This window comes from Bradyrhizobium sp. RD5-C2, from assembly GCF_019972155.1.
GTDB lineage: Bacteria > Pseudomonadota > Alphaproteobacteria > Rhizobiales > Xanthobacteraceae > Bradyrhizobium.
This window is the reverse complement of sequence record NZ_BOVL01000059.1, coordinates 1-55,429: the sequence shown is the minus strand read 5'-3', so window position 1 is coordinate 55,429 and position 55,429 is coordinate 1. Positions and strand designations below refer to the sequence as shown.

57 protein-coding genes and 1 tRNA gene (1 of these 58 cut by a window edge) are annotated in these 55,429 nt (G+C 64.0%); 31 read left to right on the top strand and 27 right to left on the bottom strand.

From position 1 onward, the window contains the following. The 3 genes from BraRD5C2_RS37450 to BraRD5C2_RS37440 form a co-directional block, all read right to left on the bottom strand. Positions 1-261: the 5' portion of a gamma-glutamylcyclotransferase family protein gene (locus BraRD5C2_RS37450; RefSeq protein ID WP_223977162.1), read on the bottom strand. It extends 138 nt beyond the left edge of the window; 261 of the gene's 399 nt are visible here — the first part of the coding sequence; the start codon lies at positions 259-261; the stop codon falls past the left edge of the window. A 182-nt stretch (positions 262-443) separates the two neighbouring features. Then, positions 444-1,256, bottom strand: a complete 813-nt coding sequence (locus BraRD5C2_RS37445) for a transglutaminase-like domain-containing protein (protein WP_223977160.1) — start codon at positions 1,254-1,256, stop codon at positions 444-446. 2 nt (positions 1,257-1,258) lie between these two features. Further along, positions 1,259-2,161, bottom strand: coding sequence for a transglutaminase family protein (locus BraRD5C2_RS37440; RefSeq protein WP_223977157.1), 903 nt, complete (start codon positions 2,159-2,161; stop codon positions 1,259-1,261). A 103-nt stretch (positions 2,162-2,264) separates the two neighbouring features. On the opposite strand from BraRD5C2_RS37440, the gene BraRD5C2_RS37435 reads away from it, so the two are divergent. Next, positions 2,265-3,062 (top strand): N-formylglutamate amidohydrolase, encoded by a 798-nt coding sequence (locus BraRD5C2_RS37435; RefSeq protein WP_223977155.1) that lies wholly within the window; start codon positions 2,265-2,267, stop codon positions 3,060-3,062. 97 nt (positions 3,063-3,159) lie between these two features. Beyond that, complete coding sequence (locus BraRD5C2_RS37430) at positions 3,160-4,935, top strand: adenylate/guanylate cyclase domain-containing protein (protein WP_223977153.1); 1,776 nt, start codon at positions 3,160-3,162, stop codon at positions 4,933-4,935. A 409-nt stretch (positions 4,936-5,344) separates the two neighbouring features. Here BraRD5C2_RS37430 and BraRD5C2_RS37425 read toward each other — a convergent pair whose 3' ends face one another. From BraRD5C2_RS37425 to BraRD5C2_RS37410, 4 genes are all read right to left on the bottom strand, one after another. Further along, on the bottom strand, positions 5,345-5,527 hold the full coding sequence (locus BraRD5C2_RS37425) for a hypothetical protein (protein WP_223977151.1): 183 nt from the start codon (positions 5,525-5,527) through the stop codon (positions 5,345-5,347). Between the two features lie 7 nt (positions 5,528-5,534). Then, on the bottom strand, positions 5,535-6,698 hold the full coding sequence (locus tag BraRD5C2_RS37420; RefSeq protein WP_223977149.1) for a PepSY-associated TM helix domain-containing protein: 1,164 nt from the start codon (positions 6,696-6,698) through the stop codon (positions 5,535-5,537). 209 nt (positions 6,699-6,907) lie between these two features. After that, a complete protein-coding gene (locus BraRD5C2_RS37415) occupies positions 6,908-7,084 on the bottom strand; it encodes a hypothetical protein (RefSeq protein WP_223977147.1) in 177 nt (58 codons plus the stop codon). Positions 7,085-7,093: 9 nt separating this feature from the next. Beyond that, on the bottom strand, positions 7,094-7,327 hold the full coding sequence (locus BraRD5C2_RS37410; RefSeq protein WP_223977145.1) for a DUF6894 family protein: 234 nt from the start codon (positions 7,325-7,327) through the stop codon (positions 7,094-7,096). Between the two features lie 201 nt (positions 7,328-7,528). On the opposite strand from BraRD5C2_RS37410, the gene BraRD5C2_RS37405 reads away from it, so the two are divergent. Genes BraRD5C2_RS37405 through BraRD5C2_RS37395 form a run of 3 tightly spaced genes read left to right on the top strand, consistent with a single transcriptional unit; the run spans position 7,529 to position 11,801 of the window. Then, on the top strand, positions 7,529-8,203 hold the full coding sequence (locus tag BraRD5C2_RS37405; RefSeq protein ID WP_263010105.1) for a TetR/AcrR family transcriptional regulator: 675 nt from the start codon (positions 7,529-7,531) through the stop codon (positions 8,201-8,203). Beyond that, a complete protein-coding gene (locus BraRD5C2_RS37400; protein WP_223977143.1) occupies positions 8,200-10,881 on the top strand; it encodes a molybdopterin-dependent oxidoreductase in 2,682 nt (893 codons plus the stop codon). The genes BraRD5C2_RS37405 and BraRD5C2_RS37400 overlap by 4 nt, the downstream gene beginning before the upstream one ends. After that, a complete protein-coding gene (locus tag BraRD5C2_RS37395) occupies positions 10,878-11,801 on the top strand; it encodes an FAD binding domain-containing protein (RefSeq protein WP_223977141.1) in 924 nt (307 codons plus the stop codon). The genes BraRD5C2_RS37400 and BraRD5C2_RS37395 overlap by 4 nt, the downstream gene beginning before the upstream one ends. A gap of 8 nt (positions 11,802-11,809) precedes the next feature. On the opposite strand, the gene BraRD5C2_RS37390 is transcribed toward BraRD5C2_RS37395, so the two are convergent. From BraRD5C2_RS37390 to BraRD5C2_RS37380, 3 genes are all read right to left on the bottom strand, one after another. Further along, a complete protein-coding gene (locus BraRD5C2_RS37390) occupies positions 11,810-12,427 on the bottom strand; it encodes a LysE family translocator (RefSeq protein ID WP_223977139.1) in 618 nt (205 codons plus the stop codon). Between the two features lie 225 nt (positions 12,428-12,652). Next, complete coding sequence (locus tag BraRD5C2_RS37385) at positions 12,653-13,195, bottom strand: hypothetical protein (protein ID WP_223977137.1); 543 nt, start codon at positions 13,193-13,195, stop codon at positions 12,653-12,655. Positions 13,196-13,202: 7 nt separating this feature from the next. Further along, complete coding sequence (locus BraRD5C2_RS37380) at positions 13,203-14,642, bottom strand: LVIVD repeat-containing protein (protein WP_223977135.1); 1,440 nt, start codon at positions 14,640-14,642, stop codon at positions 13,203-13,205. 121 nt (positions 14,643-14,763) lie between these two features. On the opposite strand from BraRD5C2_RS37380, the gene BraRD5C2_RS37375 reads away from it, so the two are divergent. From BraRD5C2_RS37375 to BraRD5C2_RS37360, 4 genes are read left to right on the top strand one after another with little or no spacing between them, the layout of a single operon-like run. After that, positions 14,764-15,078, top strand: coding sequence for an ArsR/SmtB family transcription factor (locus BraRD5C2_RS37375; protein ID WP_223977133.1), 315 nt, complete (start codon positions 14,764-14,766; stop codon positions 15,076-15,078). Next, positions 15,071-15,535, top strand: a complete 465-nt coding sequence (locus BraRD5C2_RS37370) for an SRPBCC family protein (protein WP_223977131.1) — start codon at positions 15,071-15,073, stop codon at positions 15,533-15,535. Before BraRD5C2_RS37375 ends, BraRD5C2_RS37370 begins: the two co-directional genes overlap by 8 nt. After that, complete coding sequence (locus BraRD5C2_RS37365; protein WP_223977128.1) at positions 15,528-15,995, top strand: SRPBCC family protein; 468 nt, start codon at positions 15,528-15,530, stop codon at positions 15,993-15,995. The genes BraRD5C2_RS37370 and BraRD5C2_RS37365 overlap by 8 nt, the downstream gene beginning before the upstream one ends. Before the next feature lie 32 nt (positions 15,996-16,027). Further along, positions 16,028-16,543 (top strand): SRPBCC family protein, encoded by a 516-nt coding sequence (locus tag BraRD5C2_RS37360; protein ID WP_223977125.1) that lies wholly within the window; start codon positions 16,028-16,030, stop codon positions 16,541-16,543. Between the two features lie 159 nt (positions 16,544-16,702). Here the strand turns inward: BraRD5C2_RS37360 and BraRD5C2_RS37355 are convergent, their stop codons facing one another. The 5 genes from BraRD5C2_RS37355 to BraRD5C2_RS37335 form a co-directional block, all read right to left on the bottom strand. Further along, positions 16,703-18,313: an acyl-CoA synthetase gene (locus BraRD5C2_RS37355; RefSeq protein WP_223977122.1), complete on the bottom strand. Its 1,611-nt coding sequence runs from the start codon at positions 18,311-18,313 to the stop codon at positions 16,703-16,705. 56 nt (positions 18,314-18,369) lie between these two features. Continuing rightward, a complete protein-coding gene (locus BraRD5C2_RS37350) occupies positions 18,370-19,890 on the bottom strand; it encodes an FAD-dependent oxidoreductase (RefSeq protein WP_223977119.1) in 1,521 nt (506 codons plus the stop codon). Between the two features lie 68 nt (positions 19,891-19,958). Beyond that, complete coding sequence (locus tag BraRD5C2_RS37345) at positions 19,959-20,426, bottom strand: DUF1801 domain-containing protein (RefSeq protein WP_223977115.1); 468 nt, start codon at positions 20,424-20,426, stop codon at positions 19,959-19,961. Between the two features lie 15 nt (positions 20,427-20,441). Further along, positions 20,442-20,897, bottom strand: coding sequence for a GatB/YqeY domain-containing protein (locus BraRD5C2_RS37340; RefSeq protein WP_223977112.1), 456 nt, complete (start codon positions 20,895-20,897; stop codon positions 20,442-20,444). 58 nt (positions 20,898-20,955) lie between these two features. Then, positions 20,956-21,657 (bottom strand): alpha/beta fold hydrolase, encoded by a 702-nt coding sequence (locus BraRD5C2_RS37335; protein WP_223977109.1) that lies wholly within the window; start codon positions 21,655-21,657, stop codon positions 20,956-20,958. Positions 21,658-21,818: 161 nt separating this feature from the next. On the opposite strand from BraRD5C2_RS37335, the gene carA reads away from it, so the two are divergent. From carA to BraRD5C2_RS37315, 4 genes are all read left to right on the top strand, one after another. Beyond that, a complete protein-coding gene (gene carA / locus BraRD5C2_RS37330) occupies positions 21,819-23,012 on the top strand; it encodes a glutamine-hydrolyzing carbamoyl-phosphate synthase small subunit (RefSeq protein WP_223977107.1) in 1,194 nt (397 codons plus the stop codon). Between the two features lie 151 nt (positions 23,013-23,163). Next, positions 23,164-23,661 (top strand): PaaI family thioesterase, encoded by a 498-nt coding sequence (locus BraRD5C2_RS37325; protein WP_223977105.1) that lies wholly within the window; start codon positions 23,164-23,166, stop codon positions 23,659-23,661. Positions 23,662-23,788: 127 nt separating this feature from the next. Then, positions 23,789-24,889 (top strand): mandelate racemase/muconate lactonizing enzyme family protein, encoded by a 1,101-nt coding sequence (locus BraRD5C2_RS37320; RefSeq protein WP_223977102.1) that lies wholly within the window; start codon positions 23,789-23,791, stop codon positions 24,887-24,889. Between the two features lie 41 nt (positions 24,890-24,930). Then, positions 24,931-25,452: a hypothetical protein gene (locus BraRD5C2_RS37315; protein ID WP_223977099.1), complete on the top strand. Its 522-nt coding sequence runs from the start codon at positions 24,931-24,933 to the stop codon at positions 25,450-25,452. A 170-nt stretch (positions 25,453-25,622) separates the two neighbouring features. On the opposite strand, the gene BraRD5C2_RS37310 is transcribed toward BraRD5C2_RS37315, so the two are convergent. Continuing rightward, positions 25,623-26,150 carry a Dps family protein gene (locus BraRD5C2_RS37310; protein WP_223977097.1) on the bottom strand — a complete coding sequence of 176 codons (528 nt, stop codon included), beginning with the start codon at positions 26,148-26,150 and terminating at the stop codon, positions 25,623-25,625. Between the two features lie 126 nt (positions 26,151-26,276). Here BraRD5C2_RS37310 and BraRD5C2_RS37305 point away from each other — a divergent pair, with 126 nt between their 5' ends. The 5 genes from BraRD5C2_RS37305 to BraRD5C2_RS37285 all read left to right on the top strand — a co-directional run bounded on the left by BraRD5C2_RS37305 (position 26,277) and on the right by BraRD5C2_RS37285 (position 32,340). Continuing rightward, positions 26,277-26,966, top strand: coding sequence for a class I SAM-dependent methyltransferase (locus BraRD5C2_RS37305; protein WP_223977096.1), 690 nt, complete (start codon positions 26,277-26,279; stop codon positions 26,964-26,966). Positions 26,967-27,043: 77 nt separating this feature from the next. Continuing rightward, positions 27,044-27,119: transfer RNA gene (locus tag BraRD5C2_RS37300), tRNA-OTHER, on the top strand. Positions 27,120-27,446: 327 nt separating this feature from the next. Then, complete coding sequence (carB, locus tag BraRD5C2_RS37295) at positions 27,447-30,911, top strand: carbamoyl-phosphate synthase large subunit (protein ID WP_223977094.1); 3,465 nt, start codon at positions 27,447-27,449, stop codon at positions 30,909-30,911. Positions 30,912-31,109: 198 nt separating this feature from the next. Further along, on the top strand, positions 31,110-31,583 hold the full coding sequence (gene greA / locus BraRD5C2_RS37290; protein ID WP_097671816.1) for a transcription elongation factor GreA: 474 nt from the start codon (positions 31,110-31,112) through the stop codon (positions 31,581-31,583). A gap of 352 nt (positions 31,584-31,935) precedes the next feature. Next, positions 31,936-32,340 carry a DoxX family protein gene (locus tag BraRD5C2_RS37285; RefSeq protein ID WP_223977092.1) on the top strand — a complete coding sequence of 135 codons (405 nt, stop codon included), beginning with the start codon at positions 31,936-31,938 and terminating at the stop codon, positions 32,338-32,340. A gap of 447 nt (positions 32,341-32,787) precedes the next feature. Here BraRD5C2_RS37285 and BraRD5C2_RS37280 read toward each other — a convergent pair whose 3' ends face one another. From BraRD5C2_RS37280 to BraRD5C2_RS37260, 5 genes are all read right to left on the bottom strand, one after another. Continuing rightward, positions 32,788-33,492 carry a hypothetical protein gene (locus BraRD5C2_RS37280; protein WP_223977090.1) on the bottom strand — a complete coding sequence of 235 codons (705 nt, stop codon included), beginning with the start codon at positions 33,490-33,492 and terminating at the stop codon, positions 32,788-32,790. 87 nt (positions 33,493-33,579) lie between these two features. Beyond that, positions 33,580-33,774 (bottom strand): hypothetical protein, encoded by a 195-nt coding sequence (locus BraRD5C2_RS37275; RefSeq protein ID WP_223977088.1) that lies wholly within the window; start codon positions 33,772-33,774, stop codon positions 33,580-33,582. Between the two features lie 187 nt (positions 33,775-33,961). Then, positions 33,962-34,546 (bottom strand): protein-S-isoprenylcysteine O-methyltransferase, encoded by a 585-nt coding sequence (locus BraRD5C2_RS37270; protein ID WP_223977086.1) that lies wholly within the window; start codon positions 34,544-34,546, stop codon positions 33,962-33,964. Between the two features lie 171 nt (positions 34,547-34,717). Continuing rightward, the gene (locus BraRD5C2_RS37265) at positions 34,718-35,263 is read right to left on the bottom strand and encodes an SGNH/GDSL hydrolase family protein (RefSeq protein ID WP_223977084.1); all 546 of its coding nucleotides are present in this window, start codon (positions 35,261-35,263) and stop codon (positions 34,718-34,720) included. 118 nt (positions 35,264-35,381) lie between these two features. Beyond that, the gene (locus BraRD5C2_RS37260; RefSeq protein WP_223977082.1) at positions 35,382-36,095 is read right to left on the bottom strand and encodes a thioesterase domain-containing protein; all 714 of its coding nucleotides are present in this window, start codon (positions 36,093-36,095) and stop codon (positions 35,382-35,384) included. Positions 36,096-36,493: 398 nt separating this feature from the next. Here BraRD5C2_RS37260 and BraRD5C2_RS37255 point away from each other — a divergent pair, with 398 nt between their 5' ends. Beyond that, positions 36,494-37,693: a hypothetical protein gene (locus BraRD5C2_RS37255; RefSeq protein ID WP_223977080.1), complete on the top strand. Its 1,200-nt coding sequence runs from the start codon at positions 36,494-36,496 to the stop codon at positions 37,691-37,693. A 38-nt stretch (positions 37,694-37,731) separates the two neighbouring features. On the opposite strand, the gene BraRD5C2_RS37250 is transcribed toward BraRD5C2_RS37255, so the two are convergent. Beyond that, positions 37,732-38,211 carry an Lrp/AsnC family transcriptional regulator gene (locus BraRD5C2_RS37250; RefSeq protein WP_223977078.1) on the bottom strand — a complete coding sequence of 160 codons (480 nt, stop codon included), beginning with the start codon at positions 38,209-38,211 and terminating at the stop codon, positions 37,732-37,734. A 283-nt stretch (positions 38,212-38,494) separates the two neighbouring features. Between BraRD5C2_RS37250 and trxB the strand changes: the two genes are divergently transcribed. From trxB to BraRD5C2_RS37235, 3 genes are all read left to right on the top strand, one after another. Continuing rightward, complete coding sequence (gene trxB / locus BraRD5C2_RS37245) at positions 38,495-39,460, top strand: thioredoxin-disulfide reductase (protein ID WP_223977076.1); 966 nt, start codon at positions 38,495-38,497, stop codon at positions 39,458-39,460. A gap of 2 nt (positions 39,461-39,462) precedes the next feature. Then, complete coding sequence (locus tag BraRD5C2_RS37240; protein ID WP_029081982.1) at positions 39,463-40,383, top strand: LysR family transcriptional regulator; 921 nt, start codon at positions 39,463-39,465, stop codon at positions 40,381-40,383. A 536-nt stretch (positions 40,384-40,919) separates the two neighbouring features. After that, positions 40,920-41,834, top strand: a complete 915-nt coding sequence (locus tag BraRD5C2_RS37235) for a 4-hydroxy-tetrahydrodipicolinate synthase family protein (RefSeq protein WP_223977074.1) — start codon at positions 40,920-40,922, stop codon at positions 41,832-41,834. Between the two features lie 160 nt (positions 41,835-41,994). Here BraRD5C2_RS37235 and BraRD5C2_RS37230 read toward each other — a convergent pair whose 3' ends face one another. Then, on the bottom strand, positions 41,995-44,388 hold the full coding sequence (locus BraRD5C2_RS37230; protein WP_223977072.1) for a heavy metal translocating P-type ATPase: 2,394 nt from the start codon (positions 44,386-44,388) through the stop codon (positions 41,995-41,997). Between the two features lie 66 nt (positions 44,389-44,454). Between BraRD5C2_RS37230 and BraRD5C2_RS37225 the strand changes: the two genes are divergently transcribed. Beyond that, positions 44,455-44,730 (top strand): metal-sensitive transcriptional regulator, encoded by a 276-nt coding sequence (locus BraRD5C2_RS37225; protein ID WP_097671571.1) that lies wholly within the window; start codon positions 44,455-44,457, stop codon positions 44,728-44,730. Positions 44,731-44,981: 251 nt separating this feature from the next. Here the strand turns inward: BraRD5C2_RS37225 and ychF are convergent, their stop codons facing one another. The 4 genes from ychF to BraRD5C2_RS37205 form a co-directional block, all read right to left on the bottom strand. Continuing rightward, the gene (gene ychF / locus BraRD5C2_RS37220; protein ID WP_212313393.1) at positions 44,982-46,079 is read right to left on the bottom strand and encodes a redox-regulated ATPase YchF; all 1,098 of its coding nucleotides are present in this window, start codon (positions 46,077-46,079) and stop codon (positions 44,982-44,984) included. Positions 46,080-46,232: 153 nt separating this feature from the next. Further along, positions 46,233-46,835 carry an aminoacyl-tRNA hydrolase gene (gene pth, locus BraRD5C2_RS37215; protein WP_223977070.1) on the bottom strand — a complete coding sequence of 201 codons (603 nt, stop codon included), beginning with the start codon at positions 46,833-46,835 and terminating at the stop codon, positions 46,233-46,235. 55 nt (positions 46,836-46,890) lie between these two features. Continuing rightward, on the bottom strand, positions 46,891-47,613 hold the full coding sequence (locus BraRD5C2_RS37210) for a 50S ribosomal protein L25/general stress protein Ctc (RefSeq protein WP_223977068.1): 723 nt from the start codon (positions 47,611-47,613) through the stop codon (positions 46,891-46,893). 343 nt (positions 47,614-47,956) lie between these two features. Beyond that, positions 47,957-48,217: an accessory factor UbiK family protein gene (locus BraRD5C2_RS37205; protein WP_038388183.1), complete on the bottom strand. Its 261-nt coding sequence runs from the start codon at positions 48,215-48,217 to the stop codon at positions 47,957-47,959. A gap of 178 nt (positions 48,218-48,395) precedes the next feature. Here BraRD5C2_RS37205 and BraRD5C2_RS37200 point away from each other — a divergent pair, with 178 nt between their 5' ends. The 8 genes from BraRD5C2_RS37200 to BraRD5C2_RS37165 all read left to right on the top strand — a co-directional run bounded on the left by BraRD5C2_RS37200 (position 48,396) and on the right by BraRD5C2_RS37165 (position 55,242). Continuing rightward, a complete protein-coding gene (locus tag BraRD5C2_RS37200) occupies positions 48,396-49,127 on the top strand; it encodes a dienelactone hydrolase family protein (RefSeq protein WP_223977066.1) in 732 nt (243 codons plus the stop codon). After that, the gene (locus tag BraRD5C2_RS37195) at positions 49,030-49,635 is read left to right on the top strand and encodes a GNAT family N-acetyltransferase (protein ID WP_223977064.1); all 606 of its coding nucleotides are present in this window, start codon (positions 49,030-49,032) and stop codon (positions 49,633-49,635) included. Before BraRD5C2_RS37200 ends, BraRD5C2_RS37195 begins: the two co-directional genes overlap by 98 nt. A gap of 5 nt (positions 49,636-49,640) precedes the next feature. Further along, the gene (lgt, locus tag BraRD5C2_RS37190; RefSeq protein ID WP_223977062.1) at positions 49,641-50,483 is read left to right on the top strand and encodes a prolipoprotein diacylglyceryl transferase; all 843 of its coding nucleotides are present in this window, start codon (positions 49,641-49,643) and stop codon (positions 50,481-50,483) included. A gap of 84 nt (positions 50,484-50,567) precedes the next feature. Beyond that, a complete protein-coding gene (locus BraRD5C2_RS37185) occupies positions 50,568-51,626 on the top strand; it encodes a class I SAM-dependent methyltransferase (RefSeq protein WP_223977589.1) in 1,059 nt (352 codons plus the stop codon). After that, the gene (gene pgeF, locus BraRD5C2_RS37180; protein WP_223977060.1) at positions 51,623-52,390 is read left to right on the top strand and encodes a peptidoglycan editing factor PgeF; all 768 of its coding nucleotides are present in this window, start codon (positions 51,623-51,625) and stop codon (positions 52,388-52,390) included. The genes BraRD5C2_RS37185 and pgeF overlap by 4 nt, the downstream gene beginning before the upstream one ends. A gap of 74 nt (positions 52,391-52,464) precedes the next feature. After that, positions 52,465-53,397: a MerR family transcriptional regulator gene (locus BraRD5C2_RS37175; protein WP_223977058.1), complete on the top strand. Its 933-nt coding sequence runs from the start codon at positions 52,465-52,467 to the stop codon at positions 53,395-53,397. A 104-nt stretch (positions 53,398-53,501) separates the two neighbouring features. Continuing rightward, positions 53,502-54,110, top strand: coding sequence for a hypothetical protein (locus BraRD5C2_RS37170; RefSeq protein WP_223977056.1), 609 nt, complete (start codon positions 53,502-53,504; stop codon positions 54,108-54,110). A 178-nt stretch (positions 54,111-54,288) separates the two neighbouring features. Next, complete coding sequence (locus BraRD5C2_RS37165; RefSeq protein ID WP_171948021.1) at positions 54,289-55,242, top strand: ribose-phosphate pyrophosphokinase; 954 nt, start codon at positions 54,289-54,291, stop codon at positions 55,240-55,242. The last annotated feature ends 187 nt before the right edge of the window (positions 55,243-55,429 follow it).

Below are 55,429 nucleotides of genomic sequence, written 5' to 3'. Positions count from 1 at the left end.
CGGAAAGCCCTCGCCGCAGGCCTCATACATGTCGAATTCGCGCAGCATGGCTTCGCGCTCGCGGAGGCGAAACAATTCGCCGTGCACGATGTCGGCGGGATCGTCGGACGCCACTAGGCCCGGATAATGCTTCACCAGATAGAGCCGCCCGCAGCACTGCGCCGGCCCGAGGAACTCGGCATTGCCGGTAAGCAGCTTCGCCATCGGATGGTCGAAGCCGCGCATCAGCGTGCCGTAGACGAAGAGAAGGTCGGAAGTCATGGCCCTCTATGTCATTGCGAGCGAAGCGAAGCAATCCATCGTGCCACGAAATGGATTGCTCGTTGGCGATCTCCCGTCATCCTGAGGAGCGCGGAACGCGCGTCTCGAAGGATGCACGGCCCGGCTGGTGGCCGTCGACCCTTCGAGACGCGCTTCGCGCTCCTCAGGGTGACGGCTCTACATCAAGCCGCCACCACCTCATCGGTCACCACGACGAACTTCGTCAACGTCATGCGGCCGAAGCTCGTGGTGAGCGCGACGTCGGCGGCGTCGCGGCCGGTCGCCATCAGGATGCGGCCGATCCGCGGCGTGTTGTGGCGGGCATCGAACGTGTACCACTGGCCTGACAGATAGACCTCGAACCAGCCTGAGAAATCCATCGGCGCGGGATCCGGCGGAACGCCGATGTCGCCGAGATAGCCGGTGCAGTAGCGCGCCGGAATGCCCATGCAGCGGCAGAAGGTGAGCGCCAGATGCGCGAAGTCGCGGCAGACGCCGGCGCGGCCTTCATAGACGTCATGCGCCGACTTCATGTGATGGGCGTGCTCGTAGCCGAACGTCACATGATGGTGCACGAAATCGGTGATCGCCTGCACCCGCGCCCAGCCCTGCGGCGTGTTGCCGAACAGCGACCAGGCGATGTCGGTCAGCTTGTCGGTCTCGCAATAGCGGCTCGGCATCAGATAGAGCAGCATGTCATCGGGCAATTGCTCGATCGCAACCTGCTGCGCCGCCGGATTGACGATGTCCGCCAGCCCGGAATCCCGCACCAGCGCGCTGCCGCGGAAGGTGACACCACCGCCAGGGGCGACCAGTCGGCCACAGACATTGCCGAAGCCGTCGCGATAGAGGCCGATCGGGACATCCGGCTCGGCCGCAATGCTCTCGGTGCCGACGATATCGGCGAAGCGCGACGGATGGATCGACAGCATGATCACCATCGGGGTCGGCTGCGGAGCCGTGTAGGTGATCTCGAAGCCGACCTTGATCTGCATCGTCAGGCTGTCTCCCGCTCCGCCGCATTCTCGCCGACCGAGACGACCTTGATGTCGACGTCCAGGCCCAGGAAGGCATCCGCGGCGCCGAGATAGACGCCATGCAGCGGCACCGCCTGGCGCGGATCGCGCGCCACCGCGACGCGGATCAGGTCGCGCGTGCCGACGATGCCGTTGGTCGGATCGAACTCGATCCAGCCGGCGCTCGGCAGATAGACCTGCACCCAGGCGTGGGTCGAGCCGCCGCCGACATAGCCGTGCGCGCTGCCGGCGGGCATTGCGAGATAGCCGGAGACGAAACGCGCGGCGATGCCGAGCCTGCGCAGCGCCTCGATCATGAACAGCGCATAGTCGCGGCAGGTGCCGGACTTCGTCCGCAGCGTATCGAGCGGATGCTGGGTGCCCTGCTCGTAGCGCTTGCGATAGCTGAACGCCTCGCGAATGCCATGCGTCATGTCGCTCAAAATCTTGAACGTCAGTGTCGGCGCCTCGACATCGAGGAAGCGCCGCGCCCAGCCCGACAGCTCGCCGTTCGGGTCGCCATATTGCGGCGTGATGAACTGCTGCAGATCGGGGAATTCCTCGTCATCGTAAAGGAACGGATAGAAGTAGGCGGCGTCATCCGGTGTCAGCGCGAACGTATCGGCCGGATTGTGCTCGACCGTCGCGGTCGAGACAAAGCACAGCGTGTCGGCGCGCTCGTCGAAGGTGGCGATCGCGACGCTGTTGCCGAACACGTCGTGGATCCAGCGCAGCGACATCGGCTGCGGGTCGATCACAAGTGCGCTGTCGAGCACGCGCAGATCGTGGCCGTCGCGGGGGCGCAGCATGATGCGGTGTTCGCCGAACGCCACCGGGCGCGCATAGCGATAAACGGTCTTGTGATGGATAGTCAGGAGCGGCATCTTCAAACAATCATCGTGATTTCGGACCGCTTAATCTATAGAGAAAGCTGCTCGATTCCAGACCAGCATGCCCCTTGAATAGGCAAAGTTGAGGAAAAGGCCCTTGAATTACGGCGGTGGCCCATCGTTCCTGCTCGCAAGCACCGACGTTTCACCGGTTCTTGAACATAATTCCGATGGCCGCTCGCCGTTCCTGTTCACCTGCGATCATTACGGCAGGCTGATTCCCTCTCCGCTCGGCGATCTCGGCCTGCCCGAAAGCGAGCTCATCCGGCACATCGCCTGGGACATCGGCATCGCCGGCGTGGCAACTCAGCTCTCCGACCTGCTCGGCGCGCACCTGATCGCGCAGCGCTACTCGCGGCTCGTGATCGACTGCAATCGTCCACCGCATGTCGCAAGCTCGGTTCCATTGATCAGCGAAGCTACCACCGTTCCGGGCAATGAAGGCCTGTCGCGCGAAGCCGCTGAGATGCGCCGCGCGCAGATCTTCGATCCCTATCATCAGCGCATCGACGAGATCATCGACGCGCGTGCGAATCGGGGCATGCCGACGGTGCTGGTGTCGCTGCACAGCTTCACGCCGGTTTATGCTGGCATCGCGCGTCCCTGGCACATCGGCACGCTCTATCACCGTGACAAGGCGCTGCCGCCGCTGCTGCTGAAGCATCTGCGCAGCGAGGGCGATCTCGTGGTCGGCGACAACGAGCCCTATGCGGTCAGCGACGAGACCGACTACACGATCCCGGTGCATGGCGAGAAGCGCGGCCTGATGAATTCCGGCATCGAGATCCGCCAGGACTTGATCTCCGATCAGGCCGGCGAGACCGCATGGGCCGAGCGGCTGGCGCGCATCCTCGGCGAGATCGAAACGACGTTGCGTAAGGAAGCGCGGATCTAGGGCGTCGAACGGGGCCTGCGAGAGTGCGGCCTCTAGCCCGGAGGCAACTTGGCGTGCTTTAATCTGCCGGCTTGAACTTCCGAGTTAGGACAGTTCCGTGGCCCCCGAGCGCGTGGAAAGACGACTGGCAGCAGTGCTGGCGGCGGATGTCGCCGGCTACAGTCGCCTCATGGGAACGGACGAGGAAGGCACGCTCGCGCGACTCAAGGCAGCCAGAAAGGATCTCATTGATCCAACAATAGCCGCTCATCGTGGCCGCATCGTCAAGACAACCGGTGACGGCATGCTCGTCGAGTTCGGCAGTGTCGTCGATGCGGTGCGCAGCTCTGTGGAGGTTCAAGACAGGATCGCGGAGCTGAACGCCTCGGCACCGCAACAGCACCGGATAGCGTTTCGCATCGGCATTCACGTCGGCGACATCATGATCGACAACGACGACATCTTCGGCGACGGCGTCAACATCGCCGCGCGGCTGGAGAATATTGCCGACCCCGGCGGCATATGCCTGTCCGACGACGCCTACCGGCAAATCCGTGGCAAGGTCGATGCGGCCTTCGAAGACATCGGTCAGCAGAATCTGAAGAACATTGCTGAACCGGTACGCGTTTGGCGAATGAAAATCGGCGCCAAAGCTTCGACTGCGCATCTTGCAACTTCCACCGAACCACACCATGTCCGCCCGCTCTCGCGAAAGCCCTCCATCGCGGTGCTGCCGTTTCAGAATATGAGCGGCGATATCGAACAGGAGTATTTCGCAGACGGGATCGCCGAAGACGTCCTCACGACCCTGTCGAAGATTCAAGAGCTGATGGTGATAGCTCGCAATTCGAGCTTCGCGTTCAAGGGGCAGAACAGGGACATTCGCGAGATCGGGCAGATTTTGGGCGCTCGCTATCTGCTGGAAGGGAGCGTTCGAAAGCTTGGCAATCGCGTAAGGTTGACGGCGCAATTGATCGATAGTCGAGACGGCAGCCACCTTTGGGCGGATCGCTTTGATGGAGAACTCGATGACGTGTTCGACCTCCAAGACCGAATTACGCGCGAGATCGTCGAAGCGCTCGAGGTGCAGCTGACGGTCGGCGAACGCGCAAGGGTATGGCGAAAGCGCTCAGGCAGTCCGCTGGCATATGAATATGTTCTAAAGGGGCGCGCGCTCTACGTTAATTTTGCGAGACAGACTCATGCACAGGGACGGAAGCTTCTGGAAGAGGCGCTGGAAATCAATCCGGCCTTCATGCCGGCACTCTACCTCCTGGGTCTCACTCTAACCGACCAGGCCCGATTTGGTTGGGCCAAAGACGAGGATGAAGCGTATCAAGCCGCGCTGGATTGCGCCGATCGGGCTCTCGCGGTTGACCCTGGTTTCGGCGAGGCATACTTGGTCATTGGCTATGTCCGCACCTTTCAGCGTCGCCATGATGAGGCGGTGACAGCAGGAGAAGCGGCAATCAGCCTCGTGCCCAGCAGTTCTGACGCCCATCACATGGCGGGCATGTATCATGGTTACGCCGGCAATTTCAGAAAAGCCGTCCTTTACGAGGAACACGCCCAACGGCTCAGTCCCATTGAACGCAACGAATCCATGGTCGACGAAGCGCGCGCAAGATTTCATCTCGGAGACTTCGCGACGGCGCACGACATTGCTTCCCGCGTATTGAAGCAGCGGCCGCTCTGGCTGACCGCGCAGTCGACACTCATCGCGGCACTTTGGAATCTCGGCCGGCAAAATGAAGCGCGTGTTATCTCAACCGACTTGCTGGCGGGCCACCCCAACTTCAGCTTGGCCCGCTGGGCCAGTCTGCTTCCGTATCGCCGGCAAGGCGACCTGGACGCATTGGTCAACCCGTTACGCATGGCAGGGCTCCCGGAGTGAGGACCCGTCCTCTCGCAATGTCGTCGAAATGTTGACCCCCGGTTCCCGTCCATAGCGGAAACGGCGGGACATCACGACGTCGCCGCGGCCATCACGTTCTTGGATCCACGACCTGGTTGTCCACCTAGACCGGCGCCTTGGGATGCCGGGGATGAAGCCGCCGCTTCTTCAGAGGACGCGCGACAGACGCCTTGGCTTTCCCGGGCGGTCCCGGCGCGACCCTGGATTTGCGAACGACCTCGATCGCCGTCGCCGAACCGACGCAGCCGTGGCAGATGATCTGCGGTGCTCGCACCGGCGCAATGCCGCACGCAAGGCACTTGCGCGGCGGCGATCGCTTCTTCGATTTCCTGGTCGACTTCCCGCGCATCTCCGCGGTTGAGACACCGCAGGGATGCGCATATTCCGATCAATTCGGCCGGCGCCGCCAGATGAACAGCAGGTAGAGCAGCACGGGCAGGCCGAGCGCCACCCAGGAGACGGCATCCCACCAGCCGTCGCCGACCAGCGCGCTGATCAATCCCACCGTGCTCACGATCGCGATGACGAGCGGGACGGCGAAGATCTGGGTCAATGAACGATGTGCGACCATGCTGATGTCACGACGTGAGCGCGGGGTTGTCGATGGAGGCGGCGTTGGCGATGGCGCGTTCCACGCTCACACCCGCCTTGCGCCGGCGCATCCACAGATACACGCCGGTGACGAGGATGAAGATGGTGAGAATGTCGAGCAGCGCCCAGACGATCTTGAGCGGCATGCCGCCGTAGTCGCCGAAATGCAGCGGCTGCGAGACGTACAGCGTCGACACATACCAGGGCATGTCGCGACTGTCGGTCAGCGTGCCCGTTTCCGCATCGATCAGCGCGGGCTTCAAGAGCCGCGAGGTCAGCGGCGTATCGCCGTGCAGGAAGACCGCGTAGTGGCTCTTGCTGCTGAACAGGGTTCCCGGGAAGGCGACGAAGCTCGGCGTCATGCCAGGCACCGCGTGCCGGGCCACCTCAACCGCGCCGTTCAGCGAGGTCAGCTTCGTCGGCACCGGCCGGTCCTTATACTGCGCGGTCATTTCGGCAAGCTGGCCGAACTGCCACATCTTGAGCACGAGGTCCGCCCAGGTGTTGATGACGCCGGTGAAGCCGACGACCAGCGTCCAGGCCACCAGCAGGATGCCGGCGAGATTGTGGACGTCGAGCCAGCGCACGACGCGCCTCCGCTGCGCGCGATAAGCGCCAAAGCGCAGCTTCCGCATCGACGGCGCGTAGACCACGATGCCGGAAATGATCGCGACGCAGAACAGGATCCCCATCAATCCAAGAAACAGTTTGCCGGGCAGGCCTGCGAACATGTCGGTGTGCAGCTTCAGCATGATGTAGGTGAAGCGGCCGGTCACGTCAGGGGAATCGAGATAGGCGCCGGTATGCGTATCCATCCGGACCAGGAGGTTGTTGGTCGGATCGGCGTCGATCGTCGGGCCAACGCTGACCCAGACCGCGCCGGGCTCGTCACGATCCCAGATCAGGAAATGGGGCACCCTGCCCGGCGCCCGCGCGAGCGCGTTGGCGAGCAGATGATCGAGATTGGCCGGCGGCGTGCCAGCGGGCGCCTCGGCCGGCTTGACCTGGCTGTGCAGGAGATCGTCGATCTCGTCGTGGAAGATCAGCGGCAGGCCGGTGATGCACAACAGCAGCATGAACAAGGTGCAGATCAGGCTGGTCCATTTGTGGACGGCGCCCCACCGCCGCAGGGATTTGGTCGTCGCAGTCAACTTCGCTACCTAATTTCGGGAGTCTCCATTCTTGCCGTCACTAACACGATGAAGGATGCACGCCGTCGCGCGGCGATTAGAACCCATCCAGTGTTGGACTTATCGTTGCTCGTGTTGCGCTCTCGCAACGAGCGCGTCCAGGACCTGCGACGATGCGTCCCGGCTGTCAGCGCGATTTCCTGGGATCGTTCTAAATTGGATCACGGCGTTCAACCGGCCGATGCGGCGTGGACAGGATGCTTCGCACGCCATCTGGGGCCCGGCCCGCGCATGTAGTGCAGCTCGGGCCGGTACGGATCGCGCATACGCTCGATCAAGTTCTGCCAGCCGGTCGTGATCGCGTTCAGGCCACGGCGCAGAGGTAACAGTGACTTCAGCGACAGCATGGCACCCTCTCAGTGCGGTTTTCCGAGAACGAATGCGAAGGGCAGGATGACGATCTCCTCACCGTCTTCGTCGCTGACATGCACGGCCCAGTCGCGCCAGTCTTCCAGACTGACCGTTGCGACCAGCGAGCGCATCATGCGGGTCGCCGCCTCGCAGGCCTCGGAGAGGCTGGTCACCGCGGTGCCGCGGCGGTCCATCAACACGCCGCGCGTATTCGAGCAATGGAAATAGACCTGCGTCATGTCCGCGTCCTCGCAAGCTCCGGGCGATCTGGCTCGCCTTTGTACGACGAAGCTCTACGTAACTTGGACGCGACCATCCGTGATGCGGTTCACACGGGCGCAGGCAGCGCGGCGGCCTCGCGGAATGGTGATCAGGGGCTCCAACGCCACCTTCACCAAATCGCGATTTGACAGTTCTCCTGTATTTGTCAAAATCGTCAAATGGGACCGAAAACCCGTATTCTCGATGCCACCATGCTGGTGTTCCGCCGGCACGGCTTTCGCCGTTCCTCGATCGAGCAGGTCGCCGAAGCGGCCGGCCTGACGCGGCAGGCGCTCTATCATCATTTCGAATCCAAGGAAGCGCTGTTCCGCGCCGTGATCGAGCGCGTGCATGAATCCGCGATCGCGGCCGAGGAGACTGCCGTTGCCGAGGCGGAGACGGCGGGCGGCGATCTCGGCGACATCCTTGCCGCGGGCATGACCGCGCGGATGTCGACCATGATCTCGTCGCTGGACGGCTCGCCGCATCTCGAGGAATTGTATTCCGAGCATCTCGTGCACGCGCGCGAGCTTTATCAGACCTACGCCGCACGCTATGCGGAGCGCATGGTCGCGACGATCACGAAGATCGTGCGCAAGCAGCAGCTGGCGCTGCCGCAGGACCTGTCGCCGGCCGAATTCGCGCGGCTGGTCGAAATGTCAGTGTACGCATCGAAGTCGCAGTATCCGGCGATGCAGCCGTCCGATGCGTTCCTGAAGGACATGGCGATCATGGTGCGGACGCTCTGCGCGGGCGCTGTGCCCAAATCTTCGCCGAAATCCGCAAAGCCGCCCATCAAGAAGGCGGCGATCAACCAAAAGCCGACACGCAGCAAGACAGGAGGACATCCATGAGCACGACGACCATCAATGGCCGTGTTGAATCGCTGCCCGATGATCCCGATGCGCTCTTGATCGACATCGTGCGCGACCAGCTCAAGCTCACCGGCACCAAGCTCGTGTGCGGCGCCGGCGTCTGCGGCGCCTGCACGGTGCTGGTCGACGGCGCGCCGGTCGCAAGCTGCCTGATGCCGGCGCACGCCGCGGCCGGCAAGGCGGTGACGACGGTGGAGGCCATCGGCGCCACCGGGCTGCATCCGGTGCAGAAGGCATTCATGGCGCATGATGCCCTGCAATGCGGCTTCTGCACGCCGGGCTTCATCGTGGAGGCGACCGCGTTCTGCGACCGCTGGCGCGCGACCAAGGGGACGGCAGTGCCGTCACGCGAGGAGATCGGCGCGGCGCTGTCGGGCCATCTCTGCCGCTGCGGCGCCTATGATGGTATCTTCCGTGCGGTGGCGGATGCCTGCGCCGGCCGCTTCGACGGCGACAACGTCACGGCGCCACGCATCGAGGCACGCGACAAGGTGACGGGCGCCGCAAAGTACACCGTCGACATCAATCATGACGGCCAGCTCGAAGGCCTGATCCTGCGCTCGCGCGAGGCGCATGCCCGCATCACCGCGCTCGATCTGGCTCCGGCACGCGCGCTCGCCGGCGTCACCGCGGTGTCGCTGCTCGGCGACGACCGCATCGTGCGCTATGTCGGCGAGCCGATTGCGGCGGTCGCCGCGAAGGACCGCAGGACGGCGCTGGCCGCGCTGGCTGCGATCAAGCTGACCAGCGAACGGTTGCCCGCGGTGGTCGGGCTCGACGCCGGGCGCAAGGATGGCGCGCCCGTGGTGTTCGACAAGGCGAACCGCAAACGGGCCGGTAATGTCTCGGAGGCGGCCGGCGGGCCGGCGCCATGGAAGCAGAACATCCGCGGGCCGACCGCGGTGTTCTCGACCCGTGCCAAGAAGGCCCGCAACTGGGTGGACGAGGCGCGCCAGGCCAACAACCGCCTGCTCGTCGAAGCCACCTTCCGCACCGCCACGCAACAACATGCATGCCTCGAGCCGCATGCCGCGGTGGCGCGCTTCGACGGCGACCGGCTGACCTTGCACGCCTCGACCCAGCAGGTGTTTCACCTCAAGGAGCAGATCGCAAAGCGCTACAAGCTCGATCACGACAAAGTCCGCGTCATCGCCGATCACGTCGGCGGCGGCTTCGGATCGAAGGCGAGCCTCGGCGTCGAGACCATCGCCGCGATCGAGCTCGCGCGCGAGGCGAAAGCGCCGGTGAGAGTCGCCTACGATCGGCAGGAGGAGCTCTCCGTCGCCGGCTACCGGCCGGCCGCGGAGCTAAAGGTCGCGCTGCTGCCCTCCGACAAGGGCGGCCTGAAAGCGCTCTCCGTCACCGCGCATGCCGATACGGGGGCTGCGACCAACTCGACGATCGCCGGCCTGGCGCGGCTGATCTATCCGGCCGAGGCGAAGGACCTTTCGGATTTCGACGTCATCAGCAATCTGCCGCCCGGCGCGGCCTTCCGCGGCCCCGGCGGTCCGCCGATGGCATTCGCGGTGGAGCAGGCGATCGACGAGGCCGCGCTGCGGCTCAAGGTCGATCCGATTGCCTTGCGCAAGAAGTGGGATCCCGATCCCAACCGCCAGCGGCTCTACGACTGGGCCTCCGGGCTCGAGATCTGGCGCAGCCGCAAGCCGGTGCAGAATGGGCGCTATCGCCGCGGCATCGGCATGGCGACGGGCTACTGGCTCTATCTCTGGCAGCCCAATGTGAAGGTCGAGGTCGCGGTCAAGGGCGGCCGGATCGTCGCCAGCACCGCGACGCAGGACATCGGTACCGGCACCCGCAGCGTGCTTGCCGACACGATCGCGCGCGAGCTCGATCTCGAACCGTCTGACATCGAGGTGCGGATCGGCGATTCATCGCTGCCCGAAGGCCCCGGCTCCGGCGGCAGCCGCGTCACCGCCTCGGTGATGCCGCCGACGCTGCAGGCGGTGCGGAAACTGAAGGCTGCAATCCTCGAACAGGCGACACGAAAGCCTGCGCCCGGCTCGAACGCGCCCTGGCGCGAGCTGATCGCGCGCTCGCCCGACATCGCTGTCGTGGAGACGCGCGGCGAGGACGGCAAGAACACCGCGCCCGGCATCCGCTCGCCGCTGCGCGAAGTCGGCCTGATGGGCATGGTGTTCGGCTGGATGATGCGCCGCTTCTCGAACATCGCGGTCGGCGCCGGCGTGCCGAGCTCGGTGCAGGTGATCGAGGTCGAGGTCGACACCTGGCTCGGCCATGTCCGCGTGCTCAACGTGCATACCGGGATCGCGGTCGGCAAGATCGCAGCACCGGCGCTGGCGCGCAGCCAGGCCTGCGGCGCAGTGATCCAGGGCCTCGGCTACGCGCTCTACGAGGCGCGCGAGCTCGATCCGACCAGCGGTGACGTGCTGACCGCGGGGATGGAGGATTATCGCATCCCGGGTATCGCCGACACACCCGAGATCGATGTCCATTTCGACGAAGCCGGCTTCGACCATGTGCTCGGCAACAGCGTCGGCATCGGCGAGGCATCGACGGTGCCGACCTCGGCCGCGGTCGCGAACGCGATCCACGACGCGATCGGCGTTCGCCTCACCGAGATTCCGATCCGGCCCGACCGCATCGTCGCCGCACTGAAAGGGAGGGATGCCGCATGAGCGTCGCAATCGCAGAGGCGCTGTCCGCGCCCGAATTCCGCGCCGCCGGCACCGATCTGTCGGAGCGCCGTCGCAGCGGCCTGTCGTGCGGATCGATCATCGATCTCACCGCCAGTCCCGATACGATCGGGATCGCATGGAGCGCGGACGGCGCGGCACGCATCGGTGCCCTCACCGCGATCGCGGCGATCGCATCCGACGCGCGGCTCGCGCAAGCCTATCCCGGCATCGCCGCGGCCGCGCAGGGCCTGGCCACGCCGCAGATCCGGCACATGGCAACGCTCGGCGGCAACCTCGCCCAGCGCTCACGCTGCTGGTATTTCCGCAATCCGCAGATCGCCTGTCTCAAGAAGGGCGGCTCCGACTGTCCGGCGCGATCAGGCAATCATCTCTATCACGTCGCGTTCGATCTCGGTCCTTGCGTGGCGCCGCATCCGTCCACCATGGCGATGGCGCTGCTGGCCTATGATGCGAAGATCGTCACCGACCGGCGCAGCGGATTGTCGATCACCGACCTGCTCGGCGACGGCAGCAACGGGGCGGCCGACAATCTGCTCGCACCGGGCGAACGGATCGAGCGGATCGAGCTCCCTGCTCCGCTCGCCGGCGAGCGCGCGCTCTACAAGCGCGCGATCAGCCGGACGCATGCGGAATGGCCGCTGGTCGAGGTCTGCGTGCGGGCCGTGATAGAGGGCGGCGTATTCCGCGAGGTTCACCTTACAGCCGGCGGCATCGCCCCGGTCCCGCTGCGTCTTGCGGCAAGCGCGGCAGCACTGCGGGGAAAGCCGGCCGACGCGTCGACCATCGCGCACGCCGCCGAGCTGGCAACATCGGGCGCCAGGCCGCTGACGATGACCGGATACAAGCTCGACCTGCTGACCGGCCTGGTGCGCGACCTCGTCGAGCGGATCGCCGCGTAACCTGCAGCTCACCGCGCCCGGGTCAGCGCCAGCCAGATGCCGCCGCCGATCATGAAGCCGCCTGAGATGCGCGACATTAGCCGCGTCCGCTCCTTGGAGAAGAATTTGCGGGCGCGGCCGGCGGCCAAGGCGTAGGCGGCGTCGGTCAGCACGGCGGTCGCCATGAAGGTGACGCCGAGCAGCGCGACCTGCGGAATGTGCGGCTTGTCCATATCCATGAACTGCGGAATGAAGGCGCCGAAGAACACCAAGACCTTCGGATTCGAGAGCAGCACCAGAAAGCCTTGCAGGAAGAAACCGCCGCGCGGTGGCGGCGGCCGGTCGTCGGTGCCGACGCCCTCGACCGGCGAGCGGATCAGCTTGATGCCGAGCCAGACCAGATAGGTGGCGCCGGCGAAGCGCACCCAGTCGAACCAGTAGCCCATCGTCGCCATGAGCGAGGTCAGCCCGACCGCGACGATGCCGATCACGATCGCGAGCCCGACCTGCGCGCCCAGCACATTGGTGAGCGCGGCGCGCGTGCCGTAACGCAGCCCGTTGGCGATCACCATCGTGACGATCGGACCGGGCAGCAGCGCCAGCGCAATGCAGGCGGCGACGAAGGCGAAATAGGCTTGCAGGGACATTGGGGGGCTCGTTTGTTCTTTGCCGACATTATGCATGCAAGAGCCGAACATGGAAGCGGTCTGCTCCCTCGCCCCGCTCTTGCGGGGAGAGGGCTGGGGCGAGGGGCTCTCTCCACCAGGCGGTGCGGGTCGTTAGACCTGTACCCCCTCACCCGGATCGCATCTTGCGATGCGATCCGACCTCTCCCCGCAAGCGGGGAGAGGTAAGGAAGACGCACGCTGCGCTCAACGGCCCTCCATGGCCGCAATCATCCATTTCCTGATCTCTTGCGACTCCAGAAACGTCAACGTCGCCCGTTGCACCCGCGCCGCATCTCCCCCACCCTGCGCCGCCACGGCCATGAGATCGCAGCGATGCGACAGCGCGATGCCGATCGCGGTACGCTTCTCCTTGGGCATCCCGACATCATAAGCCCTGATCCGTCCGCGCATCTCAGCGACATCGACGACATCGCCCACCTTCAGCGGCGCAAACCGCGGGCTGATCATGTCGACATCGGACACGCGATCGACCTCGTCGTCATCGGCGACGCCGCTGTCGCAGTTGCAGAATCCGAGCTTCGGCCGCAGATAAACCTCGACCTCAGCGCCGCACTCCGCCACACCGCAATGGAAGGCGCGGCCGGCGGGCCAGCCGTCGCGTGGGAACGGCCAGGCGATTTCACGCCACTGCGCCGCGGGCGGCGACGCCATCTCGTAGCCGGCCACGGCCGAGAGGCCGCCGAGCGTCAGGAACATCGCCGCGATGACCGGCCACGAGCGCGTCATCGCCCGCTCACGGCAGCCCGGCGACGGCACGCGCCGCGCCGGTCAGTTCGAGAATATGCAGGCCGGTATTGGCGCGGTCGACCGCGTAGATGTAGCCACGCTCGTCGGTCTCGACATTGTTGGTCTGGATCGCGACCTTGCAGCGGTCCTTGCCGTCGACGGTGACGCAGCGCCTGTCGGTCGCGGCCGTGATCGAAGGAATGAAGTAGCCGACTTCCCTGGGATGATAGGGATCGCGGATATCGAGCGCGCGGACGCCGGCGTTGAAGAAGGCGATGAAGGCGAGCTTCTTGTAATAGACCGGCGCCATGCTCTCGTTCGACGAATGCGAGCCGAACCGGCCGCCGCGTTCGCAGAACGCGCCGGAGGCCTCAGGCACGGTATAGTTCGAGATCATCATCGGCCGCGCCTCGGTCGTGACGTCGGCGAACCAAACCATCTGCCGCGCCTCGCCGCACTCGTTCTGGATCGCCTCGTCGACGATCATCACGATGTCGCGGCTCTTGCCATCCTTGTCGCGGGCGAATTCCGCAATCGGCATGCCCGGCATCGGAAACACCGTATGCGCGCCGTTCATCGCCGACAGCGGCATCCGCGCAATCTCCGGGAATTTCAGATTGTCCGGCGTCGGCTCCTTCGGCCCGTTCAGAAGCTTGTCGCGATCGACGATCTGCAGGAAGCCGCCCTTGTTGGTGCCGTAGCCGAAATAGACGCGGTTGCCCTGCGGCCCGGTCGAGATCGGCCCGTGCAATTCGGTCGGCACCGCGCCGGTCGCGCCCGGCTCCTGTCCAGGCAGACCGAAGTCCCTGATCTTCTTTGGCTGCGCGGGGTCGGAGAGATCGTAGATCTGCGTCATGCGTCGCGTGCGCCAGTCCGGCGCGCCCGACACCAGGAAGGCGATGCCGGTCTCGCATTCCCAGAAATTCTTGTGCGTGTCCTTCAGCCCGCCGATCCGGGTGACCAGCACGGGATTGGCGGGATCGGCGACGTTCCAGATCTCATGCGCCTCGCTGCCGAAAGTGCGCAGCATGTAGACCGCGTTGCGATCGCCTTTCGGCAGATCCTTGCCGTCGCAGATTCGCACCATCTGCGCGCCGCCGGATTCGTATTTGCCTTCCTGGCCTGGAATGTGCCGCAGATATTTCGGATGCGCGGGATCGGTGACGTCGACGATCGAGGTGCCGTTCGGCTCGGCTTTGCCGGTCATCGGGTTGACGGGATCGGGAATGTCGTCGGTGCCGCCGTGATGGCCGATATAGGCGATCCATCTGTCGCCCTGGTGATGGATGGTCGGCTGATAGGCGCTGCGTGCCTGCAAGTCGCTGGTTCCAACCAGCCGCATGTTGGAGGCTTCGGGCGGGTCGCCGATCTTCTGCTGGGCGCTCGCGCCATTCGCGAGCAGGACAAGAAGAAACGTGCAGCAAGCTGCCGTAACGCGACCACCCATGCGCACCACCCCGAATTCCCAGGCCAATCTGCGTTGGCTGTGCGGAACGCTAGCACGGCGATACCGGCGCCTGAACACACGCTCTTGACATGCAACCATTTGGTTGCCTATTATCCGACCCATGGATGAAGTCTTCAAAGCTCTCGCGGATGCCTCACGGCGGACGCTGCTTGACCGGCTTCACGATCAGAACGGGCAGACGCTCGGTGAGCTCTGCGACGGCCTCGACATGTCGCGTCAGGCCGTCACCAAGCACCTTGGGATTCTCGAGGAGGCCAACCTCGTCACCACGATCAAACATGGCCGCGAGAAGCTGCATTACCTCAACCCGGTTCCGATCCATCAGATCGGCGAGCGGTGGATCAGGAAGTTCGAGCGCGGCAAGCTCGCCGCGCTCAGCGAATTGAAAAGACAATTGGAGAAGCGTGATGAGTAAGCCGGACTATGTCTACGTCACCTATATCGAGACCACCGCCGACAAGCTGTGGCACGCGCTGACGTCGAGCGAGTTCACCGAGCGCTTCTGGTTCGGCTATCGCGTCAGCTCGGACTGGAAGGTCGGCTCGCTTTATCATTTGACCAAGGACGGCCGCCGCGCCGTGCAAGGCGAGGTGCTGATCGCCGATCCACCCAAGAGGCTCGCTTACAGCTGGGACGTGGTGAAGGAAGGCGTCGAGCGCGAGGGAGTCTCGCGCGTGACCTTCGACATCGAACCGCACGGCAGCGTGGTCAAGCTGACCATGACGCACGACAATCTCGGCCCGAAGACGCTGCGCGACATCTCCGGTGGCTGGCCGATGGTGATCGCAAGCCTGAAGAGCTTCCTGGAGACCGGACGCGAGCTGCCGGCAGACCTGCTCACGAGCGGTGCCAGGGAGGCCTACCATGCCTAAGCCCGAATTCGCCTACGTCACCTACATCGAGACCACGCCGGAGAAGCTGTGGGATGCGCTGACATCAAGCACATTCACGCGGCAGTACTGGTTCGACACCGAGCTGAAATCGGACTGGAAGGTCGGCTCGCCGCTCGCACTGGTGACGGGCGGCGAGACCACCGACACCGGCGAGATCCTCGAAGCCGACCGGCCGCGGCGCCTCGCCTACACCTTCAAGCACGTGCGCGACGAGGAGATGCGCAAGGAGCCGGCGACCAAAGTCGTCTTCACGCTCGAGCCCCATGGCAAGATCGTGAAGCTGACCGTGACCCATGAGGGCTTCGGCGCGGGCAGCAAGCTGCTCGACGGCATTTCCAAGGGCTGGCCGGCGATCCTGTCCGGCCTCAAGAGCCTGCTCGAGACCGGCAAGGTGGTCACGATCCCGCCTGCCGCGCTCGGGATCGACGGCTTCGAATGACGATGAAAATCTATCGACGGGTGCGTACAGACATGAACATCGAGAAATTCAAACCGGCGATCGTTTACGCGATCTACATCGCCGCCACGCCCGAGAAAGTCTGGCAGGCACTGACGAATGCCGAACTCAGCCGGCAGTATTTCTCCGGCAACGCGATCGAGGTCGATCTTCGCCTCGGCGGCGCCTACATCGTGCGCACGCCCGACGGCGCGCTGCACATCTCCGGCGAGGTGATCGAGTGCGATCCGTTGAAGCGGCTGACCGTCACCTTCAACGTCAACTGGCCGCAGCTCGTTGAGAAGCTCGGGCCGACGCTCGTCACCTGGGAGATCGAACCGGCCGGCGACGGCGTGAAGCTGACCTTGCTGCAATCGCATGACCGCCCGATCAGCGACGACATCCTGTCCGGCGGCCGCACCGGCTGGCCGGCGATCCTCTCCAGCCTGAAGAGCCTCGTGGAGACCGGCAAGGCCATGGTGATCCCGATGCAGCCGCCGCAGCGCATGCTGGCCGCGCTGAAGGAGTTGGGAATTCCGATGCCGTCGTGACGCGAGCGATGCGCATCGTACTCCACCGTCGTCCCGGCGAAGGCCGGGACCCATAACCACAAATGCTTGTGTTACGCGACGCTGTGGCCCCAGCGAACTCTAACCGCTTGGAGCGGTGGTAATGGGTCCCGGCCTTCGCCGGGACGACGGTGGAGAGAGCTAGCCCAGCGCCCGCAACTCCCGCCGCAGCACCTTGCCTGTCGCCGTCATCGGCAGGCTGTCGGCGAACTGCACGAAGCGCGGATATTCGTGGGCGGCGAGCTGGACCTTGACGAACTCCTGGATCTCGCGCGCCAAGGCATCGCTCGGCGCATAGCCGGGCCGCAGCACGATCCAGGCCTTGATCGATTCGGTGCGGATCGGATCGGGAATGCCGACCACCGCCGACATCGCGACCGCCGGATGCTTCATCAGCGTATGCTCGATCTCGGAGGGGCCGACGCGATAGCCGGCAGTCGTGATGACGTCGTCCTCACGGCTGACGTACCAGAAATAGCCGTCGTCATCCTGCACGCCGAGATCGCCGGTCAGCAGGAACTCGCCAGCGTATTTCTTACGCGTAGCTTCCGGATTGCGCCAGTACTCGATCATGGTGCAGGGGCACGGCTGGCGCACGCCGATGATGCCGCGCTGGCCGCGCGGCAACTCCTCGCCTCTGTCGTTGACGATGCGGACGTCGAAGCCAGGCGTGGCGCGGCCCATCGAGCCCGGCCGGATCGGAAACAGATTGGAATTGCTGCCGATCACGAGATTGCATTCGGTCTGCCCGAACACCTCATGAGCATCGATGCCGAAGGTCTCGCGCACCCAGCCGAGCAATTCGCCGCCGAGCGACTCGCCGCCGGTGAAGATGCTGCGCAGCCTGACGCCGGAGTTCTTCACACCGGCCTGCCGCATCAGCTTCAGCGCGGTCGGCGGCAGGAACACGTTGCGGATGCCGAGCTCGGCCATCATCTGCATCGCCGCCTGCGGCTCGAATTTGCGCGCGCGATGACCGACCATGGGGATGCCGTGGTACCAGAACGCGAACAGGCCGTTGATCAGGCCGCCGATCCAGGCCCAGTCGGCCGGCGTCCACATCAGGTCACCCGGTTTGGGCAGGAAGTTGTGGCACATCTCGACATTGGGCAGATGCCCGAGCACCACGCGATGCGCATGCAGCGCGCCCTTCGGATTGCCCGTGGTGCCCGAGGTGTAGATGATCAATGCGGGATCGTCGGCCGACGTGTCCACGGTGGCAAATTCCGGGGACGCCGATCGGATCGCGCTCCAGAATGACTTCGTACCGGCCGGCGTCTTGTCGCCGACGATGTAGACGCTCTTCAGCTCGGGCAGGCGATCGCGGATCTTCGCGATCTTCTCCCAGCCCGCCTCATCGGTGATGACGGCCTTGGCCGCGGAGTTCGACAGGCGGAATTCGAGCGCATCCTCGCCGAACAGCGCAAACAACGGGATCGAGATCAGCGCCGCGCGGAACGCCGCGAGATGCGCGACCGGCAATTCGAGCGATTGCGACAGGAACACCGCGACGCGGTCGCCGCGCACGAGGCCGTCGGCGGTCAGCACATTGGCGAAGCGGCGCGAGGCGTCCGCGACGTCATCGAACGAGGTGCGCGTGGTGCCGCCCTCCTCATCGACATAGACCAGCGCGAGCCGGCCCGTGCCGTCGGCATAACGGTCGCAGCACGCAGTCGCCATGTTGAAGCGCGGGGGAACGTCCCAGCGGAAGTTGCGGTAGAGTTCGTCGTAGGTCTTGGCTTCCTGAAGCATGGCCGCAGACTAGACCATCGCCGCCAGACCACAAACCCCTCCCTGAGGGGAAGCCGTCAGGCTGCCACCCGCTGCATTGCGATCTCGGCCTCGAGGCTTTCGCGGTCGCGATAGATCGACGCGACTGCGAGCACACGCCCGCCGCGCTTGTAGCGGAGCACGCAATCCCTGCCGGCGATGCTGCCGTCCACCGCGATTTCGTCCCACTGCTCGGCGTGGCCGACATAGTTGATCGGCACGTCGTAATGCTGGCTCCAGAAGAACGGCACCGCATCGAACACCTCGCGCTGCCCGAGCATATTCCGCGCGGCGGCCTGGCCCTGGCGCTCAGCCACCACCCAGTGCTCGACCCGGATCATCTCGCCGCTGTGCGGATCGGGCCAGCGCGCGATGTCGCCGGCCGCATAGATGCCGGGAACGCTGGTCTCGAGATAGGCGTCCACTGTCACGCCGCGATCGATCGCGAGCCCGGCTCCCTCCGCCAGCGCCAGCCGCGGCTTCACGCCGACACCGAGCACGACGAGGTCGGCATCAAGCATGGGCCCGCTCTTCAGCTGCGCGCGCTTGCCCTCGATCGCACTCACCGTGTCGCCGAGGTGGAAGACGACGCCATGCTCCTCGTGCAGCGCGCGAACGAAATCGCCCATCTCAGGCCCGAGCACGCGCTCCAGCGGCCGCTGTTCCAGCCCGACCACGTGAACCTCGATCTCCCTCGCGCGCAACGAGGCCGCAACCTCGAGCCCAATGAAGCTCGCGCCGATCACGACCGCGCGGCGCGCGCCGCTGGCCGAGGCGATGATCGCGCGGCAATCGTCGAGCGTGCGCAGCACGTGAACGTGGGGCTGATCCGCGCCGGGGATCGGCAGCCGCACCGGCTCCGCACCGGTCGCCAGCAGCAGCCGGTCATAGGGAAGTGCGTCGCCGCCTGCCAGCACGACATGGCGGCCGCCGGTGTCGATCGACTTGACCTCGGTCCTAAGCCTTAGATCGATCGCCGCATCGGGATAGAAACTGTCCGGCTTCAGCGGCAGCCAGTCTTCCGGGGCGCTGCCGGCGAGAAAGTCCTTTGACAGGTTCGGCCGATCTACAGGCGGCGCGGTCTCGTCGCTCAGCATGACGATGCTGCCGCGATAGTCCTGCCGTCGCAGCATCTCGGCGGCGGCAAACCCCGCCGCGCCGCCGCCGACAATCACGATCCTGCCGGGCGCATCGACCGGTCCCTTGACACGGGGTTTCGGCTGCTCGCGCTTCTCGCGCACGATGATGCGATCGCCGTCGCGCTCGACCTTCCAGACGGCGAGCGCGTTGAAGGCGGGCGCCGCGACCGCTTCACCGGTGCGAACATCAAAGCAGGCGTGATGCCAGGGGCAATGGACGGTCTCGCCCTCGACCAGGCCTTCGGCGAGCGGGCCATGGTAATGGCTGCAATGCGCGTCGATGGCGAAGATGTCCTGCCCCGAACGCACCAGCAGCACATCCTCGTCGCCGACATGGCCGAGCAACATCGTGCCCGAGAAGTCGGCGAGCGTCACGCCTTGTGTGAGATCCGGACCGGAAGGAGCTTGCTGATCGGCCATGGCCTGTCTCCAGTTTATCCAGGACTTCCACCTCGAGGGCGCCGGCGCCGGCTCTCGGCAAGCCGATCTCAGCTTCCCTGCATGTAGCGGACGGGGTTCTCCTGATCCGCCTTGAAGATATCGGCGGCCTCGGCGAACAGTGCCGCAACGGCAGCCGCCTTCAGATCAACAAACGCTTCGAAACTAAAATTGTTGCCGCCCGCCCGCAATTCGCCGAGTTGGCCGGCGTAGCAGGACACCAGCGGCTTCCCGTTACGGGTCACCGCGACATAGATGCTGATGTAGTTCTTCTGCAGCGCCACGCCGACCACGGGCCAGGCCGCCGTCTTGCCGGACTTGATCGCATAGCGAAACTGACCGTAGCCGATCATGTTCATGCGCATGCCGGCCTCGCCGGCCGGCGTTCCGGCATGAAAGTGCCGCTTGAGCGAAGGCGCGGCCTTGCGCATCAGCGCATGGACTTGTTCGAGATCCGCGGTGCGGCCGGGATCGAAGGCGAGGTAAGCTTCCAGACTGTCCGCCGCGACAAGAAACATCGGAAGCCTCCGCCGCTATCCCGCGAGCGCCGCCTTGACGAGGCCGCTGGCCTTGCCGAAATCCATCTGGCCGGCGTACTTCGCCTTCAGGGCGCCGATCACCTTACCCATGTCCTTGATCCCGGCAGCATTGGTCTCGGCGATGATGGCCGCGATCGCGGCCTTCACGTCGTCGTCGGACATCTGCTTCGGCAGGTAGGCGGAGATCACGGCGATCTCCTCGCGCTCCTGGGCGGCGAGCTCGGCACGGCCGCCCTTGTCATAGAGCTCGACCGATTCCTGGCGCTGCTTGATCATCTTCTGCAAGACGCTCAGAAGGTCGGAATCGGACAACGGCGGCTTGCCCTGCCCGCGCGCGTCGATGTCGGCGTTCTTGATGGTCGAATTGACCATGCGCAGCGTGGAGAGCTTGCGCTCGTCCTTCGCCTTCATCGCTTCCTTGACCGCAGTATTGATATCGTCGCGCAGCATCCTGGTGTCCTTAAACTGGCAATCCCCTCATGTAGGCAGTTTGCAGCGACTGGACAACCTAGTTCCGCAGCCACTGAACCAGCGCATCGGCGCAGGCCTGCGGCTGCTCCAGTTGCGGAAGGTGACCGCAATCGGGGATCACCACGAGCTTGGCCCCGGGAATGCCGTTGGCCATCTCGTCCGACAATAAATTCGGCACGGTGTTGTCGGTATCCGATGTCAGCACCAGGGTCGGGCATTTGATCCAGGCCATGCCCGGTCGTGAATCCGGCCGGCTGAGCACCGCGTTCTGCTGGCGGATGAAGGCCTCGGCGCCGACGTCCTCGCTCATGTCCTCGACGATCTTCCGGAGGCCTGCATCGCCTTGCCGCGACGGATGCACGAAGGCCGGAAACAGCTCGTCGACCACGCTCCGGTACTGACCATTCTTGGCACGCTCCATCATGCCGCGGCGGCGCGCGGTTGCTTCCGGCGTGTCAGCCCTCGCCTGGGTGCTCATCAGCGCCAGCTTCGCGACCCGCTCGGGCGCCTGCCGCATGATCTCGAACGCGATATAGCCGCCCATCGAGTGCCCGGCGAGCGCGAAGCGCGGCGGGGCCTCGGCCAGGATCCGGCGGGCAATCGCCCCCATATTGTCGTCCCGGACGTGGTTGGCGACCGTGACCGGCCCAAACCGCCACAGCGCCGGGATGACAGGGGCAAAGATCCGCGGTGAGCAGATGACGCCCGGGACGAGCAGGATCGGCATCGTGTTATCCATGCGGGAGCTCCGGACCGGGTCATTTTCGGCAAGCAAACGACCGCTTCAGGGAACTTTAGATTAAAAGGCCGGTGCGGCCTGTCAAATCGGCGGACATTGCCGTGTGAATCCGTGCCCTTTCGCTTTGACGCCGCAGGGTGCGGCGACTATTTAAAGGGCTCATGACAACCCCTGAAAACGCTCCCGCCTGGCCGGACCACAAACCGACCGCGCTCCTTGTGCTCGCCGATGGTACCGTGCTGGAAGGCTTCGGTCTCGGCGCGGAAGGCCACGCCGTCGGCGAGGTCTGCTTCAACACCGCAATGACCGGCTACGAGGAGATCCTCACCGATCCGTCCTATGCCGGCCAGATCATCACCTTCACTTTCCCGCATATCGGCAATGTCGGTACCAACGAGGAAGACATCGAGACGGTGAACATGGCCGCGACGCCAGGCGCGCGCGGCGTGATCCTGCGCTCGGCGATCACCGATCCCTCGAACTACCGCGCCACCCGCCACCTCGACCAGTGGTTGAAGGCGCGCGGCATCATCGGCCTGTCCGGCATTGATACAAGGGCGCTGACCGCGCTGATCCGCTCCAAGGGCATGCCCAACGCCGTGATCGCGCACGCCAGGAACGGCGAGTTCGACCTGCACGGCCTGAAGGAAGAGGCGCGCGAATGGCCCGGCCTCGAGGGCATGGACCTGGTGCCGATGGTCACCTCCGGCCAGCGCTTCACCTGGGATGAGACCCCCTGGGAGTGGGGCAAGGGTTTTGGCCGACAGACCACGCCGGAATTCAACGTGGTCGCGATCGACTACGGCATCAAGCGCAACATCCTGCGCCTGCTCGCCGGTGTCGGCTGCAAGGTGACCGTGGTGCCGGCGACGACGGCGGCTGAAGATATCCTGGCGATGAAGCCGGACGGCGTGTTCCTGTCGAACGGCCCCGGCGATCCCGCCGCGACCGGCAAATATGCCGTGCCGGTCATCCAGCAGGTGATCGCTTCGGGGACGCCGACCTTCGGCATCTGCCTCGGCCATCAGATGCTCGGCCTCGCCGTCGGCGCCAAGACCATGAAGATGCATCAGGGCCATCACGGCGCCAACCATCCGGTCAAGGACGAGACCACCGGCAAGGTCGAGATCACCTCGATGAACCACGGCTTTGCGGTGGACCAGGCGACGCTGCCTGCCGGCGCGACCCAGACCCATATCTCGCTGTTCGACGGCTCCAATTGCGGCATCGCGCTCGAGGGCAAGCCGGTGTTCTCGGTGCAGTACCATCCCGAGGCCTCGCCCGGCCCGCGCGACTCGCACTATCTGTTCCAGCGGTTTGCCGATCTGATGCGGAAGAAGAAGCAGGCGGCGTAGGCTTGCGCGTGTCATTGCCGGGCTTGACCCGGCAATCCATCCCTTGAAGAAAGATGGATGCCCGGATCAAGTCCGGGCATGACAGCTGTTGTGTGCGGCTAAACCCGACAGCAACAATGTGCCCTCGTATCACGTCACGGGACATGCCGACATGACCGACAGCGCCACTCGGAAGCCTACCTACGGCGTCTCCTCGCTGGAGCTGATGGCATCGATGCCGGGGCTCGACTTCGTGCGCGGCATCTTCGCCCGCACGCTGCCGGAGCCGCCGATCATGGAGAACGTCGAGCCGTTCGACTGCACCGCCGAGCCGGGCCATGTGGTGATCCACAGCATCCCTGGGCTGCGCCACTACAACCCGATCGGCTCGGTGCACGGCGGCTATGTCGCAATCCTGCTCGATTCCGCCATGGCGCTCGCGGTGCAGACCACGCTGCCGAAAGGTTCGGGCTACACCACGCTGGAGTTCAAGATCTCCTTTGTTCGCGGCATGAGCCAGGACACCGGCAAAATCCGCACCGAAGGCCGGGTGCTCAACGCCGGCCGTCGCGCCGCGACTGCCGAAGGACGCATCACCGATCAGAACGGCAAGCTGATCGCGCACGCCACCACGACCTGCATGGTGTTCGAGCTTCCCAAAAACACCTGAAGGCAATCGCGTCTTCGCGCATTGGAGGCATGACGAAGCGCGCTGGATTGGCGGCCGTGCTCTGTGATTGAGTTTCCCGGTCCGAGATCAGGCAACGTGATCCGGCCTGGAAGGAAGGAAACGCTCGATGACCTCAGCCAATCCAGACATGACCATCCGCGACATCCGCGTGACGATGCTGCGGCTGCCCTGGGCCGACGACCGCTGGCTGAAGGGCGCAGCGCTCGGCGCGACGCGCGACATCCTGATCTGCGACGTCGAGACAGCCGGCGGCATCACCGGCATGGGCTATCTGTTCGTGTTCCGCCCGGCGATGCAGTCGATCGCGGCCTGTCTCGACGAGTGCATCATCCCGCGCGTGATCGGCAAGGATGCCACCGCGATCGAGGCGATCTGGCGCGATCTGTGGACCGCGACGATGACCTATGGCCGCGGCGGCATCGCCGCGATGGCGATGTCGGCGCTCGACATCGCGCTGTGGGACGCGGTGGGAAAACGCGCCGGCCTGCCGCTGCACCGGCTATGGGGGCACTATCGCTCGGAAATTCCGATCTATGGTTCCGGCTGCTTCCGCGGCGCCGGTGGCGACGGCATGATCGAGAAGGCGCTGCATTTTGTGAAGCAGGGCTACAAGGCAATCAAGATGCAGGTCGCGCATGTTCACACGCCCGCGCAGGACCTCGACAACGTGCGCCGCATGCGCGAGGCGCTCGGGCCCGACATCGACATCATGATCGACGTCAACATGGGCTGGAGCGCCGATGTCGCCATCGAGATGGGACGCAAATTCGAGAAATACGATATCTACTGGCTGGAGGAGCCGGTGCCGGCCGATGATTTCGCCGGCTATCAGCGCATCGCGGCGGCGCTCGACATGCGCGTCGTCGGCGGCGAGACGCATTTCACGCGCTACGATCTGCGGCCGTTCTTCCTCAATCCCTGCCTGCCGATCCTGCAACCCGACCCGATGCGCGGCGGCATGACCGACCTGCGCAAGATCGCATCGCTTGCGGACACGTTCGGCATCACCATCGCGCCGCATCTGTTCCCCGAACTCAATGTGCACCTCTTGGCCTCGATCCCGAACGGCATCTGGTGCGAGAACATGGCCCTGATCGACGACCTCTGGGTCGATCCGCCGGAGATCGCCAATGGCATGATCACCGCGCCGGAACGGCCGGGGCATGGGCTCAGATTCAAGGACGAGGTACTGAAGTTCAAAATTTAGCGGGAACGATTTCCCGCCTCTCGCAACGCTGGAGAGCCGCCATGCCGGTGGTGAGTAAGAATGCCGAGCTCCTGACCATCGTCTTTCAGGACGATGGCCTGGTGCCGAACAATCCGATGCCGTTTCTGGTCTACAAGACCGCGGTCGACGTCAGCAGAAATCCCGAGGCCACAATCGAGCAACTGTTCAGCAGCAATGGCTGGGGCGCGATGTGGCGGAACGGCGTCTACGACTTCGCGCATTACCACGCCACCGTGCACGAGGTGCTGGGCGTCGCCCGCGGCAGCGCGCGCGTGCAGTTCGGCGGCGAACGCGGGCGCGCGTTCGAGATCGCAGCCGGCGACGTCGCGATCCTGCCGGCTGGCACCGGACATCAATGCCTGTCGGCGAGCGGCGACTTCGGCGTGGTCGGCGCCTATCCGCCGGGCCCGCCGATGGACCTGCAACGGCCGACGCCGGAGAACCACGCCCGGGCGCTGAAGACGATCCCGCTGGTGGCGATCCCGACCACCGATCCGGTGATGGGCAAGAGCGGGCCGCTGGTACGGCTGTGGAGGCGGTGATGCTCCAACGACCGCTGCTCCCCCTTCCCTTCTCCCCTTGTGGGAGAAGGTGGCGCGGATGAAATCCGCGACGGATGAGGGGTCTGTCTCCGCGGATAGAACCCCTCACCCGGCTTCATCTCGCTCCGCTCGATTGCGCCACCCTCTCCCACAAGGGGAGAGGGTGAAACTCAGGCCGCGTTGCTGCCTTCCTGGCGGCTTGCCTCGAACAGGAACCAGGTACGGCGCTCGGTTTCGTCGATGAAGGTTTCGAGCAGACCGGCGGTGCCGGAATCCTCGTGGTCGTCGGCGAGCTTGTGTGCCTTGCGCATCGCCGCCGCCATGTGCTTGTTGTCCTCCATCAACTCGCGCAGCATTTCGCGCGGCGGCACAAAGGCCTCGTCATTGTCCTTGATGGTCTGGTGCTTGGCGATGTCGCCGATCGACCGCAGCGTAGCGCCGCCGAGCTTGCGGACCCGCTCGGCGAGCTGGTCGGTGGTCGCGAAGATCGCGTCCGATTGTTCGTCCAGCAACAAATGGTAATCATGGAAATGCCGGCCGCTGACATGCCAGTGAAAATTCTTGGTCTTCAGGTAGAGCGCGAAGGCGTCGGCCAGAAGCGTGTTGAGCGAGGCCGAGATCGTGTCCACCGCGGCTTGCGGCAGATCGCTCGGCGTGTCGAGATCGGGCGATATCTTTTCAGTCTTGGCTTTGCTCACGTTGGACCTTCCTGTTAGGAACCCCCGTATTTCGGCGCATTGAACATTGGCCGCCGGACCGCTAACGCATCATCAGCCCACCTGTTCCTGGAAGTCAGGAACCCGTTCTGCCGGATACCGAGCGCGATGGATGAATGGATCGACTATTACGATTCCACGCATACGATTTATGCGAGTCGACTGCACCGCGACCTGCATTTCCAGGTCATCGCCAACGACATCATCGGCTACATCACCTCGCCCGGCGCCGTGGTGCTGGATTATGCCTGCGGTGAGGCGCTGTCGGCGGCGAAGGTCGCCAACGCCTGCGCCCAGCTCTATCTGGCGGAGCCTGCGCCCGGTGTGCGCGGCCGCCTGGTCGCGCGCTTTGCGCCCGACACCAAAATCCGCGTCCGCTCGCTCGACGAGCTGAAGAACATGGAGGCGGATTCGATCGACCTCGTGGTGATGAACTCGGTGGCGCAATACATGACGCCGCAGGAGCTCGACTCCGCATTCGACGTGGTCCACCGCCTGCTGAAGCCCTCGGGCCGTTTCGTGCTCGGCGATATCCTGCGGCCCGAAGTCGGCATGGCCCGAGACGTCATCGCGCTGCTGCGCTTTGCCGCGACCCATGGCTTTCTGCGCGATGCCTTGATCGGGCTCGCCTCGACCGCGCTGTCCGATTACCGGCAGCTGCGCACCAAGATCGGGCTGCAGCGCTACCGCGAGGACGAGATGATCGCGAAGCTCGCCGCCGCGGGCTTCGACGCCACGCGCGCGCCGCGCAACATCGGGCACAATCCGTGGCGGATGACGTTCGTGGCGCACCACTGATCAAAGGTTGTGCAAGATATTAGGGTTAACCAAAAGTAAACGTAGCGGCCGCTGAAATAATCAGCAATGATCCACTCGGCCCGGTGGCGGAAGCGTCGACGCGGCAGTGGTGCAACACTGTTTATCCTGGTTCAAATCCAGGCCGGGCCTCCAGCCTTCGCTGCTCACGCAGCTTCGGCTCGGCAAGCCATCTCGTGGCGAAGGCTACCGCGGCGAGCCCGCAGGGCGAAGCCGGGCGCCGGCAAGACCCTCCCCCACCCCCTGAGCACCCCCAGCCGGGCATAGGTCGAATGAGCCATTTCCCCCAGAATCGCAGTTGATTGCGCGCTTTTGGGGGTTTCGCAGGTGCGGAAACTGGTCTAAAGACCACCCGCGCGCGAGGGATCGCGCCTCCTGCGCTACAAGATGTAGCGCATGGCCCGAGGGACGCGCGACCAGCGCGCCCTTTTTTTGTGCCCAAATTCCAGTCCGCGAGAGCTGATGCCCAAAAGAACCGACATCTCCACCATCCTGATCATCGGCGCCGGTCCCATCGTGATCGGCCAAGCCTGCGAATTCGACTATTCCGGCACGCAGGCGGTGAAGGCTCTGAAGGAAGAGGGTTACCGCGTCGTCCTCGTCAATTCCAATCCGGCCACCATCATGACCGACCCGGAACTGGCGGACGCCACCTATATCGAACCGATCACCCCCGAAATCGTCGGCAAGATCATCGAGAAGGAGCGCAACGTCGTCCCGGGTGGCTTTGCGCTGTTGCCGACCATGGGCGGCCAGACCGCGCTGAACTGCGCGCTCTCGTTACGCAGGCAGGGCACGCTCGACAAGTTCGACGTCGAGATGATCGGCGCCACCGCTGACGCCATCGACAAGGCCGAAGACCGCCAGCTGTTCCGCGAGTGCATGACCAAGATCGGGCTGGAGACGCCGAAATCGCGGCTCGCCAACGCCTCGGCGCTGAAGAAATCCTACCGCGACAAATATCTTGCCGAGCGGGAGAAACTGTCCGGCGAGGCACTGGAAGAACTCGAGCGGCAGTGGACGCTTGGCGAGAACGAACGCCGCAAGCGCTATCAGGAGCACGCCTTCGGCGAGGCGTTGATGGCGCTGTCGGAGATCGGCCTGCCTGCGATCATCCGGCCCTCCTTCACCATGGGCGGCACCGGCGGCGGCATTGCCTACAACAAGGAGGAGTTCCTCGACATCATCGAGCGCGGGCTCGACGCCTCCCCGACCAACGAGGTCCTGATCGAGGAAAGCGTGCTCGGCTGGAAAGAGTACGAGATGGAGGTGGTGCGCGATAAGAAGGACAATTGCATCATCATCTGCTCGATCGAAAATCTCGATCCGATGGGCGTGCATACCGGCGATTCCATCACCATCGCGCCGGCCCTGACATTGACCGACAAGGAATACCAGGTCATGCGCGACGCCTCGCTGGCGGTGCTGCGCGAGATCGGGGTCGAGACCGGCGGCTCCAACGTCCAGTTCGGCATCAACCCGGTCGACGGCCGCATGGTCGTGATCGAGATGAATCCGCGCGTGTCGCGCTCGTCGGCGCTGGCTTCGAAGGCCACCGGCTTCCCGATCGCCAAGGTCGCGGCCAAGCTCGCGGTCGGCTACACGCTCGACGAAATCGCCAACGACATCACCGGCGGCGCCACCCCGGCCTCGTTCGAGCCGACCATCGATTACGTCGTCACCAAGATTCCGCGCTTTGCGTTCGAGAAATTCCCCGGCGCCTCCTCCACGCTGACCACGTCGATGAAGTCGGTCGGCGAAGTGATGGCGATCGGCCGCACCTTCCAGGAGAGCCTGCAGAAGGCCCTGCGCGGGCTCGAGACCGGCCTGACCGGTCTCGACGAGATCGAGATCGAAGGGCTCGGCCGCGGCGACGACAAGAACGCGATTCGCGCCGCGCTGGGCACGCCGACACCGAACCGCATCCTGCAGGTCGCGCAGGCGATGCGGCTCGGCTGGACCGACGAGGAGATCTTCAACTCCTGCAAGATCGACCCCTGGTTCCTGGCGGAGATGCGCGCCATCGTTGAGATGGAGGACAAGGTCCGCAACAACGGCCTGCCACCGAACGCGTTCGCAATGCGAACCCTGAAAGCAATGGGCTTCTCCGATGCGCGGCTCGCCGTGCTCACCGAGACCACCGAAGCCGACGTCACTGCCAAGCGCCACGCGCTCGGGGTACGCCCGGTGTTCAAGCGCATCGACACCTGCGCGGCGGAGTTCGCGTCGCCCACCGCCTACATGTATTCGACCTATGAGCGGCCGTTCGCGGGCGAGCTTGCCGACGAGAGCGCGCCCTCGGACCGCAAGAAGGTGATCATTCTCGGTGGCGGGCCTAACCGCATCGGCCAGGGCATCGAGTTCGACTATTGCTGCTGCCACGCCTGCTTCGCGCTCGAGGACGCCGGCTACGAGACCATCATGGTCAACTGCAATCCGGAGACGGTGTCGACCGACTACGACACTGCGAACCGGCTGTATTTCGAGCCGCTCACCGCCGAAGACGTGCTGGAGATCGTCGCGACCGAGCGCAAGAACGGCACGCTGCACGGCGTGATCGTGCAGTTCGGCGGCCAGACCCCGCTGAAGCTCGCCCGCGCGCTCGAAGCCGCCGAAGTGCCGATCCTCGGCACCTCGCCGGATGCGATCGACCTCGCCGAGGACCGCGACCGCTTCAAGCGCGTGCTCGACAAGCTGCGTCTCAAGCAGCCGAAGAACGGCATCGCCTATTCGGTCGAGCAGGCACGCCTGGTGGCCGCCGATCTCGATCTGCCGCTGGTGGTGCGCCCATCCTACGTGCTCGGCGGCCGCGCGATGCAGATCATCCGCGAAGAGACCCAGCTCAACGATTACCTGCTCGGCACCCTGCCGGAGCTGGTGCCCGCCGACGTCAAGGCACGCTACCCGAACGACAAGACCGGGCAGATCAACACGGTGCTCGGCAAGAACCCGCTGCTGTTCGACCGCTATCTGTCCGACGCTACCGAAGTCGACGTCGACTGCCTCTCCGACGGCAAGGACACCTTCATCGTCGGCATCATGGAGCATATCGAGGAAGCCGGCATCCACTCTGGCGACTCCGCCTGCTCGCTACCGCCGCATTCGCTCGACGCCAAGACCATCGAGGAGCTGGAGCGGCAGACCCGCGAGCTCGCGCTCGGCCTCGACGTGGTCGGCCTGATGAACGTGCAATACGCCATCAAGGACGGCGAGATCTACGTGCTCGAGGTCAACCCGCGCGCATCCCGCACCGTGCCGTTCGTCGCCAAGGTGATCGGCATGCCGGTCGCCAAGATCGCGGCGCGGATCATGGCCGGCGAAAAGCTCGCCGACTTCAAGCTGAAGAAGAAGAAGCTCGACCATGTCGGCGTGAAGGAATCTGTGTTCCCGTTCGCGCGCTTCCCCGGCGTCGACACCGTGCTCGGACCGGAGATGCGTTCGACCGGCGAAGTGATGGGCCTCGACCGCTCCTTCGAGGTCGCGTTCGCGAAGAGCCAGCTCGGCGGCGGCACGCGTGTGCCGCGGCAGGGCACGGTGTTCGTCTCGGTCCGCGGCGACGACAAGATGCGCATCGCGGATGCGGTGCGGCTGCTGCACTCGCTCGGCTTCAAGGTGATGGCAACCTCGGGCACGCAGCGCTATCTCAGCGACCATGGCGTGCCGACGGAGAAGGTGAACAAGGTGCTCGAAGGCCGTCCGCACATCGTCGACGCCATCACCAATGGCGACGTCCAGCTGGTCTTCAATACCACCGAAGGTCCGCAGGCCCTGGCTGACAGCCGTTCGCTGCGGCGGGCTGCCCTCTTGCATAAAGTGCCATATTACACCACTCTTTCAGGCGCGGTGGCGGCCGCACGGGGGATCCGGGCCTATCGGGACGGGGACCTTGAGGTCCGCACGCTTCAGAGTTACTTTTCCGAAAGCTGACCGCTGCCCGGGCTGAAGGCCCGAAGCGGTCAATTAGCCGAATGGCTGGAACTCACCGCGCGATTGGATGTTGTCACGGCCCTTAGCGGGGCCGAAAATCACTGGGCTTCCGGGCGCGTTCGCGTCCTGATTCCTGCGTTAGCTGAACTGGATATTTCGTGCACGGCCGCCGGGCGCGCACGATGAAGGACGAAGATGATGGATAAGGTTCCGATGACCGCGGGCGGTTACGCCGCGCTGACGAACGAACTCAAGAAGCGACAGTCGGAGGATCGTCCGCGCATCATCGAACACATTGCGGAAGCGCGCTCGCACGGCGACCTCTCGGAGAACGCCGAGTATCACGCCGCCAAGGAAGAGCAGTCGCACAACGAGGGCCGCATCGCCGAGCTCGAGGACAAGCTCGCGCGCGCCGACATCATCGACATTTCGAAACTGTCCGGCGACACCATCAAGTTCGGCGCGACCGTGACGCTGATCGATGAGGACACCGAGAAGAAAGCGGTGTGGCAGATCGTCGGCGAGGTCGAGGCCGACGCCAAGAAGGGCCGCATCTCCATCACCTCGCCGCTCGCACGCGCGCTGATCGGCAAGAAGAAGGGCACCACCGTCGAAGTGATGGCGCCGGGCGGCGCCAAGGCCTACGAGATCACCAAGGTCGAGTGGCGGTAGTTACCCTGACGTGACTGGTGCAAAAAGGCCGCGTGTTGCACGCGGCTTTTTTTGTGCCCGCGTTTTCCCCACGTCTGACAGCAATGTGAGTGGAGGGCGGCAAGGCGGCATACTAGGGAGGCCGTGACATGTTTATGCAGTATAATCATGTCGGGGACCGGGGGCGGAGCCGATGATTGCGTCGCAACACGCATCGCGGCGTGTCACCGTGTCACTGCCGCGTTCTCTCGCAACTTCCGTGGAGCGAGGAATGATTCCAGGCACAAGGTGTTGACATCACATTCTGGTGGCGGACACCGTGTGTTTCTGCATCGTGCAATGTTCCAGCGTGTCAATCAGGGGGTTAATGACAATGGACCAGATGTTTTCCAAATGGCAGCCGACGGCGCTGAGCCTGTTCCGGTTCATCACCGGACTGCTGCTGTTTCAGTACGGCGTCGCGAAGATCTTCAAGTTTCCCGTGCTCGCCTACTTCGCCAATATCCCGCCGTTGATCCAGGCCGCAGGCTGGCTTGAACTGGTGCTCGGCGCGCTCCTGATGCTCGGCCTATTCTCGCGGCTGGCCGCGTTCATCCTGTCGGGCGAGATGGCGTTCGCCTATTTCCTCGGCCACATGTTGAAGAACCCGGTCGAGCCGGTGTTGCTGCCGCTGCTCAACAACGGCACCGCAGCGATCCTGTTCTGCTTCGCCTGCCTCTACCTCGCAACCTCGGGCCCCGGCCCGATCAGCGTCGACGCGGCGATGGGCAAGAAGTAACGAAGGCTGAGCCCGTCCCGTTCAACCGGGACGGGTCCGTCACGGTTGCGCCACAACGGACAGCGGCAAGATCCGTCGAGCAATGCAAGGATAGTCGGGGAGCCTGGGGACGCTTTCCGAGCGCGATGGGATATAAACCCGAAGAGCGTTGCAAAGATGGAAGAGGCGCGGGTCCGGTGGACGATCTTCCTAGCGGTCCAAAAAAGGCATCTTAAGCCCGCTACATGCTGAAGGTCAGTTGCTGCTCGCAGTTTCTGGCTGCTTTGCGAGAAAGCCCAACATCAGCCCCAGTTCAAATACGTTTTGGTAGGCTCGAACTTGTATTCCGCACCGGTTCGCATTGGATGCCGATGCAACCATCTGCCCCTTCATCTGAAGAAATCTCGGAAGCGTTCCCGATGGCGGCTTTGCCAAAGTGCAGCCGCCAAGTGGTCCTTGGTGGGAAAACTAACGATCCGAAGCGAGTTGCACGGTCTGGCGCCCGCCGTTCATGTCTCTCAACTGGTTTACGTATTCCTCGGGCTTCAACAAATGGAATGGAGCCTTCAGACCCATGAAGCTGGCTATACGACCTATAAAGGCCGTGCAATTAGTCGTTTCCGCGTTCCAAACAGGCGAGCTCGCCTGAAGCTCCTTGATGTAGGCAAAGACCTTCTTCGCGTCCGCCTCACTCAGGTAGACGCGATAGCTGGCCGTCAAATACTGGACGTCAAGGTCGCCGTAGCTTGCTCCCGTCTCGGAGGGCACCCACATAAGATGTCCCAGCACGTAAGGCAGGACGTCGCCCGCCGGGTGCAGCCCCGCAACTTCAACCTGCTTCTCGCTTGTCTTGCCGTACCAGATAAAGGCATGCCCATATGAAGCTGCCGTGCGGGCACGAAAGTCCACGTAATACGGCCCTTTGGCCGTAGACCTTCGAACCGGTTTCACGTCTGCTCCAGAAACGGAAGCACTCGGTCCAGCAACGGCTGCCGCCACAACCGACCTTGACGACGGTTTACGCGGTTTGTCCTGCTGCAGCGGGGCTTGATCCGTTTGCACGGCCAATTGCTGCGCATGACCAATGCCGGCTTCCAAAGTCATGGAAGCCAGAACGACACCAATTCCGCCGAGCAGCCGCAGGCCGCTCCGTTTCCGATTCGATTCTGGCACCTTCAGACCCTCACAAGGGCAAGACATCACCCCCGACAGCGCCTTCAGCAATTGCTGAAGGAGCGCGTTGTCGGGGCGATCCTCAAATTAACCCTTCGTTACGATCGGAGCTTTTCCAACCGGGGTCTTGCCGACCGGATACTTGCCAACCGGATACTTGCCAATCGGCATCTTGCCAATCGGAGCCTGTTCGGCAACCGGCTGCGGACGAGGGAGGTCGGCTGCGTTGGCAGCGGCCATGAAACCAAAAGTCGCAACTCCAACAACCAGATATTTCAGCATTGTGATCTCCGAAGATGGGTAGCGTGAGCGTAACCACCATACCCTCGAACGGGTGCAGCGCAATTAACGCTGAACCAAAGCTCGTGCTTGCAAGGTCGTTTCTTGGTCGGCTGTGACAAAAACAACACGGGGTAGTTGTCCTGCGGGGGTGTCCGGTTGCAGGCACGGGCGTCACCATTACAGCCGGCTAGAACAGCCTCGGCATAACGCGTCCGGTCCGTGCCATATACTCGCGATACTCGTCGCCGAACGTCTCCAGCATCATCTGTTCTTCCCGGGCAATCCGGCCGAAGAACAGTGTCCCAAATCCGATCAGGCCGGCGAAACCGGCTACCAGATTCGGCAAGAGCAGCGCCTGCGCGACGGCCCAAAGCCAAAATGCAGAATACATGGGATGCCGGATTCTTCGATAAATCCCGTCTGTGATCAGGTGATGATTCTCCCGCACGTCGAGACTCACCGACCAGTTCCGACCAAGAGCGCGATGGGTCAGCCGGAACATGACCAGCGCCGCAATCGCCACGAAAATCCCCAGCCATGCTTGAACTGGCCGGAAGGCATACGACGCGAAATGAGGTGCGGCCGTTGCGATGTACACGAACGGTACAATTCCGAGACCCGTGAGCGATATCAGCAGCAGGGTGTTCTCGCGGGGGCCTCGGGCGCTCCTCAAGACCTTCTCACGACGAGAACGACGTGCGTATCTATAGCGGATGAGATACCAACCGACCGCCATCATCACAAACACGAACTTGGCAATGCCAGGCGTCATCGTGGGCCAAGCGCTGTTTTCGCTGGCGTGCCATTTTTGCCGACCATCGAAGGTGCGCCATCCTTAGCGGTGTCTGAGATTTGACCGAACCGGGTCTGTCCACAGACCAACATGAAGCAATCATACAAGGCTTGCGGGTTGTTTCCACTGATAAATTGGCCGCGCGACCCGCTAGTCTCTCGACCGCGGCGAAGCCACGCCGGCCCTCCGGTCGATCATCGCCAGCACGCGCGGGAGCAACTGCGACGCTATGAAGGCATGGCCGTCAGCCGTGAGGTGAATGAAGTCAAAAGCGTAATACTGCGGCGGAATCTCATCGTCGTACACGACGCTCTTGATGGCGCGATCACGCAGCCGCCGCTCCATCGCCGCGATGTTGGCCGCCCGCTGCTCCTTCGTGACAAGGAAGCGCCTGTCATTGCCTCCAGGCTGCAGGATGACGATGTCGGTTCCCTTCGGCACGTCGCTATCAATGCGCTTGAGCATACCGGCCGTGGTATCGAAGGGAATGCCGGCATTGACGACGTTCGCATTGACGCCCTTCTCCCTCAGCAGGGCTTCCAGCTTGGCCGGGTAAGCGCTTTGCTTCCCGACGTACCAACCCTGCGTGTTGCTTGCGCCGACTGCCACGATACGAATCGGCTTTGCGAAGGCGGCGGAGACGGTCGCCAATATGCCGATCGCTACAGCGATTGAGAATCTTCCGAACGTCGTCACCGACTGCCTCCTCGGACTGAAGTGCCACAGAGAAATAGCACGGACACCGGGAAGGCGTAATCCAAAGCCTCACGTGACGCGTCACATGCCGCCTTCAAACTGTCTTTTGGGCGTGAGGCTAGGAATTGGTCGAGGCTGCGGCTGCAGGTGAAACCACGTTCGAAGGATTCTGGCGGGCCTTTGGGCGCGCAACGCCGGATCCGATCGACCTGATCTTTCTTATCACTAGGCTATGCAACGCCGCGCTTTTATCGATGTTGAAGTGGTCGACGTTGACATCGGGAACCTTGAAGTTTGTAAGCTCGCCGCGGAAGCCGGGGCCGCGACTTATTCGATCGCTTTCATGCTTGAACAGATTCAAAACCCTTGCGACATTCGCCGTCGCCGCATGAGGCGATGTGCCGTCGAACGGGACAACCAAAGCGACCGGCACGCCCATTTGGCCGAGGTACTCTGCCATCGACATCACGGCATCCGCACCAAGGGAGTGCCCGATCAGTACGATAGGTCCGCGCTGGCCCGCTCTATATTTTGCAATAATTTCGTCGGCAACGCCTCTCCACTGGGCGTGGTTGGCGACGTCCGCGGCGATGCCGGCCGCGCGCAGCTGGGCGGCAAGGTCGTCCATGCCCAGGGAAAAGACGTTCAACAGCCCGCGAAACAGATAGACGTGCGTCGCGGAGGAATGCAATCGAGCCTGCGGACCTGTCGATCTGAGTGCAATCGCAATTCCGGGACGCGCCTGAGCCCCGCTGTTCGAATACAAGTTGCTTGCAAAAAGGACTGTCAGGACGGCGCACACCAGCGCCGCGCTGTAGCGTAGTCTTTCCATTTCAGGATCCCTCGCCGACCTAAGTCGCATTAACGCAAACTTGGGAATCGTGACAATCGAGAAAGATCTTTGAAAGACGTGTTGAAGCGCGCAATTGTTTGCTGTCGCGGATTTGCCACACTGGAAAGAGCCATTCGAGCCGCGCCCCCTTCACCACCATCCGGGGTCAATTGGCCCCATCACGGCCTGTCCTCTGCACTTTTTGATCAAAGCCAATCTCAATGAGTGCCACCTCGCGGGTGGAACGGTAATTTGATAGGGTCGAATCCCCATCATCCATGTCACATTCAGCAAGGATTGCGGATCAACGTCGCAAGGGTTCCGGAGTAAAGTGCCGATGCATTTCAATCTTTCAGGATGAGTGGCAACCAATGTCCATGCAGATTTCGAGTTGCTAGATGATTCGACGACGGCACGTCTTCCACGTTGGCGGTTACGATCCCATCACTCCGGAACAGCAGGTCGAACGCCTGCGCCGGTCGCTCTCGAGCTTCGATAGGATTTGGGGCACTTCTTCACGGCTGTCGGAAATCTCGAACACATCTGCAATCGATGCTTCATGCAACGTGGAGGCGTGGGGTCCAAACTGGAAAACCAGCATCACCTTCGAGATGCTGCGCTGGGATGATCTCATTCGGTGCGATTCGAAAGTCGGGCTCGTGCCTCGTCTCGTACAGTCCGTGAGAGCGCTGTTCGACTTCATCATAACGGGAACGCTGTTTAGATATGCGATCGCGAGCTGGAAGTACGCCCTCTTTTTCGTCTTTCCATATTGTTGTTTGCTGCTGATCGCATTGTGCAGCGTTGGGCTATCGTATCTCGTGATCGGGCCCTTGCACGCTACACTTTGGGTGGAACTGCTGCTTGGCATTTTTCTGTCGCTTGCCATCTTCGTCAGCGCTGTACTCTGGATCGGACCGAAGCGTCGCATAAACCACATCCTCGATGATGCCATTTTCTCCCACGAGTTCCTTTACGGGCGCAGAAGCGAACTTGATGCGCGACTCGACGACTTTGCTGAGCTGATCGCAAAGAGAGCTCAGGCTGCGAAAGTTGATGAAATTCTCATTGTTGGCCATTCTCTTGGCGCCGCACTCACGATAGCGGCGGTCGCGCGCGCGCTAAAATTGGATCCCCTGCTTGAAACGCGCGGACCGAAGCTGTGCATTCTCACAGTGGGCGCCACTATTCCCAAATTCGCATTGCATCCGATGGGCGGCCAAATTCGGGAAGCGGCACAACTTGTGGCCGGAACGACTGCCATCGACTGGGTCGAATACCAGGCACGAGATGACGCGATCAGCTTCTATCGCTTCGACCCCGTCACGCTGAAACGTACCAGCCGGGACTATTCAGGAGAGCACCCAAAAATTCGGCGCGTCCAGATACATTCAATGATAAGTCCGATCCGCTTCAGACGTCATCGATTCGACTTCATGCAGATCCACTATCAGTTCTTGATGGGGAACGATCAGCGCTCGGTTTACGACTATTGCATGATTACTTGCGGCCCGCTCGAGTTCGACGTCGCGACTTCACCGTCCGGGGCAGTTGGACTATTCGAGGCAAACGGTTCGGTGATGATTGCCCGAAGTTGACGAGGAGCCTCTTCACTCCAGCTCAAACATCGGATGCGCTACGACGCCGCCTTCACGCCCAGTGGCACCGCGGCTTCGTATTTCGAATTGTGCAGCACCAGCGACGTCCTGACGTTGCGCACATGCGGCGCGGCCGTCAGATGGGTGACGAAATCCTGGAACGTCGCCATGTCGGGGGCGACGCATTTGAGGATGAAATCGACTTCGCCCGACAGCATCCAGCATTCCCGCACCAAAGGCTCGGCGCGCACGAAATTCTCGAAAGAGCGGAGATCGGCGTCGGCCTGGCTCGACAGATGCACCGAGGCGAACACCGTGACGTCGAAGCCGAGGCGGCGCGGATCGAGCAGGCCGCGGTAGCCCTGAATGTAGCCCTCCTCTTCCAGCGCCCGGACCCTGCGGAGGCAGGGCGGCGGCGAGATCCCGACGCGTTTGGCGAGTTCCACATTGGTGATTCGGCCATCAGCCTGGATCTCGGCGAGGATTTTGAGGTCGATCTCGTCAAGGTTCTTCGACACGCGACTTGGGTTCCCTCAGGGTTCGGAAGGCTTGGCAGGTCTGCCGGCAACTCTCATAGCGCAGGCAGCCGGCATTGCGCAATTTTATTGCGCGTGCAGCGCATGATTTCGCTAATGTGACTTCAGTTCCGGGGAAAAATCGCTGCCATGGATTGCAAATCTTGCATAGCTACCCAGATATCCTAGACTTGGATTTGACACTTTTGGCGCCGCCGTGACGCGTTTCCGGGGCGCTTCCCGCACAAGTCCTTGATCAAAATCCCCAAAACAGAGGGATCTCACAATGCCCGCGCCTACCCATGCCAAGGTCGTCATCATCGGGTCCGGCCCCGCCGGTTACACCGCAGCGATCTACGCGGCGCGCGCGATGCTCGAACCGATCCTGATCCAGGGCATTCAGCCGGGCGGCCAGCTCACCATCACCACCGACGTCGAGAACTATCCGGGCTTCGCCGATGTGATCCAGGGCCCCTGGCTGATGGAGCAGATGGAGAAGCAGGCGGCCCATGTCGGCACCAAGATCGTCACCGATCTCGTCAACAAGCTGGAGCTCGGCCAGCGCCCGTTTCGCCTGACCTGCGATTCCGGCGACGTCTATCTCGCCGAGACCGTCATCCTCGCCACCGGCGCCCAGGCGCGCTGGCTCGGGGTGCCCTCGGAGGAGAAATTCCAGGGCGGCGGCGTATCAGCCTGCGCGACCTGCGACGGCTTCTTCTACCGCGGCAAGGAAGTCGTGGTGGTCGGCGGCGGCAACACCGCGGTCGAGGAAGCGCTGTACCTGACCAATCATGCCTCGCAGGTCACCATCGTGCATCGCCGCGATCACTTCCGCGCCGAACGCATCCTGCAGGAGCGGCTGTTCAAGCATCCCAAGATCAAGGTGGTGTGGGACTCCGCGATCGACGAGATCTGCGGCACCGAGAATCCGAACAAGGTCACCCATGTGCGGCTCAAGAACGTCAAGACCGGCGCGCTGACCGACCTCAAGACCGACGGCATCTTCATCGCGATCGGCCATGCGCCGGCGACGGAGCTCGTCAAAGGTCAGATCAAGCTGAAACCGTCGGGCTATGTCGAGGTGGCCCCGAACTCCACGGCGACCTCGGTGCCCGGCCTGTTCGCCGCCGGCGACGTGGCGGATGAAACCTTTCGGCAGGCGGTCACCGCCGCCGGCCTCGGCTGCATGGCAGCGCTCGAGGCCGAACGCTTCATTGCTCTTCGCGCGAGCGATCGCGCAGCGGCGGAATAATCATGGCACGATCTCGCGACGGATTTACGGACATGGATTGGGACAAGCTGAAGGTCTTTCACGCGGCGGCGGAAGCTGGCAGCTTCACGCATGCCGGCGAGCAGCTCGGCCTGTCGCAATCGGCGGTCTCCCGCCAGGTCAGCGCACTGGAGCAGGAGCTCTCGGTCTCGCTGTTTCACCGCCATGCCCGCGGCCTGATCCTCACCGAGCAGGGCGACCTGCTGTTCCGCACCGCGCACGACGTCTTCATGCAGCTGCAGGCGGCGCGCGCCAAGCTCACCGACAGCCGCGAGCGGCCGAGCGGCGACCTCAAGATCACGACACCGCCGGCGCTCGGCATCAACTGGCTGATCCCGCGGCTCGACGAGTTCGTTGCGCTCTATCCGGATATCCGGATTTCGCTGATCGTTACCGACGAGGATCTCGATCTGTCGATGCGCGAGGCCGACGTCGCGATCCGCACCCGCAAGCCGACCCAGCCGGACCTGATCCAGCGCAAGCTGTTCTCGATCGGCTTCCATGCCTATTGCTCGCCGGAATACATCAAGCGCTTCGGCACGCCGCGGACGCTGGATGATCTCGACTCGCACCGCATCATCATGCTCGGCGACTCGCAGGTGCCGCCGCATCTGCAGAACCGCAGCTGGCTGATCGATGCCGGCCGCAACGGCTCCGGTCCGCGCGAACCCTACTTCAAGGTCAACAACATCCTTGGCCTGGTGCGCGCCTGCCAGCAGGGCCTCGGCATCGCCGCGCTGCCGGACTATCTGGTCGAACAGAACAACCTCGTGCAGCTGTTCGGCGAGTCGGACTCGATCGCGCTCGACACCTACTTCGTCTATCCGGAAGAGCTGAAGACGGTGGCCCGGGTGCAGGTGTTCCGCGACTTCGTGGTCAGCAAGGCACAGCGCTGGCCGTCCTGATTAAGCCGGCCTTATGGGATGGGTTATAGGCTTTCCGCGCTGCGCCAAGAGGCCCCTGAATCTCCGCATGACTGACATGCGACCTGGATAGTTGCTGCAGGGCGTCGATGGGGATCATAGTGGTTACACGCTGAGCGGTCGCGTCGCGCATATGTCCCCCTCCTCCAGTGGCGCGGAAGTTCAGTAATCCCTCTTGGAAGGTGATTGTGTCGGCCTCACGTGGCCAATACCTTAAGCCGGGCTCACTCGAGCCCGGCTTTTTTTCATCTCAATGTCTTTCACCTTGATGTCACGGGAAACGTGCCGCACGTCACGGTCAAGCATGTGGATTGACAACAACCTCGCAGCGCAGCATCATTATCCCATGATCACGACTTCGTGCGCCGTTCTGTCGTCGGAAAAAGCTCCCCTCCCGGGGACACGAGATCGCGCGCGATAAGATCACCTTCGCATTCTACCGATCCCGAAACCCCGCCGCTTGGACGGGGTTTTTTGTTGGTCCCGTCTCCGGCTCTGCCCCCTCAAGGAGATGGAACATGACTGAGCTACACCAGCAATTGCAGGGCCTCTGGCTGCCCCTGATCACGCCGTTCCGCGACGGCGAACTCGACGCCACCTCGCTGCGACGCCTCGTGCGGCACTATGCCAGCGGCCCCGTCGACGGGTTCATCCTCGGTGCAACCTCCGGCGAAGGCATGGCGCTCAGCACCGATGAGCTGGAAGGGCTGGTCAGCGTCGTGCTCGACGAGCTCAGTGCCAACTCCCGCCATTTGCCGGTCTGCCTCGGGCTCTCCGGCGCCTCTACGACCAGGATGAAGGATGCGCTGGATGATACGGCCGACTGGCCGATCAACGGTTACCTGATCGCGAGCCCTTACTACATCAGGCCCTCGCAACGCGGGCTCGTGCAGCACTTCAATGCGCTGGCCGATCACGCCTCATGGCCGGTCGTGCTCTACAACATTCCGTATCGCACGGCGGTGAACCTGACCAATGAGACGCTGCTGGCGCTCGCGGAACATCCCAACATCGCCGGCATGAAGGACTGCTGTGCCGACCGCGCGCAGTCGATCGACTTCCTCAATCGCCGACCCGCGGGCTTCCGCGTGCTGACCGGCGAAGACGCGCAGACCTTCGATGCGCTCTCGGACGGCGCCGACGGCGCGATCCTGCTGTCCGCGCATCTGCAGACGGACACGTTCGCTTCGATCCGCACGCTGCTGCAGCAAAGCAAGCGCGACGCGGCACTCGCCGCCTGGCAGAGCGTCGTCGGCCTAACCCGGCTATTGTTCGCGGAACCGAGCCCCGCGCCGGCCAAGCACTGGCTGTGGCGGCAGGGGCTGATCGACAGTCCCGAGGTGCGGCTGCCGATGGTCGAGGTGAGCGAGGATCTCGCAACCTGGCTCGATGCCGAGATGGAGCGGCGCGCGCAGCTTCTACTGCCGGCGTGATCGCCCTGCTCCCTCGCCCCGCTCTTGCGGGGAGAGGGCTGGGGTGAGGGGCTGCGTCCGCAACAATGGCGACAGACGAACTCGCGGAGTCCCCCTCACCCGGATCGCATCTGCGATGCGATCCGACCTCTGCCCGCAAGCGGGGCGAGGTAAGAGACGCCTAATCCAGCTTCACCCTCGAAAGCCTGAGCGCGTTGCCGATCACGCTGACCGAGGACAGCGCCATCGCGGCGGCGCCGACCATCGGCGACAGCAGGATGCCGAACAGCGGATACAGCACGCCGGCCGCGATCGGCACGCCGGCGGCGTTGTAGACGAAGGCGAACGCCAGGTTCTGGCGGATGTTGCGCATGGTTGCGACCGACAATCGCCGCGCCCGGACCAGGCCCATCAGGTCGCCGGTGAGCAGCGTGATGCCAGCGCTCTCGATCGCGACATCGGTGCCGCCACCCATCGCAATGCCGACATCGGCCGCTGCGAGCGCCGGCGCATCGTTGACGCCATCGCCCGCCATCGCGACGATACGGCCTTCGCCGCGCAGCCGCTGCACGACCTCGCTCTTGCGCTCCGGCAGCACGCCGGCCTCGACCTCGTCGATGCCGAGCGTTTTCGCCACCGCGCGCGCGGTGGTCTCATTGTCGCCGGTGAGCATCACGATGCGCAGGCCCTCGGCGCGCAACGCCTGCAGCGCGCTGGCCGCCGACGCCTTGACCGGATCGGCAATCGCGATCACGCCGGCGACGCGGCCGTCGACCGCGACATAGATCGCCGTCGCGCCGTCACGCCGCGCGGCCTCGGCGGCCTCGTCCAGCGCTGACGTTGCGATCTTCAACTCACCCATCAGCACGGCATTGCCGAGCGCGACCTGCTTGCCCTCGACCGTTCCGGTCGCGCCCTTGCCGGAGGGCGAGGCAAAATTGCTGACAGTGGCAGATGTGAGGTTGTGCTCCCTTGCGGACGCGATGATCGCCTGTGCCAGCGGATGCTCGCTGCCCTGCTCGACGCTGGCGGCAAGGCGCAGCAATTCGTGCTCGTCGACCGCATCGGCGGCAATGATACGCACGACCTTCGGCTTGCCTTCGGTGAGCGTACCGGTCTTGTCGACGACCAGCGTGTCGATCGCCTCCATCCGCTCCAGTGCCTGGGCGTCGCGGATCAGGATGCCGGAATGCGCGCCGCGGCCGACACCGACCATGATCGACATCGGCGTTGCCAATCCCAACGCACACGGACAGGCGATGATCAGCACCGTGACCGCGGCGACCAGCGCGAAGGTCAGGCGCGGCTCGGGGCCGAACACCGTCCAGGCGATGAAGGCGAGCGCGGCCGCGGCGATTACCGCCGGCACGAACCAGCCGGCGACGCGGTCGGCGAGCCGCTGGATCGGCGCGCGCGAGCGCTGCGCCTTCGCCACCATGTCGACGATCCGCGACAGCATGGTGTCGCGACCGACCTTCTCGGCGCGCATCACAAGGCCGCCGCTCTGGTTGACGGTGCCGCCGATCACGCTCGCACCTTCGGCCTTCGTGACCGGCATCGATTCACCCGTCACCATGGATTCGTCGATGACCGCGCGGCCCTCGATGACGACGCCATCGACGGGCACTTTCTCGCCGGGGCGCACGCGCAGGCGGTCGCCGACCTTGATCGCGTCGATGTCGATATCCTCGTCACCGTGATCGGTGACGCGCCGCGCGGTCTTGGGCGCAAGGCCGAGCAGTGCGCGGATCGCGCCCGAGGTCTGAGCACGGGCGCGCAATTCCAGCACCTGGCCGAGCAGCACCAGCACCGTGATCACGGCCGCCGCCTCGAAATACACCGCGACCGCGCCATGCATGTCGCGGAACGCCGGCGGGAACAGCTGCGGCACCAGCGTCGCGACCACGCTGTAGAGATAGGCGACGCCGACGCCCATCGCGATCAGCGTGAACATGTTGAGATTGAGCGTCACCACCGACTGCCACCCGCGCACGAAGAACGGCGCGCCGGCCCACAGCACGACGGGCGTCGCCAGCACGAACGAGATCCAGTTCGACCAGCCGTGCGGCACCAGATGCATCAGCCCGAGATGGCTGCCCATCTCGAGCACGAACACAGGCAGCGTGAGCGCCAGCGCGATCCAGAACCGCCGCGTCATGTCGATCAATTCGGGATCCGGCCCGTCGTCGAGCGAGATCTGCTCCGGCTCCAGCGCCATGCCGCAGATCGGGCAGCTGCCGGGACCGACCTGGCGCACCTCCGGATGCATCGGGCAGGTGTAGATCGTGCCGGCCGGCATCGGCGGCTCCGCCTCGCGCGGCTTGAGGTACTTCTCCGGCTCGGCCTCGAAACGCTCGCGGCAACGGCCGCTGCAGAACAGGTACTCCTCGCCCTTGTAGCTGAAGCGATGCTTGGCGGTCGCCGGGTTGACCTTCATGCCGCAGACCGGATCGATCGCGAACGTCGCCTCGGCCGGCGTCGTGTGGTGATCGTGCTTGCCGCCGCAGCAGGAATGCGCGGCCGCGCCATGATGTTGATGATCCGCGTGCGAATGGTCGTGCTTTGCGTCTGCCACGAAGACTCTTCCCGGCCGGTATCCCGGCCTCTTGATTTGTATACCCTAGGGGGGTATATGAGACCTATGAGAGACGACGTCAAGACATCCTGTTTAAAACGGCTCAAACGGATCGAGGGTCAGATCCGCGGGTTGGCCGCCATGGTCGAGGAAGACCGCTATTGCATCGACGTGGTGACGCAGATCGCGGCCGCGCGCGCGGCGCTACGCCGCGTCGAGGAAGAGGTCCTGCGCGATCATGTCGCCCATTGCGTCGAGCATGCGATCTCGTCCGGCGACAAGGCCGACCAGCGGCGCAAGATCGCCGAGCTGATGGATGTGATCGGCCGCGCGGATAGGTGAGTTAGGAAACTAACGACGGCTCTGGAGTCGCGCCCGCTTGCGACGAAATCGAGAGCGGCACCGCATATTCAGTGTCGTCCCGGCGAAGGCCGGGACCCATAGCCACCGTTGCCTGCTTTGAGCAAAAGCTGGGGCCACAGCGCTGTCAATCACTGAGATTTGTGGGTATGGGTCCCGGCCTTCGCCGGGACGACGTGGAGAAAGAGCGGTGCTTAGTTCGCTGCCGCTTCATGCGCGGCTGAACAGTGCAATCAGGTATTGAACCTGAAGTGCATGACGTCGCCGTCGGCGACGACGTAGTCCTTGCCTTCGAGCCGCAGCTTGCCGGCATCGCGTGCGCCGGCTTCGCCGTTGCCGGCGATGTAATCCTCATACGCGATAGTCTCGGCGCGGATGAAGCCCTTCTCGAAATCGGTATGGATCACGCCGGCGGCGGCGGGCGCCTTGGTGCCGCGGTCGATGGTCCAGGCGCGCGCTTCCTTCGGGCCGACGGTGAAATAGGTGATGAGGTCGAGCAGCTGGTAGCCGGCGCGGATCAGCCGGTCGAGCCCGGCTTCTTCAAGGCCCAGCGTCTCCAGGAAGTCGACACGCTCCTCGCGCGACAGCGTCGCGATCTCGGATTCGATCTTGGCCGAGATTACGACCGCGACCGCGCCCTCTTCCTTCGCGCGCTCGAACACCGCCTTGGAGAAATTGTTGCCGTCCTTGGCCGAGCCTTCCTCGACGTTGCAGACATAGAGCACGGGCTTCGAGGTCAGCAGCCCGAGCATGCGGAACGCGCGCTCCTCCTCCGGCTTGCGCTCCAGCGCACGCGCCGGCTTGCCGTCGCGCAGCAGCACCAGCGCGCGGTTGACGAGCTCGAGCTGCTCCTTGGCTTCCTTGTCGTTGCCCTTGGCCTTCTTCGAGAGGTTGTCGACGCGCTTCTCCAGACTGTCGAGGTCGGACAGCATCAGCTCGGTCTCGATGGTCTCGATGTCGGCGAGCGGCGCGATCTTGCCTTCGACATGGGTGATGTCGGAGTCCTCGAAGCAGCGCACCACATGGGCGATCGCGTCGACCTCGCGGATGTTGGCGAGGAACTGATTGCCGAGGCCTTCGCCCTGCGAGGCGCCGCGCACCAGGCCCGCGATATCGACGAAGGTCAGCCGGGTCGGGATGATCTGCGCGGATTTTGCGATCGCCGACAGCTTCTCCAGCCGCGGATCGGGCACCGCCACCTCGCCGACATTCGGCTCGATGGTGCAGAACGGATAGTTCGCCGCCTGGGCGGCCGCCGTCTCGGTCAGTGCATTGAACAGCGTCGACTTGCCGACGTTAGGCAGCCCGACGATCCCGCATTTGAATCCCATGTTCGTCCCGATCTCTCGCGCTCACATTGCGCGGCTGAAACTGAGTGGGTCGTCATACGCGGGCTTTACCCGCGTATCCATCCCACTGGAAAGAGTGGATCGCCGGGTCATCCCCGATCAGGTCGGGGACAGGCGCCCGGCGACGACGAGGGTCTACGGCTCCTCGTCCTTGGTGTCGAAAAATCCCTTGGCCTGCATCGTCAGATGCACCTTGTTGGCGAACGAGGCGTCGTGCCCCGCAGCCAGCAGGCCGGCATTATCGGCGACGGCCTGGCACAAGGCCTCCACCCACGCCCGGTCGCTCTTGGCGAAGTCCGACAGCACGTGGCTGTGCACGAGCTCCTTGACGCCGGGATGACCGATCCCGAGCCGCACCCGCCGATATTCATTGCCGATATGCGCAGAGATTGAGCGCAGCCCGTTATGGCCGGCGATGCCACCGCCGATCTTGACCCGCACCTTGGCGGGCGGCAGTTCGAGCTCGTCCTGGAACACGGTGATGTCGGCAGAGGCGAGCTTGAAGAAGTTCGCCGCTTCCTGCACCGCGCGCCCGGACTCGTTCATGAAAGTGGTCGGCTTCAGCAGCACGACCTTCTCACGATCGACCACGCCTTCGGAGGTCTCGCCCTGAAAGCGACGGCGCCATGGTGCGAAACCATGACGCCGTGCAATCTCGTCGACCGCCAGAAAACCGATATTGTGCCGGTTGCTGGCGTATTTCGCGCCAGGATTACCGAGACCTACAAAAAGGCGCATGGCGCGGCATCCCACGTCGGCGCGCCATCAGACGATCGCGCGCCGACCTGATCGGTTACTTCTTCTTGTCGCCACCGCCGGCGGGAGCCTTGGCACCCGCGGCCGGAGCCGCAGCACCCGCAGCCGGAGCCGCCGCAGCGGCCGGTGCAGCACCCGCGGCCGGAGCGGCGCCACCAGCAGCAGCCGCAGCTGCGGCCTTCTGCTCTTCGGCGTAGCCGGACGGCGGCACGATGGTGACCAGCGTCGCGTCCTCGCGGGTCAGCGACTTCACGCCCTTGGGCAGCGTAACCTCGGAGAGATGAAGCGAGTAGCTGATCTCGAGGCCGCCGACGTCGACTTCGATGTATTGCGGAATGTTGTCGACCGCGCACTCGAGTTCGAGCGCGTGGGTGACGATATTCACGGTGCCGCCGCGCTTGATGCCCGGGGCGGTTTCCGCGTTCACGACGTGCAGCGGCACGCTGACGCGAATGGTCGCGCCTTCGCCGAGCCGCATGAAGTCGACATGGATCGGGAAGTCCTTCACCGGGTCGAGGTGGAAGTCGCGCGGAATCACGCGGTGCTTCTTGCCCTCGAGGTCGATGTCATAGATCGTGGTCAGGAACCGGCCGGCCAGGATGCGCTGGCGCAGGTCACGATCGTCGACCGAGATGGTGACGGGGGGTTGGTTGTCTCCGTAGATCACTCCGGGAACTCTCCCGGCGCGACGCTCTGCCCGGGCGGCCCCCTTGCCGCTCTTCGGACGCGCGGTCGCCTTCAATTCCTTGACGGTCGCCATAGCGTTAAGTCCTTGTATTTAAAAAGTTAAAGGCCGCAGCGCGGCCCATGCTCAAGTCCACAGCAAGCCTCCAGGGGTGCGGGGGCCGCGGACGTGGCGGGCTTTTAGCCCCAAAGGGCCGAAATGACAAGGAAATGAAGGGATTTTTCTTTCTTCACCCTCCCCTGGAGGGGGAGGGTCGGACCGCATGCAGCGAAGCGGAATGCGGGCCGGGGTGGGGTGGGGTGGGGTGATCTCTCAACATGGGCAGTGCCCGAGTGGAGACACCTTCACCCCACCCCGGCTCACATTTCGCTGCGCTCAATTGTGAGCCGCCCCTCCCCCTCCAGGGGAGGGTCGAAGATTAACCCGCCGAACCGCCGAGCTTGGCTTCCAGCGCTGCGATCCTCGCCTTCAGCGCCTCGTTCTCCTCGCGCGCCAGGCGGGCCATATCCTTGACCGCGTCGAATTCCTCGCGCTTGACCACGTCGAGGTCACGCAGGATCCGCTCGGCCTGGTTGCGCATGACCGTGTCGACCTCGCGCTTGACGCCCTGGGCGGCGCCCGCGGCATCGTTCATCAGACGGCCGATCTCATCGAAAAACCGATTGCTGGTCTGGGTCATCTGGCAAAACTCTCCGCATTCACTGGCTTGCGCAAAAGACAATGGCGATCCCCGCCACCCGGTTCAAGTCCGCCGCGAATGGCAGACCTCGCGCGAGCTTGCCTTGTCATGCTCCGGTTTCCTTGCAATCGTATGAACTCACAACAGAAATCGCACACATAACGCGAGCAGAAACGCCATGATCGAGCATACCGTCGAGATCCCGACCAAGGACGGCAAGACCACCACCTTCATCACCCATCCCGAGCGCGGCGGCCCCTTTCCCGTCGTCATCTTCTACATGGATGCGCCGGCAATCCGCGAGGAGCTGCGCGACATGGCGCGCCGGCTCGGCACCTCGGGCTATTACGTGATGCTGCCCAACATGTATTACCGCGCCGGCGTGATGGAGCTCGGCCCGATCAATCCCGATCCGGAATCGCCCGAGCGCAAGCGCATGTTCGAGCTGATGCACTCGCTCAACATCCCGCTGGTCATGGAAGATACCAAAGGCCTGCTCGCCTACGCCGAGACGCAGAAGGCGGCCAACACGAAAATCATCGGCACCGTCGGCTACTGCATGAGCGGCCGCTATGCGGTGAACGCGGCGACGCATTTCGGCGATCGCGTCAAGGCGGCCGCCTCGATCTACGGCACGCATCTAGCGACCGACCAGGCCGACAGCCCGCATCTCGCCGTGCAGAAGACCAAGGCCGAGCTCTATTTCGCCTGCGCCGAGACCGACATCTACGCCCCGGCGGAGATCATCGAGCAGGTGAAGGCGGGCATGAAGGGCTCGAACAACGAGGTCGAGATCTATCCCGGCACCCATCATGGCTTCGCTTTCCCCAAGCGCCCGGTCTACGACCGCGACGCCGCCGAACGCCATTGGGAGCGGCTGCTCGCACTCTATCGCCGCAACCTGGTCTGAGGCCCGAAGAAAACGGATGGCGGAGGCCGCGCGCATTCGGGACTACCAAAGCTCCGACGCCTATGAGGTGAACCGGCTTGCGGTTGCCGCCTTCGAGCAATTCCGTGACGCCTTCGATGACTGGCCGGCGATGCGCGCCGGCCTGTCAAAAACTTCCGAGTTGAGTTCCGGCGGCGAGATCATCGTCGCCGAGCTCGGCGACCGGCTGGCCGGCGCGGTCAGCTATTTTGGGCCTGGCGTCAAAAAGGCCGCATTCTTCGACCAGGCATGGCCGGTCATTCGCATGCTAGTGGTCGACCCCGTCGACAGGGGCAAGGGACTCGGGCATGCGTTGACGTCGGAATGCCTCGCCAGGGCGCGGCGCGACCGGTGCCGGACCATTGCGCTTCACACGAGCCCTATCATGACGATCGCCTTGCCGATGTATCTCAGGATGGGCTTCAGCAAGGTGCATGACGCTCCGCCCATTCATGGCGTGCCCTACGCCGTCTACACGAAAGCGCTCTGATCCCGATGCCGTTCCTGCTGATCGACTTTCCGGTGTTCAACCCCGTCGCGCTCGCGCTCGGGCCGATCGTGATCCGCTGGTACGCGCTGGCCTATATCGTCGGCATCGTGCTGGGCTGGATCTACGCCCGCTCGCTGATCAAGAAGGAGCGGCTGTGGGGCGGCCCGGCGCCGATCACGCTGCCGCAGCTCGACGATTTCATCCTCTGGGTCACCATCGGCATCATCGTCGGCGGCCGCACCGGCTATGTGCTGTTCTACAACCTGCCCTTCTTCATCGCGCACCCGTCCGAGATCCTGGAATTGTGGAAGGGCGGCATGTCGTTCCACGGCGGCTTCCTCGGCTGCGTCGCCGCGGTGATGCTGTTTGCCCGCCGCAACAACATCCCGATCCTGTCGCTTGGCGACATCACCACCGCGGTCGCGCCGATCGGGCTGTTCCTCGGCCGGCTGGCCAATTTCATCAACAGTGAGTTGTGGGGCCGTCACGCCGATCCGAGCCTGCCCTGGGCCATGATCTTCCCCAATGGCGGACCGCTGCCGCGCCATCCGAGCCAGCTCTACGAGGCCGGGCTCGAGGGCATCGTGCTGTTCACGGCGCTGGCGATCATGATCCGGATGGGCGCGCTCAAGCGGCCCGGCCTGATCCTCGGCAGCTTCATTGCGATCTACGGCATTGCCCGGATCATCGGCGAGCATTTCAGGGAGCCCGATCCGCAGCTCGGATTCCTGTGGGGCGGATTAACCATGGGGATGCTGCTGTCGGTGCCAATGATCATCGTGGGCGCTATCATCATCACGGCCGCCATTCGCCGCCCGGCGAACGGGCCGGCGCCGAGTTCAACGTAGAGCAAGTGCAATCCAAGGAAGGCCGTGAGCGAACCCTCCCCACTGCTGGATGAGATCAGGAAGCTGATCAAGCTGTCCGGGCCGATGCCGGTCTGGCGCTACATGGAATTGTGCCTGATGCATCCGCGTTACGGCTACTATCTGTCGCGCGATCCGCTCGGCCGCGAGGGCGATTTCACCACGGCGCCCGAGGTCAGCCAGATGTTCGGCGAACTGCTCGGGCTGTGGAGCGCCTCGATCTGGCGCGCAATCGGCTCGCCGGACACGCTCCGCCTGATCGAGCTCGGGCCCGGCCGCGGCACCATGATGTCGGATGCGCTGCGTGCGCTGCGCGTGCTGCCGCCGCTGTACCAATCGCTCAGCATCCACCTCGTCGAGGTCAATCCGGTGCTGCGCGAGAAGCAGCACGCCACGCTGACCGGCGTGCGCAACATCACCTGGCACGACAGCATCGACGACGTGCCGGAGGGACCGGCGGTGATCCTCGCCAACGAATATTTCGACGTGCTGCCGATCCATCAGATGGTCCGCCGCGAGACCGGCTGGCACGAGCGCACGGTCGGCATGGATGCCAATGGCAGCCTGTATTTCGCGCCAGCCGCCGAGCCGACACCGCATTTCGAGGTGCTGCTGCCGCCGCTGGTACGCGCCGCGCCGTTAGGGGCGGTATTCGAATGGCGGCCCGACAACGAGATCATGAAGCTCGCAACGCGCCTGCGCGACCAGGACGGCGCCGCGCTGATCATCGATTACGGCCATCTGCGCAGCGACGCCGGCGATACCTTCCAGGCGATCGCGCGCCACAGCTTCGCCGACCCGCTGAAGAATCCGGGACAGGCCGACATCACGGCGCATGTCGATTTCCAGGCCCTGGCGCGCGCCGCCGAGGATGTCGGCGCGCGCGTCCACGGGCCGGCGACGCAGGGCGACTTCCTCAAGCGCCTCGGCGTCGAAGCCCGTGCCGCGGGATTGATGGCGAAGGCCTCACCCGAGGTTTCCGGCGACATTGCCGGCGCGCTGAAGCGCCTGACCGATTCCGGGCGCGGCGGGATGGGCTCGATGTTCAAGGTCATGGCCATCTCCGACCCGCGCCTCACCTCGATCGCTGGCCTCAGCGATCAGCCTGACGAGACCGAACAATGACATTGGGATCACCTCTGCTGTCGGCCATTCCAGGCCTGCGCCACGCCTTCTTCTCGCGCGAGGGCGGCGTCTCCGAGGGCATCTATGCCGGCCTCAATGGCGGGCTCGGCTCGCGCGACGATCCGGCCAAGGTCGCGGAGAACCGGCGGCGGATGGCGGAGCAGCTCGGCGTGCCGTCCGACCACCTGATCAGCGTGCATCAGGTGCATTCGCCCGACGTCGTGGCCGTGACCGGACCATGGAATGGCGCCGCGCGCCCGAAGGCGGACGCGCTCGTCACACGCACCGAAGGGCTTGCGATCTCGGTCACGACGGCCGACTGCGGTCCGATCCTGTTCGTCGATCCCCATGCGCGGGTGATCGGCGCGGCGCATGCCGGCTGGAAGGGCGCGCTGACCGGCGTGCTGGAATCGACCATCGATGCGATGGAGAAACTCGGCGCCGAGCGCGGCGGCATCGTCGCCGCCATCGGCCCGCTGATCCGCAAGGAATCCTACGAGGTCGGACGTGAATTCGTCGAGCGCTTCATCGAGGCCGATGCCGAGAACGGCATGTTCTTCATGCCCGCCGAACGCGACGCCCACGCGATGTTCGATCTCCCTGCCTTCATCCGGATGCGGCTGGAAAATGCCGGCGTGCTGATGATCGACGATCTCGGCATCGACACCTATTCCGACGAGCGCTGCTTCAGCTACCGCCGCTCCGTGCACCGCAAGGAAGCCGATTACGGCCGCCACGTTCACGCCATCGCGCTGGAAGGCTGACGCCGGGCGTCATCTTCGTTTTTGTGCGACAACCGGCTTGACTCTCCACCTGCTGGAGACCGGACAAGCGGCGCATGACACAACGCAGCTACAGCATCGGCGAGGCGGCGCGGCTCAGCGGAATTTCCGTCCGCAGGCTCCGCTTCTATGCGGACCAGGGGTTGCTGCCGCCGGCCGGCCGCACCGCGAGCGGCTATCGCGTCTTCACCGACGACGAACTGGTTCGCCTCGACCTGATCCGCTGCCTGCGCGATGCGGGGCTTGGTCTCGACGCCATCCGTGAGGTCCTGAGCAAGGAACTCTCGCTGGTCGAGGCGCTGAAGCTCCGTCTCGAGACGCTGGAAGCGGAGATCGCGGCACAGCGCCGCGTCGCCTCGGCCCTGCGGGCTGCGTTGCGTTCACCGCAACTCACCGAAGCAGACTTACGGAGATTCCTGACCATGACGCAGCTATCCCGCACTGAGCGCCGCAACGTCGTCGAAAGTTTTTTCGAGAAGGTGTCCGACGGCATCAACATCGACCGGAAATGGATCCGGCAGATGATCGAGACCAGCGTGCCCGAATTGCCCGACGAGCCGACGCCAGAGCAATGCGATGCGTGGATCGAGCTTTCGGAGATGCTGGGCGATCCCTCCCTCGTCGCCAACCTTCGCGCCAACGCGGAGGATGTCTGGAATCACCACGTGCTGGATCTCGCTGCCTGGCAAGCGGCCAACGAAACCGTGCTGGCCAAGGCCAGGGAGATCATCGCGGGCGACCTCGGGCCGGCGTCGGAGGCGGGTCAGGTGCTGGCACGCGACTGGCTGGCGACGTCGGCGCGATTGCTGAAGCGAGAACCCGACCTCGAATTCCGCAACTGGATTCGCCGCAAGTACGCGCTGCACGACGCCCGTGCGGCCCGCTACTGGGAACTCGTCGCTATCATGCGCGGGCAGTCGCCGGACGCGAGTCCGAACCGCGAGTGGGCCTGGATCACCGAAGCCATGCGGCATCATCTGGCCGACTGAGCTGGAAATATCGAGAAAGGAATTCGGTCCTCTCCCCGGATCGTTAAGTGCTGTGGCCGTCCTGCCCTAGACGTTAAGCCGTTTTAACGATATCGCAGGACGCAATGAGGGAAGCGTCAAACCACCAGTTTCAAACTGGGACAGTCGTGCGTGCCGCGATCGCAGCCACATGGCTGGCGATTGCGTCCGCACTCGGCGGATGCGCGGCCGGCGGCAACGTGGCCGACTCCTACGCCATGGCGACGCCCGCGAGCGGCGGCGCAACCGTCGCCTTCGAATCGATCGACGGTCCGCCGCCCCAGGTGTTCGACCGCATGGTTGGCGTGCTCGACAGCGAATCCAAGCTGCGCAGCCTGTCGATCGTGTCGCGCCAGGCCACCGCGGCCTATCGCGTCCGCAGCTATCTCTCTGCGCAGGTGGTGCGCGGCCGCACCATGATCGCGTGGGTCTGGGACGTCTACGACAGCAACCAGCAACGGGCGCTCCGGTTGTCCGGCGAGGAGCCCGCCGGCAAGGCCGGCCGCGACGCCTGGGCCACCGCCGACGATCTGGTGCTGCGCAAGATCGCCCAGGCCGGCCTCAGCGGCCTGTCCAGCATGATCAATGGCGGCCCGGCGAACAGCCCGGCGCCGGAGCTCCGTGGGCCAGCGATGGTCAGCGCTCCAGCCCCCGCCGCGCCCGAAACCGTGGCCCTCAGCTATTCCGCCAACTAACCCCCGGAATCTCCTGGGGAAAGGCGTTTTTTGCCCAGGAAAAGGTGGGCCGAAGCGCCTAATGGGTTGCCATCGGAGCCGCCTGCCTGATATTCCCTCGCGCACCGAAAACCCGCCGGTTCTGTAAGGACTTGAGATGCTGAACGTCGTATCCAGCAAGGCGCGGGGGGAAGCATCGATGTCGGCAAAGAACGGATCAATCAAGCTCGTCGCCGGCAACTCCAATCCTGCGCTGGCGCAGGACATCGCCAAGGGACTTGGCATCGAACTGACCAAGGCCGTGGTCCGGCGCTTCGCCGACATGGAGATCTTCGTCGAGATCCAGGAGAACGTCCGCGGTTCGGACATGTTCATCATTCAGTCGACGTCGTATCCGGCCAACGACAATCTGATGGAGCTTTTGATCATCACCGACGCGTTGCGCCGTTCCTCGGCGCGCCGCATCACCGCGGTGGTGCCCTATTTCGGCTACGCCAGGCAGGATCGCAGGTCCGGCTCGCGTACGCCGATCTCGGCCAAGCTCGTCGCCAACCTGATCTCGCACTCCGGCGTCGACCGCGTCATGACGCTCGACCTGCACGCCGGCCAGATCCAGGGCTTCTTCGACATCCCGACCGACAATCTGTTCGCGGCGCCCCTGATGGTGCGCGATATCAGGGAGAAGTTCGATCTCGCCAAGGTGATGGTGGTGTCGCCCGACGTCGGCGGCGTGGCACGCGCCCGCGGCCTCGCCAAGCGCATCAACACCCCGCTTGCGATCGTCGACAAACGCCGCGAACGCCCCGGTGAGTCCGAGGTGATGAACGTGATCGGCGACGTCGCCGGCTACAACTGCATCCTGGTCGACGACATCGTGGACTCCGGCGGCACGCTGGTGAACGCGGCCGAGGCGCTGATCGCGCACGGCGCCAAGGAAGTCTCGGCCTACATCACCCACGGCGTGCTGTCCGGCGGCGCCGCAGCGCGGATTGCCTCGTCGCGGCTGAAGGAACTGGTCATCACCGACTCGATCCTGCCGACCGAAGCCGTCAACAAGGCGCCGAACATCCGCCAGATCTCGATCGCCGGCCTGATCGCCGAAGCGATCGGCCGCACGGCGGCGGAAGAGTCGGTGTCGAGCCTGTTCGATTAGAGCCTCATACTCGCTGTCGTCCCGGCGAAAGCCGGGACCCATAACCACAGCCCATTGTTGTTGCGAAGGCTGTGGCTCCAGCGTTGTAAACCAATTCGCATTCGTGGTTATGGGTCCCTGTGTCTTGGAAGTCTGTCATGATGGGGTGGGCGGGAAGCCGTTGGGTCCTTGGCGCTTGACGCCGTGA

Bases quoted from the DNA above. Each gene is read 5' to 3' on its own strand.
- BraRD5C2_RS37445 (WP_223977160.1), bottom strand. From the start codon at position 1,256: ATGCAGATCAAGGTCGGCTTCGAGATCACCTACACGGCTCCGCAGCCG.
- BraRD5C2_RS37440 (WP_223977157.1), bottom strand. From the start codon at position 2,161: ATGCCGCTCCTGACTATCCATCACAAGACCGTTTATCGCTATGCGCGC.
- BraRD5C2_RS37425 (WP_223977151.1), bottom strand. From the start codon at position 5,527: ATGGTCGCACATCGTTCATTGACCCAGATCTTCGCCGTCCCGCTCGTC.
- BraRD5C2_RS37415 (WP_223977147.1), bottom strand. From the start codon at position 7,084: ATGCTGTCGCTGAAGTCACTGTTACCTCTGCGCCGTGGCCTGAACGCG.
- BraRD5C2_RS37410 (WP_223977145.1), bottom strand. From the start codon at position 7,327: ATGACGCAGGTCTATTTCCATTGCTCGAATACGCGCGGCGTGTTGATG.
- BraRD5C2_RS37405 (WP_263010105.1), top strand. From the start codon at position 7,529: ATGGGACCGAAAACCCGTATTCTCGATGCCACCATGCTGGTGTTCCGC.
- BraRD5C2_RS37400 (WP_223977143.1), top strand. From the start codon at position 8,200: ATGAGCACGACGACCATCAATGGCCGTGTTGAATCGCTGCCCGATGAT.
- BraRD5C2_RS37395 (WP_223977141.1), top strand. From the start codon at position 10,878: ATGAGCGTCGCAATCGCAGAGGCGCTGTCCGCGCCCGAATTCCGCGCC.
- BraRD5C2_RS37390 (WP_223977139.1), bottom strand. From the start codon at position 12,427: ATGTCCCTGCAAGCCTATTTCGCCTTCGTCGCCGCCTGCATTGCGCTG.
- BraRD5C2_RS37385 (WP_223977137.1), bottom strand. From the start codon at position 13,195: ATGACGCGCTCGTGGCCGGTCATCGCGGCGATGTTCCTGACGCTCGGC.
- BraRD5C2_RS37380 (WP_223977135.1), bottom strand. From the start codon at position 14,642: ATGGGTGGTCGCGTTACGGCAGCTTGCTGCACGTTTCTTCTTGTCCTG.
- BraRD5C2_RS37375 (WP_223977133.1), top strand. From the start codon at position 14,764: ATGGATGAAGTCTTCAAAGCTCTCGCGGATGCCTCACGGCGGACGCTG.
- BraRD5C2_RS37370 (WP_223977131.1), top strand. From the start codon at position 15,071: ATGAGTAAGCCGGACTATGTCTACGTCACCTATATCGAGACCACCGCC.
- BraRD5C2_RS37365 (WP_223977128.1), top strand. From the start codon at position 15,528: ATGCCTAAGCCCGAATTCGCCTACGTCACCTACATCGAGACCACGCCG.
- BraRD5C2_RS37360 (WP_223977125.1), top strand. From the start codon at position 16,028: ATGAACATCGAGAAATTCAAACCGGCGATCGTTTACGCGATCTACATC.
- BraRD5C2_RS37355 (WP_223977122.1), bottom strand. From the start codon at position 18,313: ATGCTTCAGGAAGCCAAGACCTACGACGAACTCTACCGCAACTTCCGC.
- BraRD5C2_RS37350 (WP_223977119.1), bottom strand. From the start codon at position 19,890: ATGGCCGATCAGCAAGCTCCTTCCGGTCCGGATCTCACACAAGGCGTG.
- BraRD5C2_RS37345 (WP_223977115.1), bottom strand. From the start codon at position 20,426: ATGTTTCTTGTCGCGGCGGACAGTCTGGAAGCTTACCTCGCCTTCGAT.
- BraRD5C2_RS37340 (WP_223977112.1), bottom strand. From the start codon at position 20,897: ATGCTGCGCGACGATATCAATACTGCGGTCAAGGAAGCGATGAAGGCG.
- BraRD5C2_RS37335 (WP_223977109.1), bottom strand. From the start codon at position 21,657: ATGGATAACACGATGCCGATCCTGCTCGTCCCGGGCGTCATCTGCTCA.
- carA (WP_223977107.1), top strand. From the start codon at position 21,819: ATGACAACCCCTGAAAACGCTCCCGCCTGGCCGGACCACAAACCGACC.
- BraRD5C2_RS37325 (WP_223977105.1), top strand. From the start codon at position 23,164: ATGACCGACAGCGCCACTCGGAAGCCTACCTACGGCGTCTCCTCGCTG.
- BraRD5C2_RS37320 (WP_223977102.1), top strand. From the start codon at position 23,789: ATGACCTCAGCCAATCCAGACATGACCATCCGCGACATCCGCGTGACG.
- BraRD5C2_RS37315 (WP_223977099.1), top strand. From the start codon at position 24,931: ATGCCGGTGGTGAGTAAGAATGCCGAGCTCCTGACCATCGTCTTTCAG.
- BraRD5C2_RS37305 (WP_223977096.1), top strand. From the start codon at position 26,277: ATGGATGAATGGATCGACTATTACGATTCCACGCATACGATTTATGCG.
- carB (WP_223977094.1), top strand. From the start codon at position 27,447: ATGCCCAAAAGAACCGACATCTCCACCATCCTGATCATCGGCGCCGGT.
- greA (WP_097671816.1), top strand. From the start codon at position 31,110: ATGGATAAGGTTCCGATGACCGCGGGCGGTTACGCCGCGCTGACGAAC.
- BraRD5C2_RS37285 (WP_223977092.1), top strand. From the start codon at position 31,936: ATGGACCAGATGTTTTCCAAATGGCAGCCGACGGCGCTGAGCCTGTTC.
- BraRD5C2_RS37275 (WP_223977088.1), bottom strand. From the start codon at position 33,774: ATGCTGAAATATCTGGTTGTTGGAGTTGCGACTTTTGGTTTCATGGCC.
- BraRD5C2_RS37270 (WP_223977086.1), bottom strand. From the start codon at position 34,546: ATGACGCCTGGCATTGCCAAGTTCGTGTTTGTGATGATGGCGGTCGGT.
- BraRD5C2_RS37260 (WP_223977082.1), bottom strand. From the start codon at position 36,095: ATGGAAAGACTACGCTACAGCGCGGCGCTGGTGTGCGCCGTCCTGACA.
- BraRD5C2_RS37255 (WP_223977080.1), top strand. From the start codon at position 36,494: ATGATTCGACGACGGCACGTCTTCCACGTTGGCGGTTACGATCCCATC.
- trxB (WP_223977076.1), top strand. From the start codon at position 38,495: ATGCCCGCGCCTACCCATGCCAAGGTCGTCATCATCGGGTCCGGCCCC.
- BraRD5C2_RS37240 (WP_029081982.1), top strand. From the start codon at position 39,463: ATGGCACGATCTCGCGACGGATTTACGGACATGGATTGGGACAAGCTG.
- BraRD5C2_RS37235 (WP_223977074.1), top strand. From the start codon at position 40,920: ATGACTGAGCTACACCAGCAATTGCAGGGCCTCTGGCTGCCCCTGATC.
- BraRD5C2_RS37225 (WP_097671571.1), top strand. From the start codon at position 44,455: ATGAGAGACGACGTCAAGACATCCTGTTTAAAACGGCTCAAACGGATC.
- ychF (WP_212313393.1), bottom strand. From the start codon at position 46,079: ATGGGATTCAAATGCGGGATCGTCGGGCTGCCTAACGTCGGCAAGTCG.
- pth (WP_223977070.1), bottom strand. From the start codon at position 46,835: ATGCGCCTTTTTGTAGGTCTCGGTAATCCTGGCGCGAAATACGCCAGC.
- BraRD5C2_RS37210 (WP_223977068.1), bottom strand. From the start codon at position 47,613: ATGGCGACCGTCAAGGAATTGAAGGCGACCGCGCGTCCGAAGAGCGGC.
- BraRD5C2_RS37205 (WP_038388183.1), bottom strand. From the start codon at position 48,217: ATGACCCAGACCAGCAATCGGTTTTTCGATGAGATCGGCCGTCTGATG.
- BraRD5C2_RS37200 (WP_223977066.1), top strand. From the start codon at position 48,396: ATGATCGAGCATACCGTCGAGATCCCGACCAAGGACGGCAAGACCACC.
- BraRD5C2_RS37195 (WP_223977064.1), top strand. From the start codon at position 49,030: ATGGCTTCGCTTTCCCCAAGCGCCCGGTCTACGACCGCGACGCCGCCG.
- lgt (WP_223977062.1), top strand. From the start codon at position 49,641: ATGCCGTTCCTGCTGATCGACTTTCCGGTGTTCAACCCCGTCGCGCTC.
- BraRD5C2_RS37185 (WP_223977589.1), top strand. From the start codon at position 50,568: ATGCCGGTCTGGCGCTACATGGAATTGTGCCTGATGCATCCGCGTTAC.
- pgeF (WP_223977060.1), top strand. From the start codon at position 51,623: ATGACATTGGGATCACCTCTGCTGTCGGCCATTCCAGGCCTGCGCCAC.
- BraRD5C2_RS37175 (WP_223977058.1), top strand. From the start codon at position 52,465: ATGACACAACGCAGCTACAGCATCGGCGAGGCGGCGCGGCTCAGCGGA.
- BraRD5C2_RS37170 (WP_223977056.1), top strand. From the start codon at position 53,502: ATGAGGGAAGCGTCAAACCACCAGTTTCAAACTGGGACAGTCGTGCGT.
- BraRD5C2_RS37165 (WP_171948021.1), top strand. From the start codon at position 54,289: ATGTCGGCAAAGAACGGATCAATCAAGCTCGTCGCCGGCAACTCCAAT.